At 69.0% G+C, this 41,624-nt stretch carries 35 protein-coding genes; 21 read left to right on the forward strand and 14 right to left on the reverse strand.

All coding sequences use genetic code 11. The features are described 5' to 3' along the window. The 11 genes from E8A12_RS14700 to E8A12_RS14750 all read left to right on the forward strand — a co-directional run. Positions 1–391, forward strand: a 391-nt coding sequence (locus E8A12_RS14700; RefSeq protein ID WP_293370076.1) for a C13 family peptidase, incomplete at its 5' end; no start/stop codon positions are given. Between the two features lie 100 nt (positions 392–491). Then, positions 492–2,774 carry a serine hydrolase domain-containing protein gene (locus tag E8A12_RS14705; RefSeq protein WP_293370078.1) on the forward strand — a complete coding sequence of 761 codons (2,283 nt, stop codon included), beginning with the start codon at positions 492–494 and terminating at the stop codon, positions 2,772–2,774. A 133-nt stretch (positions 2,775–2,907) separates the two neighbouring features. Further along, positions 2,908–4,557, forward strand: coding sequence for a flagellar basal-body MS-ring/collar protein FliF (fliF, locus tag E8A12_RS14710; RefSeq protein WP_293370080.1), 1,650 nt, complete (start codon positions 2,908–2,910; stop codon positions 4,555–4,557). A 2-nt stretch (positions 4,558–4,559) separates the two neighbouring features. After that, positions 4,560–5,585 (forward strand): flagellar motor switch protein FliG, encoded by a 1,026-nt coding sequence (gene fliG, locus E8A12_RS14715; protein ID WP_293370082.1) that lies wholly within the window; start codon positions 4,560–4,562, stop codon positions 5,583–5,585. Further along, positions 5,585–6,259 (forward strand): flagellar assembly protein FliH, encoded by a 675-nt coding sequence (locus E8A12_RS14720; protein ID WP_293370084.1) that lies wholly within the window; start codon positions 5,585–5,587, stop codon positions 6,257–6,259. Before fliG ends, E8A12_RS14720 begins: the two co-directional genes overlap by 1 nt. A 10-nt stretch (positions 6,260–6,269) precedes the next feature. After that, positions 6,270–6,626 carry a flagellar motor switch protein FliN gene (fliN, locus tag E8A12_RS14725; protein WP_293370086.1) on the forward strand — a complete coding sequence of 119 codons (357 nt, stop codon included), beginning with the start codon at positions 6,270–6,272 and terminating at the stop codon, positions 6,624–6,626. Positions 6,627–6,654: 28 nt separating this feature from the next. After that, positions 6,655–8,025 (forward strand): sigma-54 dependent transcriptional regulator, encoded by a 1,371-nt coding sequence (locus E8A12_RS14730; RefSeq protein ID WP_293370089.1) that lies wholly within the window; start codon positions 6,655–6,657, stop codon positions 8,023–8,025. Between the two features lie 11 nt (positions 8,026–8,036). Next, positions 8,037–10,127: a flagellar biosynthesis protein FlhA gene (gene flhA, locus E8A12_RS14735; protein ID WP_293370091.1), complete on the forward strand. Its 2,091-nt coding sequence runs from the start codon at positions 8,037–8,039 to the stop codon at positions 10,125–10,127. Positions 10,128–10,304: 177 nt separating this feature from the next. Then, positions 10,305–11,192: a sulfite exporter TauE/SafE family protein gene (locus tag E8A12_RS14740; protein ID WP_293370094.1), complete on the forward strand. Its 888-nt coding sequence runs from the start codon at positions 10,305–10,307 to the stop codon at positions 11,190–11,192. Between the two features lie 99 nt (positions 11,193–11,291). Then, positions 11,292–11,651: a DUF4282 domain-containing protein gene (locus E8A12_RS14745; protein WP_293370097.1), complete on the forward strand. Its 360-nt coding sequence runs from the start codon at positions 11,292–11,294 to the stop codon at positions 11,649–11,651. A 74-nt stretch (positions 11,652–11,725) separates the two neighbouring features. After that, on the forward strand, positions 11,726–12,265 hold the full coding sequence (locus tag E8A12_RS14750) for a MarR family transcriptional regulator (RefSeq protein WP_293370100.1): 540 nt from the start codon (positions 11,726–11,728) through the stop codon (positions 12,263–12,265). 11 nt (positions 12,266–12,276) lie between these two features. On the opposite strand, the gene E8A12_RS14755 is transcribed toward E8A12_RS14750, so the two are convergent. From E8A12_RS14755 to E8A12_RS14765, 3 genes are read right to left on the reverse strand one after another with little or no spacing between them, the layout of a single operon-like run. Beyond that, on the reverse strand, positions 12,277–12,702 hold the full coding sequence (locus tag E8A12_RS14755) for a flagellar export protein FliJ (RefSeq protein ID WP_293370103.1): 426 nt from the start codon (positions 12,700–12,702) through the stop codon (positions 12,277–12,279). 10 nt (positions 12,703–12,712) lie between these two features. Beyond that, the gene (gene fliI / locus E8A12_RS14760; protein ID WP_293370105.1) at positions 12,713–14,050 is read right to left on the reverse strand and encodes a flagellar protein export ATPase FliI; all 1,338 of its coding nucleotides are present in this window, start codon (positions 14,048–14,050) and stop codon (positions 12,713–12,715) included. Between the two features lie 60 nt (positions 14,051–14,110). Continuing rightward, positions 14,111–14,920, reverse strand: coding sequence for an SDR family NAD(P)-dependent oxidoreductase (locus E8A12_RS14765; protein ID WP_293370107.1), 810 nt, complete (start codon positions 14,918–14,920; stop codon positions 14,111–14,113). Between the two features lie 309 nt (positions 14,921–15,229). Between E8A12_RS14765 and ctrA the strand changes: the two genes are divergently transcribed. After that, positions 15,230–15,931 carry a response regulator transcription factor CtrA gene (gene ctrA, locus E8A12_RS14770; RefSeq protein WP_293370110.1) on the forward strand — a complete coding sequence of 234 codons (702 nt, stop codon included), beginning with the start codon at positions 15,230–15,232 and terminating at the stop codon, positions 15,929–15,931. Positions 15,932–16,004: 73 nt separating this feature from the next. On the opposite strand, the gene fixJ is transcribed toward ctrA, so the two are convergent. Both fixJ and E8A12_RS22805 read right to left on the reverse strand, forming a co-directional pair. Continuing rightward, positions 16,005–16,613: a response regulator FixJ gene (fixJ, locus tag E8A12_RS14775; protein ID WP_293370113.1), complete on the reverse strand. Its 609-nt coding sequence runs from the start codon at positions 16,611–16,613 to the stop codon at positions 16,005–16,007. After that, positions 16,597–19,113 carry a PAS domain S-box protein gene (locus tag E8A12_RS22805; protein WP_363212216.1) on the reverse strand — a complete coding sequence of 839 codons (2,517 nt, stop codon included), beginning with the start codon at positions 19,111–19,113 and terminating at the stop codon, positions 16,597–16,599. The genes fixJ and E8A12_RS22805 overlap by 17 nt, the downstream gene beginning before the upstream one ends. A gap of 422 nt (positions 19,114–19,535) precedes the next feature. Between E8A12_RS22805 and E8A12_RS14790 the strand changes: the two genes are divergently transcribed. The 6 genes from E8A12_RS14790 to E8A12_RS14815 all read left to right on the forward strand — a co-directional run bounded on the left by E8A12_RS14790 (position 19,536) and on the right by E8A12_RS14815 (position 27,039). Next, positions 19,536–19,922, forward strand: coding sequence for a response regulator (locus E8A12_RS14790; RefSeq protein ID WP_293370116.1), 387 nt, complete (start codon positions 19,536–19,538; stop codon positions 19,920–19,922). A 64-nt stretch (positions 19,923–19,986) separates the two neighbouring features. After that, positions 19,987–22,371 carry a M20/M25/M40 family metallo-hydrolase gene (locus E8A12_RS14795; RefSeq protein WP_293370118.1) on the forward strand — a complete coding sequence of 795 codons (2,385 nt, stop codon included), beginning with the start codon at positions 19,987–19,989 and terminating at the stop codon, positions 22,369–22,371. A 39-nt stretch (positions 22,372–22,410) separates the two neighbouring features. Then, positions 22,411–22,761, forward strand: coding sequence for an arsenate reductase (glutaredoxin) (gene arsC / locus E8A12_RS14800; protein ID WP_293370119.1), 351 nt, complete (start codon positions 22,411–22,413; stop codon positions 22,759–22,761). A 134-nt stretch (positions 22,762–22,895) separates the two neighbouring features. Continuing rightward, positions 22,896–24,251: a M23 family metallopeptidase gene (locus tag E8A12_RS14805; protein ID WP_293370122.1), complete on the forward strand. Its 1,356-nt coding sequence runs from the start codon at positions 22,896–22,898 to the stop codon at positions 24,249–24,251. Between the two features lie 27 nt (positions 24,252–24,278). Next, positions 24,279–25,091 carry a hypothetical protein gene (locus E8A12_RS14810; RefSeq protein ID WP_293370124.1) on the forward strand — a complete coding sequence of 271 codons (813 nt, stop codon included), beginning with the start codon at positions 24,279–24,281 and terminating at the stop codon, positions 25,089–25,091. A gap of 436 nt (positions 25,092–25,527) precedes the next feature. Beyond that, positions 25,528–27,039, forward strand: a complete 1,512-nt coding sequence (locus E8A12_RS14815) for a carboxylesterase family protein (protein ID WP_293370127.1) — start codon at positions 25,528–25,530, stop codon at positions 27,037–27,039. Here E8A12_RS14815 and E8A12_RS14820 read toward each other — a convergent pair. Then, the gene (locus tag E8A12_RS14820; RefSeq protein WP_293370129.1) at positions 27,036–28,121 is read right to left on the reverse strand and encodes a Zn-dependent alcohol dehydrogenase; all 1,086 of its coding nucleotides are present in this window, start codon (positions 28,119–28,121) and stop codon (positions 27,036–27,038) included. The two genes, E8A12_RS14815 and E8A12_RS14820, sit on opposite strands and share 4 nt — an antisense overlap. 168 nt (positions 28,122–28,289) lie before the next feature. Here E8A12_RS14820 and chrA point away from each other — a divergent pair, with 168 nt between their 5' ends. Next, entirely contained in the window at positions 28,290–29,504 is a 1,215-nt protein-coding gene (chrA, locus tag E8A12_RS14825; RefSeq protein ID WP_293370132.1) for a chromate efflux transporter, read from the forward strand. On the opposite strand, the gene E8A12_RS14830 is transcribed toward chrA, so the two are convergent. From E8A12_RS14830 to E8A12_RS14840, 3 genes are all read right to left on the reverse strand, one after another. After that, complete coding sequence (locus E8A12_RS14830) at positions 29,501–30,439, reverse strand: alpha/beta hydrolase (protein ID WP_293370135.1); 939 nt, start codon at positions 30,437–30,439, stop codon at positions 29,501–29,503. The genes chrA and E8A12_RS14830 overlap by 4 nt on opposite strands. A gap of 78 nt (positions 30,440–30,517) precedes the next feature. Next, positions 30,518–32,149, reverse strand: a complete 1,632-nt coding sequence (locus E8A12_RS14835) for a long-chain fatty acid--CoA ligase (RefSeq protein ID WP_293370137.1) — start codon at positions 32,147–32,149, stop codon at positions 30,518–30,520. Positions 32,150–32,223: 74 nt separating this feature from the next. Then, positions 32,224–32,958, reverse strand: coding sequence for a hypothetical protein (locus E8A12_RS14840; RefSeq protein ID WP_293370140.1), 735 nt, complete (start codon positions 32,956–32,958; stop codon positions 32,224–32,226). 221 nt (positions 32,959–33,179) lie between these two features. Between E8A12_RS14840 and E8A12_RS14845 the strand changes: the two genes are divergently transcribed. Then, positions 33,180–33,380 (forward strand): hypothetical protein, encoded by a 201-nt coding sequence (locus tag E8A12_RS14845; protein WP_293370142.1) that lies wholly within the window; start codon positions 33,180–33,182, stop codon positions 33,378–33,380. Between the two features lie 173 nt (positions 33,381–33,553). Here the strand turns inward: E8A12_RS14845 and E8A12_RS14850 are convergent, their stop codons facing one another. The 3 genes from E8A12_RS14850 to ubiG form a co-directional block, all read right to left on the reverse strand. Next, on the reverse strand, positions 33,554–35,572 hold the full coding sequence (locus E8A12_RS14850; RefSeq protein WP_293370145.1) for an alpha/beta hydrolase domain-containing protein: 2,019 nt from the start codon (positions 35,570–35,572) through the stop codon (positions 33,554–33,556). A gap of 291 nt (positions 35,573–35,863) precedes the next feature. Then, positions 35,864–36,667, reverse strand: coding sequence for an FkbM family methyltransferase (locus tag E8A12_RS14855; protein ID WP_293370147.1), 804 nt, complete (start codon positions 36,665–36,667; stop codon positions 35,864–35,866). A 3-nt stretch (positions 36,668–36,670) separates the two neighbouring features. Continuing rightward, the gene (ubiG, locus tag E8A12_RS14860; RefSeq protein ID WP_293370150.1) at positions 36,671–37,459 is read right to left on the reverse strand and encodes a bifunctional 2-polyprenyl-6-hydroxyphenol methylase/3-demethylubiquinol 3-O-methyltransferase UbiG; all 789 of its coding nucleotides are present in this window, start codon (positions 37,457–37,459) and stop codon (positions 36,671–36,673) included. A gap of 132 nt (positions 37,460–37,591) precedes the next feature. Here ubiG and E8A12_RS14865 point away from each other — a divergent pair, with 132 nt between their 5' ends. After that, complete coding sequence (locus tag E8A12_RS14865; protein WP_293370153.1) at positions 37,592–38,842, forward strand: aspartate kinase; 1,251 nt, start codon at positions 37,592–37,594, stop codon at positions 38,840–38,842. Here E8A12_RS14865 and E8A12_RS14870 read toward each other — a convergent pair. Together E8A12_RS14870 and E8A12_RS14875 are read right to left on the reverse strand one after the other, a co-directional pair. After that, on the reverse strand, positions 38,839–40,239 hold the full coding sequence (locus tag E8A12_RS14870; protein WP_293370155.1) for an MFS transporter: 1,401 nt from the start codon (positions 40,237–40,239) through the stop codon (positions 38,839–38,841). The genes E8A12_RS14865 and E8A12_RS14870 overlap by 4 nt on opposite strands. A gap of 26 nt (positions 40,240–40,265) precedes the next feature. Then, positions 40,266–41,624 (reverse strand): hypothetical protein (locus E8A12_RS14875; RefSeq protein ID WP_293370158.1); only part of this gene is annotated, 1,359 nt, incomplete at its 5' end.

Here is a 41,624-nt window from a genome sequence, read left to right on the forward strand (position 1 = left end):
CCTGCCGCCCGGTGTGCTGGCCAACATGGTCGACAACACCTGCGGCAAGCGGCCGACCGTGGTGATCATCTCGGCCTGCTTCTCCGGCGTCTTCGTTCCCGCCCTGGCGAGCCCCAATCGCATGGTGCTCACCGCCGCTCGGCCCGACCGCTCGTCCTTCGGCTGCGGCGAGGCCGACAAATATCCCTACTTCGACCAGTGCGTGCTGGAGACCCTGCCCAACGTATCCAACTTCGCCATCCTGGGGACCGGCGTGCAGGCCTGCGTCGCCGCGCGCGAGACCAAGGAGGGCATGAAGCCGCCGTCTGAGCCGCAACTGTTCATCGGCCCGGCTCTGCGGCCCATGCTGCCGCTGTATTCCCTGGCCTCGGGCGGACCCAAACGAAACTGAGGCGTCCCGGCTGGCCCGCGCTCCGCGCTGCAAGCTTGGAATGACTCGCTGCGGCGCCTACAACCGGTTGAGCGTTCCGCTCCAGTCTCCAGGGTTCTCGATGCGGTCAATCGTCTTCGCCGTCGCCGCAGCCGTGCTGTTGCTCGCCCCACAGGCCGGCGCGTTCGCACAGGACGACACCGCCCCGCCCGAGAAACACGCCGCGCCGGCGCCCAGCCTGCCCAAGGCGCCGATCCCCTATATCAAGCTGCATCCGAAGCCAGCCAAGCCCAAGCCGAAGGTCGCGACGCCTGCGGCGACGGCGACGGCGCCGGCCACGGCGGCAGCTCCGCCGAAGCCCGCGACGGTCCCCGCCGCCCAGGGGCCCATCGTCCACGCCGAGTCTGCGCCGCCGGCGCTGCCCGCCGATGAAGGCGTCGCCGCGGCGCCCGCGCCGGCTCCAGCGCCTCCGCCTCCGCCGCAGCCAGCCGGCCCGCCCGCGCCGACCGCCCGGCTATCAGCCGGGCAGGCGATACCGGCGGCCGAGCTGGAAGCTTTCGCCGACGGCCTCTTGAAGGACGCCATGGCCCGCGAACACATCGCCGGCGTCACGGTCTCGGTGGTCCAGAATGGCCAGGTTGTCCTGAAGAAGGGCTACGGCTTCGCCAGCCTGAACCCGCAACGCGCCGTCGATCCGGACAAGACCCTGTTCCGCGTGGGCTCGATCTCCAAGACCTTCACCTGGATCGCCCTGATGAAGGAGGTCGAGGCCGGCCGCATCCGCCTGAACCAACCGGTGAACCTCTACCTGCCCGAAAAGGTCCAGGTGAAGGACCAGGGCTACGACCAGCCGGTCCGCGTCGCCAACCTGATGGACCATTCGGCGGGTTTCGAAGACCGCGCGCTCGGCCAGCTGTTCGAGCGGAACTACGGCCGCGTGCGTCCGCTCGACCTCTACCTGCGCCAGGAGCGGCCCAAGCGGGTGCATGCGCCGGGCGCGGTCTCCAGCTATTCGAACTATGGCGCCGCGCTGGCTGGCGAGGCGGTCACCTACACCTCGGGCAAGCCCTACGAGCGGCTGATCGAGGACGAGATCCTCAACCCGCTCGGCATGGCCCACACCACTTTCCGCGAGCCGCATGACGCCAAGGCGGGGCTGCCCGCGCCCATGTCCGCGTCCCTGGCCGGCGACGTCTCCGACGGCTACCGCTGGACGCCGCTGGGCTTCGCGCGCCGCGACTACGAGTTCATCGGCCAGATCGCGCCGGCCGGGGCGGGCTCGTCCACCGCCGGCGACATGGCGCGCTACATGCTGATGCAACTCTCCGGCGGCCAGATCGACGGGACGACCATCTACAACCCCACGACGGCCCAGGCTTTCCGCACCCCGCTGCGCAAGACGCCGGAGGGGATCAACGGCTGGGCGCACGGCTTCATGGTGTTCGACCTGCCCGGCGGCCATCGCGGGTACGGCCATGGCGGAGCGACGCTGTCGTTCTTCTCCAACATGGTGGTGATTCCGGATTTGAACCTCGGCGTCTTCATCTCCACGAACACCGCCACCGGCCGACCGTTGGCGACCCGTTTCCCGGAGCTGATCGTGCAGCATTTCTACGCCGCGCCCGAACCGTTCCCGCGCGCGGGTTCTCCGGAGCTGGCCCAGCGCAGCGGCGACTTCGCCGGCTACTACCAGACCACCCGGCGCGCCTATTCGGGCCTGGAGGGCTTCGTCGACCAGTTGAAAAGCGGCGCGGCGGTCGACGTGAGCCATGGCGGCCAGCTGACGGTCAGCGACGCCGGTGGGGTGCGCACCTTCGTGCCCGAGGGTCCGCCGGACGACGGCCGCTTCATTGCCTCGCAGGGGTCCGAGCGGATCGCGTTCGACCTTGCCCAAGGCGGGGCGCGCGCCTTTCACGTGGCCAACGGGACTCAGGTCTTCGAGCGCGCGCCGTTCTGGCGCGAGCCCACGATCCTGGAGCTCCTGACCGCGCTCGCGGGCTTCACCGCCTTGATCACCCTGATCGGGGTCGGCGTGCGCAACCGCCGCGAGTTCCGCGAGAACCAGATCCAAACCCGCGCCAGCCTGGTGCAGAACATCCAGGCGGTGCTTTGGCTGGTCGCGTTCGGACTGTTCGGACTGTGGCTGTCGAGAAGCGGCGACCAGGCCGAGGTCATGTACCGCTGGCCCGGCGTGCTGATGATCACCGCCTCGGCCTGCGCCCTGGTGGCGGCGGGCCTCACCGCCACCACGGTCCTGGTGCTCCCGGCCATCTGGCGCGGCGGGCGGCGCGTCGATAGCTGGAGCCCCCTGCGCAAGGCCTTCTTCACCCTCACCGTGCTCGTCTACGCCGCCTTCTCGGTCGACCTGGCGCTCTGGGGCGCGCTCAGCCCCTGGAGCGGCTGAGCCGCGCGGCCAAGGCCAAGCATTCGCCGAGCGTCTAAACCCCGCGTTTACCAAGCACTGGGTAAATCCTGCCTAGCGGTAGGCAAGAACGACACGCCCGTCCGCCAATTGGGTTTTTCGGAAGGGCTCGGCGTTGAACCAGATCCTGGCTGCGCTTCAGAGGTTCGGGATCGGACGGCTCGCCGCCATCCTTGGCATCGGCGCCGGCGTGGCCGCCGCTCTGTTCGCCATCACCACAGGCCTGGGCCAGCCTAAAGCCCTGCTCTATTCCAACCTCGACCTCAAGGAAGCCGGAACGATCACCCAGGCGCTGGACCAGGGGAACATCAAGTATGAGGTCAAGGGCGACGGCTCGACCATCATGGTGAACCGCGACCAGGTCGCCTCGACGCGGCTGATGCTGTCGTCCAAGGGCCTGCCGACCGCGGCCAGCGTCGGCTACGAGATCTTCGACAACACCAACGCCATGGGCCAGACGGACTTCGTCCAGCAGCTCAACCGCCAGCGCGCCCTGGAGGGCGAGCTCGGCCGCACCATCATGGGCCTGGACGGCATCACCGCCGCGCGGGTCCACCTTGTCCTGCCCAAGCACCAGCTGTTCGAGGAGGAGGCCGACCAGCCTTCAGCCTCGGTGAGCCTGGGCGTCGGCGGCCGCGAGCCCGGACCCGACCAGGTCCGCGCCGTGCAGAACCTGGTGGCCGGCGCCGTGCCCAATCTGAAGCCCGACCGCGTCACGGTCATCGACCAGCACGCCAAGACGCTGTCCGGCGGCGACACCGGCATGGCCGCCGAGGCCGACGGCCGCAAGAGCGAAGTCGAGCAACGCATCGCCAAGCAGGTGAAGACCCTGGTCGAGGGCATCGTCGGCGCCGGCAAGGCCCGCGTGAACGTCAGCGCCGACGTCGACATGGCCCACATCACCACCCAGAAGGAAGCCTTCGACCCGGACGGCCAGGTCGTTCGCTCGGAAAGCACCACCGACGAGAACTCCAAGGAAGCCACGCCCGGCCAGGGGACCCAGGCCTCGTCCGCGGCCAAGGTCCCGGGCGGCGCCTCCATCGACCAGGGCGGCGACAGCAGCAACGCCAGCGGCAAGCAGGAATCGACCACCAACTACGAGATCACCAAGACCACCACGACCCAGGTCTCCGAGCCGGGCGCAGTGAAGAAGATTTCCGTCGCCGTCGCCGTCGACGGCGCCTATGGCGCGCCCGACAAGAAGGGCAAGCCTGGTCCCTACGCGCCGCGTTCGGCCGCCGAGATGGCGCAGATCGAACAGCTGGTGCAGGCCGCCGTCGGCTACGACCAGAGCCGCGGGGACGTCGTCAAGGTGGTCAACGTCAAGTTCCCCACCGCCGAGGATCCCGACGGCGTCACCGCCGCCAACCCGCTGATGGGCTTCGACAAGAACGACATCATGCGCGCCGCCGAACTGGGCGTGATGGGCATCGTGGCGATCCTGATGATGCTGTTCATCGTCCGCCCGCTGCTCAAGGGCGCGATGGGCGGCGGCGGCGGTCCGATGGCCATGGTCGGCGGCCAGGGCGTCACCCGCATGGTCACCAGCCCCGACGGCCAGCCGATGCAGATCACCGTCGACCCGGCCACCGGCCAGCAGATGCTGTCTGGCCCGGTCAACGAGGGCCTCGAGCAGAAGATCGATATCGCGCGCATCGAGGGCCAGGTGAAGGCCAGCTCCGTCAAGCGCGTCGCCGAGTTCGTCGACAAGCACCCTGATGAGTCCGTCGCGATCATCCGCGGCTGGCTCCATGAGTCCGCCTGACCATGGCGCTGAAACCCAAGGGCGTCGCCGAACTCTCCAGACTCACTGGGCCTGAAAAGGCCGCGGTGGTGCTGCTGGCGCTGGGCGAAGACCACGCCAGCGTCTGGCGCGGCCTCGACGAGGAGGAGATCAAGGTGATCTCGCAGGCCATGGCCGGTCTGGGCCAGGTCACCTCGTCCGTTGTCGAGGACCTCCTGGTGGAGTTCGTCTCCGGCATGGGCTCGGGCGCCATCACCGGCTCCGTCGAGATGACCCAGAAGCTGCTGGCGTCGATCATGCCGGAGGACAAGGTCGACACCCTCATGGAGGAGATCCGCGGTCCGGCGGGCCGCACCATGTGGGACAAGCTCGGCAATGTGAACGAGGCCGTGCTCGCCAACTACCTGAAGAACGAATACCCGCAGACGGTCGCGGTCGTGCTGTCAAAGATCAAGTCGGAGCACGCCGCGCGCGTGCTGACCTGCCTGCCCGAGGACTTCGCGCTGGAGTGCGTGACCCGCATGCTGCGCATGGAGCCGGTGCAGCGCGAGATCCTCGACAAGATCGAGCAGACCCTGCGCACCGAATTCATGTCGAACCTGGCCCGCACGTCCAAGCGCGACAGCCACGAGATGATGGCCGACATCTTCAACGCCTTCGACCGCCAAACCGAGACCCGCTTCATCACGGCCCTTGAGGAACGTAACCGCGAGGCGGCCGAACGTATCCGGGCCCTGATGTTCGTCTTCGAGGACCTCTCCAAGCTCGATCCGGGCGGCGTGCAGACCCTGCTGCGCACCGTGGAGAAGGACCAGCTGGCGCTGGCGCTGAAGGGCGCCTCGGACTCCCTGCGCGACATGTTCTTCTCCAACATGAGCGAACGCGCCGCCAAGATCATGCGCGAGGACATGGAGACCATGGGCCCGGTCCGCCTGCGCGAGGTCGAGCAGGCGCAGATGGCCATGGTGCAGGTCGCCAAGGACCTGGCCAACAAGGGCGAGATCGTCCTGGTCGGCGCCGGCGGCGACGACGACGAGCTGGTGTACTGATGACCGGTCCCGCTCACGAGAAATTCCTGTTCGGCACGGTCTTCGACCCGACGGGCGCGGTGCTGTCCGCGGCACCGCGGCCCAAGCGTTCCTTCAGCGCCGACGAGGTCGAGCAGATCAAGGGCGCCGCCGAGGCAGCCGGGGAAGCCCGCGCCATGGCCAGCATCGCCAATCGCCAGGCCGAGGCGCTGGCCGACATCGGGCGCGCCGCCCAGCAGGCCCTGCCCGGCCTCGCCGCTGTCGCTCACGAGCACCGGGTCGGCTCGGCCGATCTGGCGCTGGCCTGCGGCCGCGCCATCGCCGCGGCGGCTCTCGACAAGTTCCCGCAGGCCCCCGTCCGCGCCGCCCTGGAGTCCCTCGCCCGCGAGGTCGAGGCGGCTCCGCGACTGATCGTGACCGCCGAGCCGGAGCTGCTGGAAGGTCTGCAGGCCGTTCTGGAGGAGACCGCCCAGGCCGTGGGCTATCCCGGCGCGATCCAGGTGCGCGCCACCCCCGGCGTCGGCGCCCACGCCTTCACCCTCGATTTCGGCGACGGCTCGGCCAGCTTCGACCCCGCCGCCGCCGCCGAGCGCGTCGCCCAGGCCCTGCGCGCGGCGCTCGCCGCCGAGGGCCTGCATGCCGAACCCCTGATCCCTGGCGGCGGAGCCTCCGCCCCAGACACCCAAGAGCCCTGAAAGCCAGGCCATGTCCGAAACGCCAGATCCCAACACCGCCGAAGAGCTGAAACTGGACGAGTTCGCGCCCGGCGAAGGCATGCTCGCCGAGACCATGAGCGACGAGGATAAGATCGCCACGGACCTGGCGCCGGTCTTCGACGTGCCGGTGAACATCTCCGCGGTGCTCGGCCGCGCCAGCCTGTCGGTCGCCCAGCTCCTGCAACTCGGCCAAGGCAGCGTCCTGGAGCTCGACCGCAAGGTCGGCGAGGCCATCGACATCTACGTGAACAACCGTCTGGTCGCCCGCGGCGAGGTCGTCATCGTCGACGAGCGCCTGGGCGTGACCATGACGGAAATCATCAAGGACGGCGACAACGCGGCCTGAGGCCACGGTTGTCTGAGGGAGAATATCCATGCGGCTTCTAGTCGTCGGAAAATTGAACGGACAGCTTTCCACCGCCGTGAAAATGGCGATGAGCGCTGGCGCGAAGGTCAGTCACGTCGAGACCATCGAGGCTGCCACCCATGCGCTGCGCGCAGGGCAAGGGGCCGACCTGATGATGGTCGACTACGAGCTCGACATCGCCGGCCTGATCGCCGCCAACGAGGCGGAGCGGATCCGGGTGCCGGTGGTGGCCTGCGGGGTCGGAGCCGGCGCGGACGGCGCGGCCGGCGCCATCCGGGCCGGGGCCAAGGAGTTCATCCCGCTGCCGCCGGACGCCGAGCTTATCGCCGCTGTGCTGGCCGCCGTCGCCGACGACAACCGCCCGATGGTCGTCCGCGACCCGTCGATGCAGGCGGTGATCACCATGGCCGACCAGATCGCGCCCTCCGACGCCTCGATCCTGATCACCGGCGAAAGCGGCGTGGGTAAGGAAGTCATCGCCCGCTACGTCCACCAGAAGTCGCGCCGCGCCAGCCGCCCGTTCATCAGCGTCAACTGCGCCGCGATCCCGGAGAACCTGCTGGAGAGCGAACTGTTCGGCCACGAGAAGGGCGCCTTCACCGGCGCCGTGGCCCGCCGCATCGGCAAGTTCGAGGAAGCCAACGGGGGCACCTTGCTGCTCGACGAAATCAGCGAGATGGACGCGCGCCTGCAGGCCAAGCTGCTGCGCGCCATCCAGGAACGCGAGATCGACCGGGTCGGCGGCGCGAAGCCGGTGAAGGTCGACATCCGTATCCTCGCCACCTCCAACCGCGACCTGGCCCAGGGCGTGCGCGACGGGACCTTCCGCGAGGATCTGCTCTACCGCCTGAACGTCGTGAACCTGCGCATCCCGTCGCTGCGCGACCGGCCCGGCGACGTGCTGGCGCTCTGCGAGTTCTTCATCAAGAAGTACGCGGCCGCCAACGGCATGCCGGAGCGACCGCTCTCGGCCGAGGCCAAGCGGCGTCTGGCGACCCACCGCTGGCCCGGCAACGTGCGCGAGCTGGAAAACGCCATGCACCGCGCAGTGCTGATGGCGAGCGGCCCGGAGATCGAAGAGGACGCCATCCGCCTGCCGGACGGTCAGCCCCTGGCCTCCGCCGACCCCGGCGCGCGCGCCGCCCAGGCCGCGTCCCTCGCCGCCGAGACCGCCAACCGCTCCTACGTCGGCCAGACGGTCGCCGCCATGGAGCAGCAACTGATCATCGACACCCTGGAGCACTGCCTGGGCAACCGCACCCATGCGGCCAACATCCTTGGCATCTCCATCCGCACCCTGCGCAACAAGCTCAAGGAATACACCGAGGCCGGTGTCTCGGTGCCCGCGCCTCAGATGGGGGCGGCGTCCGCCGCCTGATGAGCTGACCCGTGGCTGACGCGTCCCTTCCCTCCCGGCACGGCCAGACTCCCACCCCGCGAGAGATGCTGGGCTGGGTGGCGCGTGGCGAGGTTGGGCTCGCCATCGGCGTCGTCGGCATCGTCGTCCTGCTGATCCTGCCGATCCCGGCGTTCCTGCTGGACATGCTGCTGTCGATCTCGATCACCAGCGCCGTCCTGATCCTGATGACCTCGCTGCTGATCAAGAAGCCGCTGGAATTCACCGGCTTCCCCATGGTGTTGCTGGTCACCACCCTCTTCCGCCTGTCGCTGAACATCGCCTCCACGCGGCTGATCCTCGGCCACGGCCACGAGGGCGTCCACGGCGCCGGGCATATCATCGAAGCCTTCGGCAAGCTGATGACCGGCGGCAGCTTCGTCATCGGCATCATCGTCTTCGCGATCCTGGTGATCGTGAACTTCGTCGTCATCACCAAGGGCTCGGGCCGGATCGCCGAAGTGGCCGCCAGGTTCACCCTGGACTCGATGCCCGGCAAGCAGATGGCCATCGACGCGGACCTGTCGGCGGGTCTGATCGACGAGACCGAGGCCAAGAAGCGCCGCAAGGAGCTGGAGCAGGAATCGACCTTCTTCGGGGCCATGGACGGCGCGTCGAAGTTCGTGCGCGGCGACGCCGTCGCCGGCCTGATCATCGTCGCCATCAATATCATCGGCGGCATCCTGATCGGGGTGCTGCAGCATCACATCCCGATCGGCGTGGCCGCATCGACCTATACGCTGATGACCGTCGGCGACGGCCTGGTCAGCCAGATCCCGGCGCTGATCATCTCCATCGCCGCCGGCTTCCTGGTCTCCAAGTCTGGCGTCGAAGGCTCGGCGGACAAGGCCCTGGTCACGCAGCTGGCCATGAACCCGGTCAGCCTGGGCATGGTCTCGGCCGCCGCCGGCATCATCGCCATCGTGCCGGGAATGCCGATCCTGCCCTTCGCGGCGATCTCCATTGGGGCTGGGACCCTGGCCTGGCGCCGTTCGCAGAAGGCCATGGAGCCGCCGCCGGTCGAGATCAAGCCGATGGCCGAAGCTCAGGAAGAGCCCATCGCCCAGACGCTGGCCATCGACGAGATCAAGATCGAGCTGGGCTATGGCCTGCTGGGCCTGATCAATGACCTGGAGGGCCGCCGGCTCACCGACCAGATCAAGGCGCTGAGGAAGACCCTGGCCTCCGAATACGGCTTCGTCATGCCGAGCGTCCGCATCCTCGACAACATGCGCCTGCCGTCGCAGGGCTACTGCATCCGCATCAAGGAGATGGAGGCCGGCGCCGGCGAAGTGCGGCTTGGCCACATGATGGCCATGGACCCGCGCGGCGGTCAGGTCGAGCTGCCCGGCGAGCACGTCAAGGAGCCCGCCTTCGGCCTGCCCGCCACATGGGTGGACGAGAACCTGCGTGAGGAAGCCACCTTCCGCGGCTACACCATCGTCGACCCGGCCACGGTGCTCACCACGCACCTGACCGAGATCCTCAAGGAGAACATGCCCGACCTGCTCTCCTATTCCGAGGTCCAGAAGCTCTTGAAGGACCTGCCGGGCGAGCAGAAGAAGCTGGTCGAGGATCTGGTGCCCTCCATCGTCACCGCCACGACGGTCCAGCGCGTGCTGCAGGCCCTGCTGCGCGAGCGGGTCTCGATCCGCGACCTGCCTGCGATCCTGGAAGGCATCGGCGAGGCCGCGCCGCACACCTCCTCGGTCACCATGCTTGTCGAGCAGGTCCGCGCGCGGCTGGCCCGCCAGCTCTCCTTCGCCTACCGCGGCGACGACGGAGCCCTGCCCATCGTCACCCTGACATCGGAGTGGGAGAACACCTTCGCCGACAGCCTGGTCGGCCAGGGCGAGGACCGCCAGCTGGCGCTCGCGCCGTCGCGGTTGCAGGACTTCGTGCGCGGGGTGCGCGAGGTGTTCGAACGCGCCGCCCTCGCCGGCGACAGTCCGGTGCTGCTGACCAGCCCCACCATCCGCCCCTACGTCCGTTCGATCATTGAGCGCTTCCGCGGCCAGACCCCGGTGATGAGCCAGAACGAGGTCCATCCCCGCGCCAAGCTGAAGACCGTCGGGACCATCTGAGCCTCTTTCCGGGCGGGCCCGGATCGGCGAGGGCTGGTTGAGCCGTCAATTGAGAACCTCTCAAGGCCCAGCCCGCCGGCGCCCAGCCTCAAGAAGGCGCCCTGAGGCCGTTCCGTGCGCCGCCGCGGCGTGCGACGCTGCCGTGAAATCCGCGGCGCGCAAGGGGCTCCGGCCGTCATGATCCTGATCTTGCTGTTGTCCGCCCTGGCCCTGGCGAGCGCGGTCTTCCTGCTGGCGTTGGCGGCGGCGCTCCGCCGACGGCCGACCGCCCCATCGTTCGAGGGCCTCGCGATGAGCGCCGTGACCAGCTTCTTCGATGCGCTCGGCATCGGCTGTTTTGCGCCGACCACCGCCTACATGAAGGTCCGCCGCCTCGTGCCGGACGAGCTGATCCCGGCGACCATGATCTCGGGCTACGCCCTGGCGGCGGCCACCGAGGGCTTCGTCTTCATCACCGCCGTTCAGGTGGACCCGCTGCTGCTCGGGCTGTCGATCGCCGCTTCGGTTCTGGGCGCGGTCCTTGGCGTCTCGATCGCCGCGCGCCTGCCGATCACCCCGATCCGGCTGGCCATGGGCCTGGGCCTGCTGATCGCAGCGACCACCCTGGCGCTTTCGAACCTCGGACTGATGCCGCACGGCGGAGTGGCGACCAGCCTGCCGCCCGTCGCCTTCGCCCTGGTGGTCGGCGTCAGTTTCCTCTTGGGAATCCTGATGAACCTCGGGGTGGGCAACTTCGCCCCGACGCTGATCCTGATCAGCCTCCTGGGCATGGACCCGCGGGCGGCCTTCCCGATCATGATGGGTTCGGCGGCGCTGCTGATGGTGACCAGCGGGGCCAGGATCGTCGCCTCCCGGCCGCTGAACCTTTCGCTGGTGCTTGGCATGGCCCTGGGCGGCGTCCCCGCGGTGCTGATCGCCGCCTTCATCGTCCGCTCGCTGCCGCTGGAGCTGCTCCGCTGGGGCGTCGTCGCCGTCGTGACCTATGCCGGGGCCGCCATGCTGCACGCGGCCGCGACCGGCCGATCCGCCCCGACCGTCGCCGTCACCGAGGAGCCCGCGGCCTGACCGCCCAGCCGGGCCGCCCGCCATTGCCGCCGCCCGCCCGGGCTGGTAGCGGTGCGGGCCGGGGCCGGATCGATGCTCCGAAAGAGTCTTGGGAAACGGATGCGGCGACCTCTCAATCGGCCCAAGAGTGCGGGCTCCGCGGTCCTCTGGGACCTGCTCACCTTCGAGCACCTGATGACCAATCAGGTGATCCACGTCATCTATTGGGCGGGCCTGGCGCTGATTTCGCTCGGCGCCTTCGGGACCATTGGCGCAGCGGTCGGCGTGGCGATCCGCGACCCCTTCCCGTTCGGTCTGCTGCTGGCGATCCCGGTGGTGGTCGGCGGCCTGCTGGTGATGGGCGCCCTGGTGCTGCTGTGGCGTTCGTTCTGCGAGTTCTATGTTGCGATCTTCAAGATCAGCGAGGATCTGGCCGTGCTGCGCGCCGACGTCGAGGCCGAACGCAAGCGCACGCCGTAGTCGCAACGCGGCGGAACACAATCGACGGAACATTGTTCTTGGCAGTCGCCAGGAAATCACCGGATATAGGCTTCATGCCGAAGACCACACTCGCCTCCATTGATCCTACGGAGGAATTCCCCTTCGCCGTCGACGACTATCTCCTGCACCTGGTCGTCGCCATCTACCAGTTCCGGGACTCCCGGATCGACGGAGCTCTGCGCGCCCTCGGCCTCAACGTCAGCCGCTATCGGGTGCTGGGCGTCCTCGAGCGGTTCGGCGCCAGCACGATGACCGAACTATCGAATTTCACCGCCATGCAGCGCACGACGCTGACGCGGATCGCCGACCAGCTGGTGGCGGCCGGCTGGGTCGAGCGCCACGCCGAGGCCCGTGACCGGCGCCATGTGGTGCTGGACCTGACGGACAAGGGTCGCGAGACGCACGCCAAGGCGCTGGGCCTGGTGCTGAACCTCAATCATCGGCTGATGGACAGCGTGCCCGAGCACGAGCGCCGCTCGGCCGCGCGAGTGCTGATGCAGGTGGTCGACAACCTGGCCCCCAACCGGCTCGCCCGCGACGGCATCATCCACTTCAGCCGCGAAGGACTCGGCCGAGACAGCGCGCCGACCTAGGCCCTGCCGCCCTAGGCCGCGTTTCCGGCCGCGCGGCGCACGGCGCGCATGCCCACTTCATCGAGTTCGGCGTTCTCGCGGCGGCTGGCTTCCTTGACCTCGGCGCGCCGGGCGCTCTCGGCGACCTGCTCGTACTTCTTCTGCTCTTCGAAAGCCTGGGCCAGCGCGTCGCGCGCGCCGCGCTCCTCGGTCTCGATGGCGTCGATATCGGCCTGCAGGGCCGCCTTGCGGATCTTCAGGCCTTCGGCGTAGCCCGCCAGATACCAGCCGGCTTCGGCGTTCTGGGCGGCGTGCTTGGCCTCGGCTTCGCCCTCGGCGGTGAGCACCGCCAGGCGCGTGTTCGCGTCCGCCAATCGCTTGGCGATCTCAGCCAGCCGGAGCTGGCGGTTCTCGACTTCGTAGGTGGCGAGCTTGATGAGGGACTCCGACCAGCTCATTTGCAAATACTCATCCAGGGACACTGTTCAGGATCGCGCCGAGGCGCTCGAAGCCGGCGTCGAGGCTGGTGACCTCGTCCTTGTCCTGCGCCAGGAAGCCTTCCAGGGCGGGATTCAGCGCGATGGCGCGGTCGACCTGCGGGTCGGCGCCGGTACGGTAGGCGCCGATGCGGATCAACTCTTCCATGTTGGCGTAGGCAGCCAGCGTCTGGCGCGCCGATTTGACGATCTCGCGCTCGTGCGGGCCGTGGCAGCCAGGCATGGTCCGGCTGATGGACTTGAGGACGTTGATGGCCGGAAATCTGCCACGCTCGGCGATGGCGCGTTCCATGACGATGTGGCCGTCCAGGATGCCGCGCACGGCGTCGGCGATCGGCTCGTTGTGGTCGTCGCCGTCGACCAGCACCGTGAAGATGCCGGTGATCGGCCCGGCCTTGGTCCCGTCGGGGCGGATCGGACCGGGACCCGCGCGCTCCAGCAGTTTCGGCAATTCGGTGAAAACAGTCGGCGTATAGCCCTTGGTGGTCGGCGGTTCGCCGGCGGCCAGGCCGATTTCGCGCTGGGCCATGGCGAAACGGGTCACCGAGTCCATCAGGCAGAGGACTTCCATGTCCTGGTCGCGCAGATATTCGGCGATCGCCATGGTCATGTAGGCAGCCTGGCGGCGCTTCAGGGCCGGCTCGTCGGAGGTGGCTACCACCACGATGGCGCGCTTCAGGCCCTCTTCGCCCAGGGTCTCCTCGATGAACTCACGGACCTCGCGGCCCCGTTCGCCGATCAGGCCGACCACGACCGCATCGCAGTCGGCGTTCTTGGCCAGCATGGAGAGCAGAACCGACTTGCCGACTCCGGAGCCGGCGAACACGCCCAGGCGCTGGCCGCGACAGCAGGTGGTGAAGACGTTCATGGCGCGTACGCCCATGTCCAGCCGCCCGCCGACGCGGGCGCGGGCGTGGGCCGATGGGGGCGCGGCGCGCAGGGGATAGGCGGCCAGGCCCTGAGGCAGCGGGCCCTTGCCGTCGATCGGCTGGCCGAAGGCGTCGACGATGCGGCCGAGCCAGGCCTTGGTGGGCCGCACGGCCGAGCCCAGGGGTTCGATACGGATTTCGGCGCCCGGAGCCACGCCCTCGACCGGGCCGAACGGCATCAGGAGCGCGCGGGTGTCGCGGAATCCCACCACCTCGGCCGACAGCGGCTTTTCACCGAAGCGGACGATCTCGGCGCGGGCGCCGACCGCCAGACGAGTCAGCCCGCCGCGCGCCTCGATCAGAAGGCCGTTCACCGCGGCCACGCGGCCGGACACGGTCAGGGGATCGAGCCGCTCGACCGCGGCCACAAGACTCTTCAAGAACAGCCCTCGAATTCAGGGCCACAGAGTCATGCGATCGCGATTAAAGGGTGATGAAGATCAGCGCAGAGCCTTTGCCAATTTCAGGGCCTGTTTGGGATGTTTGGCGACCATCTTGGCGGCCAGCAGCGGGCGGCGCTTAACCACCCCTGTCAACACTGGCCGCACGGCGCGGGCCATGCGCGGTCGCGCCGCGGTCGCCACCTGGGCGATCCGGCCGCGGCCGAACCACAGGGCCGCGCCGGCCACGGCCAACAGGCCCACGCTGACCAGGAGGCCGGGATGCTTGCGTGCGGTCGTCGCCGCCGTCAGGCGCGCGCCCTTGGCCGCCACCGCCATCTGGCCCATCGGCCGGATGACGGCGTGCAGCGCCGCCTGGGCGGCGACCACCGGTGGACTGTCATGACGCCAGTCCCGGGGCAGCTTGATCAGGGTGGCGGCCACCTTGCCCTTGGCGGCCTTCAACTGCGCCCGCGCCGCCGCGTCGAGGCGTCGGCCAAAGCCCACCAGTGCGCCCGGCTCGTCGCGATCGCCGATGTGCAGGGCCAACGCCTTTGCCGCATGCGCCAAGGCCGCCGCCTCGCCCACAGCCTCGATCCAGCTGTCGATGCGACCGAACCGCGCCGCAGCCGCCCGCGCCACACGGTCGCAGCCCTCGGCGGTCGCGGTGTCGCCGGCCACGGGATGGCATCGCCCGCCCGCCTTGCCGATCTCTTCGCACACGGCGCGCAGGCTCTGCTCGTCGCGGCCGGCCAGCACGACCGCCGCTCCGGCCTTGGCCGCCAGCCGGGCCGCCTCGAGTCCGACGCCCGACGCCGCCCCGGTCACGACAATCACCTGACCCGCCAAGGGTTTGAACTTCGAAGCCATGGTTCCTCCCGACGTGGCGCACAGCGGCCAATCTGGGGATCAAACGACTGGGCTCCAAGGCCCGTTCCCGCGCGGCGAGCGACCCCCGCGCTTCGGCAGTCCTGTCCAATCACAAAAGATTCAACAGCCCTGCGACTCCGCGGCCGCCCTGCGACTCTTGTAGCGGATTCCGCATCGGATTAACGATTCGGTGGCGACGGACACTCCCGATTAACCAGTCTTAAATTAACTCGCAGGCAGGTTAACGGCGAGGTCCAGGGCGGATTCACTGAATTCGCGGGGCACGCGGGAACGCACTGGAGAGCGATAATGCGGGTACTGTTGATAGAAGACGACAGCGCCACCGCGCAGAGCATCGAGCTGATGCTCAAGTCGGAGGGCTTCAACGTCTATACGACCGATCTGGGCGAGGAAGGCGTCGATCTGGGCAAGATCTACGACTACGACCTCATCCTGCTCGATCTGAATCTGCCGGACATGAGCGGCATGGACGTGCTGCGCACTCTGCGCGTCGGCAAGATCAACACCCCGATCATGATCCTGTCGGGCTCCGCCGAGATCGACACCAAGGTGAAGACCTTCTCCGGCGGCGCTGACGACTACATGACCAAGCCCTTCCACAAGGACGAGCTGGTGGCGCGTATCCACGCCGTGGTCCGCCGCTCCAAGGGCCACGCCCAATCGGTCATCAAGACCGGCGACATCCTCGTGAACCTCGACGCCAAGACCGTCGAGGTGAACGGCCTGCGGGTCCACCTGACCGGCAAGGAATACCAGATGCTGGAACTCCTCTCCCTGCGGAAGGGCACGACCCTCACCAAGGAGATGTTCCTCAACCACCTCTACGGCGGCATGGACGAGCCGGAGCTGAAGATCATCGACGTCTTCATCTGCAAGCTGCGCAAGAAGCTGGCCGCCGCCGCCGAGGGCAAGCACCACATCGAAACCGTCTGGGGCCGCGGCTATGTGCTGCGCGACCCGCAGGAGATCGGCGCCGTCGTCGCGGCCTAAGCGCCAAGCCGACCTGTCGCTGAACAGAGAAGGGCGTCCCGCAAGGGGCGCCCTTCTTCTTTGCGCGCAGCCCTTAAAGTCCCGCCAGCAGCGCCATGCGCACCAGTTCCGACAGGCTCTTGGCGCCGGTCTTCATCATCATGCCGGCGCGGTAGACCTCCACCGTGCGCGGGCTGATCCCCAGGTCGTAGGCGATGATCTTGCTGGTCTTGCCCACCACCACCTGCTCCAGCACCTCGCGCTCACGCTTCGACAGTCCCGCGAAGGCGGACTGGTAGGTGAGACGCGACTGCTCGTCCTGTCGGACGCGGTCGTCGCTGTTCAGCGCCTTGTTCACCGCCGCGAGCAGCACCTCGTCTTTGAATGGCTTTTCGATGAAGTCGACGGCGCCGGCCTTCATCGCCTCCACCGCCAGCGAAATATCGCCATGACCGGTGATCACGACGCAAGTCAGCGGCAGGCGCTCCTGTGAGAGGCGGCGGACCAGCTCGACCCCGTCAAGTCCCGGCATCCTCACGTCGGTGATCACGCAGCCTCCCGCCAGGTCTCGCGCCTCCTCCAGGAACGCCACGGCGCTCTCGAATGTACGCGATCGTAGGCCGCCGGCGCGCAGCAGGAACGCCAGCGACCTTCGGATCGCCTCGTCATCATCGACGATGTAGACCTCAGACGAGTTCGCCATGGGCCATTTCCTCCTCTCGTACAGCACGCAAACTGAAGTGGAAGGTCGTCCCCTGGCCGGGCTCGCTATCGGCCCAGATCCGGCCGCCATGGGCCTCGACGATCGTGCGCGAGATCGACAGACCCACGCCCATTCCGTGTTTCTTGGTGGTGACAAAGGGCTGGAAGAGCTGGCTGGCGACTTCCGGGCTCAGCCCGGTCCCGCTGTCGCTGACCGACACCACCACCATGTCGTCAGGAGCCGGTCGGACGGAGACCACCAGGTCGCGCCGGTCCGACTCCGCCATGGCCTCTAGGCCGTTGCGCATCAGGTTCAGAACGACCTGCTGAATCTGCACCTTGTCGACCATCACCGCGCCGATTTCTGGGGCGATGTCGTAGCGCAGCGCCACCCCGCGGTCCTTGGCGCCAACCATGGCCAACGCGCCGGCTTCCTCCAGCAGCTTCGGCAGATCCTCGATCTGCCGCTCCGTCTCGCCCTTGGAGACAAAGTCCCGCAGGCGCCGGATGATGTCGCCGGCGCGGAACATCTGCTCCCCGGCCATGGTCAGGGCGTCGCCGATGACCTCCTTGTCGAGCGGTTCCTCGTCGAGCAGCCGCCGCGACCCCTGGATGTAGTTGGCGGTGGCCGACAGCGGCTGATTCAGCTCGTGGGCCAGGGCCGAGGCCATCTCGCCCATGGCGCTCAGGCGCGAGACATGGGCCAGTTCCGACTGCACGTTCTGGAACCGGCGTTCGGCCTCCTGGCGTTCGGTCAGATCACGGACGAAACCGGTGAAGAACCGCCGCTCGCCCGAGCGCATCTCCCCCACCGACAGCTCCATGGGGAAGGTCGAGCCATCGCGGCGCGCGCCGACCACCACCCGGCCCAGGCCGATCACCCGGCGCTCGCCCGTGGTCAGGTAGCGCGACAGGATGCCGTCGTGCGCCTCGCGGTAAGGCTCCGGCATCAGGAAGCTGACGTTGCGCCCGATCGCCTCGTCCGGGGTCCAGCCGAATTGGCGCTCCGCGGCGGAGGAGAACGACTGGATGGTCCCCCGCTCGTCGATGACGATCATGGCGTCGGGCACGGAATCGAGGATCGAGCGCAGGTGCGCCTCGCGCGCCTCCAGCTCGGCGAAGGCCTGCTCCTTGGCCCGGCGGCTCTCGATCAGTTCCTGGATGTCGGTGTAGGCGCCGTCCCAGCGGTGGATGCGGCCGTCCTCGTTGCGCACGGGCACGCCACGCTCCAGGAACCAGCGCGGCCCGCGCGCCCCCACCAAGCGGTATTCGATCTCATAAGGCTCGCCGCGCCCGATGCAGCGGCGGATGTAGGTCTCCACCTGTTCGCGGTCGTCGGGGTGCACCTTCTCCAGCCACGACCAGCCGGCGGTCTCGCCATTGAAGGCGCCGATGAACTGGCTCCAGCGGTCGTTGTAGAAGTCCCGCGCGCCCCCGGCGTCAGACGACCAGACCAGGGCGGGCATCGCGTTGGCGATGGAACGGTGCTTGGCTTCCGATTCCGCCAGCGCCTCGCGCGCGGCGTAGGCGGAGGTCATGTCGATGGTCAGGCCCGCCACCCCGATGATCGCTCCGTCGCGGTCGCGCAGGGCGAACTTGGTCGAGCGCAGGTAGCGCGCCTCCCCGTCGGGCGAGGTGAAGCGGCCTTCCACCATCATGGTCTTGCCGGTTGAGATCACCTCGCGGTCGGCCGCGTCGTGATCCCCGAGCTCGGTGATGTCGATCGCCAGCTCGTGGTTGCGCCGTCCGATGATCTCCTCGACCGGCCGGCCGATCGCCGCGGCGCCAGCCGGGTTGAGGTAGACCATGCGGAACTCGGCGTCCTTGGCGTAGATGATGTCCGGCGTGGCCGCGCCCACCCCTTCCATGAAGGCGGCGTTGCGACGCGCGTCGATCTCGGCGGCGGAAAGCTCCGCGGTGGCCTGGGCGAGCGCCCGGTCGGAGCGGCGGAGGCGGCGGACGAACAGCACGACCGCCCAGATCGCGGCCGCCATACCCAGCAGCATGACCGCCAGGCTGGCCATGGTGCGCTTCCATTGTTCACGGAACTGAGGGGTGTAGGCGACGGCCTTGACCCGCTCGGCGTCGACCAGCTGGCCGATCGCGCGGCTGGCCGCCGAGGCCTGGGCGTCGCCGCCGGCTCGGCCGCCGGAGAGATCGGCCACAGCGGCTTCGGACAGGGCGAGCGCCCGGGCCGCCCGCGCCGCCTGTGCGGCGTCGCTCTGGGCCAGTCGCGAGACCGCCTGCGCCTGGACCCGCATCCTCGCGACATCGATGTTGAAGGCCGTAAGGTCGCCCCGGTCGACCTCGGCGCTGGCCAGGGCGAGCGCCATCTGGTCGGCGCCATCGATCAGCCTGAGGGTAGTCACCGCCGACTTGAGCGCCCGATCGCTGTCGCTCCAGATCCGCGCGCGCTCCACGCCGCCAGCCGCCAGCAGACCGGCGGCCAGGATCAGCAACATCCGAGTGCCAAGCTGGCTCCTGCGGTGAGCTTCACTCATGCCGAACCTCTGAAGGCCGACATGCGGCAACGTATGTCCGGAATCCCGTCAAACCCGCGACCGCAGCCGCGGATTCGATGGCCAGTACGCGCCACAGCCGACCCGTCGCCGCAGTTTGAACACAGGACACGCTGAACAGTTGCCTTATTCCCCCGTGGGTTGAAATAGCCCAATTGGCAGACTTAGGGCGATGCGACCTTTTGTCGAGTGAAAAACATAGCCATGGCCGGATGTGAAAATCCACAAGCCATTGTCTTATAAGGTAATATATGAAATCGTCGGCGAACTTTAAGTGAATCTACTTAGGTAGCGCTACCCAATTTGGCTGGGAGTCGGCGGGTGCTACCGAAGTGGATCGGCGCAGCAGGCGCCTATGGGAGCCGACGGTCCGCCCGAGGCTCGCCGGCCCAACGGCGAAGACGATGCACCCCGAAAGCGAAGCCGCCCCGTCCGCGCCTCTGATCCTTCTCATTGAAGACGATGGCTCGGTTCGCAAGGCGCTCGCCTTCGCCCTGCGCATCGAAGGCTTTCGCCTTGAGGTGCACGCAAGCGCCGAATCCCTGTTGCGGCAGGAGCCTCCGCCGGCGGCGGCCTGCGTGGTGTTTGACCTGAACCTGCCCGGCGCATCGGGCCTGGAGGCCCTTCAGATCCTGCGCGCGCGGGGTCTGGACTGCCCGGCGCTGCTGATCACCACCCAGCCCAAGCCCGCGATCCGGGCCGAGGCCGAGGCGCTCGGCGTCACAATCCTGGAGAAGCCGCTGCTCGGCGGCGCGCTGCCGAGCGCCATCCGCGAGCTGCTTTCCCGCTGAGCGGGCGTGCTTTGCCGCAGGCTTCCCGCTAGGCTCCGCGCAAAATCGCGTCGGAGGGACGCCCTTGGGACGACTTCTAGCGCTGGCCGCCGCCTTGATCGCGGCGGCGGTCATCGCCTGGGCCGATGCGCGGCCGCCGGCGCCCGCGCCGCTTGCGGCGCCGGTCACGGCGTTCTCCGCCGAACGGGCCATGGCCGACGTGACCGCCATCGCCTCGGTCCCGCACCCTGTCGGTTCGCCCGCCGACCGCGCGGCGCGCGACACCCTGGTGCGTCGTATGGCGGCGATGGGCCTCGATCCGCAGGTCCGCAGGGGCGTTGGCGTCGAGCGGCCGAAGTTCGCCCCGAACGTGGTGCTGGGCGGCTACGTGGAGAACATCATAGGCGTCCTGCCCGGCCGCGATCACAGCCTGCCGGCCCTCGCGCTGATGGCCCATTATGACAGCGTTCCGGCCTCCACCGGCGCCTCGGATGACGCCGCGGGCGTCTCAAGCGCCTTGGAGATTGTGCGGGCGATCAAGGCCCGCGGCGCGCCGGCCCGCGACGTGATCGTGCTGATCACCGACGGCGAAGAGGCCGGCCTGCTGGGCGCCGACGCCTTCTTCCGCACCGATCCCATGGCCGCGCGTGTGGGCTTCGTGATCAATATGGAGGCCCGCGGTTCGGCCGGCCGGGCGCAGATGTTCCAGACGGGCACGGACAACGGCGGCGCTGTGCGGTTGATGGCGGCGAGCGCAAAGCGACCGCTGGCCTCGTCGCTCACCGGCTTCATCTACCAGCACATGCCCAACGACACCGACTTCACCGTCTCGCGCCAGGCCGGCGCGCCGGGTCTGAACTACGCCTTTGTCGGCCGCCAGTTCGACTATCACTCGCCGTCGTCAACGCCCGCCACCCAAGACCGCGCCACCTTGCAGGACATGGGCGACCAGGTGCTGGGGCCGGCCATGGCCATAGCCTTCGCCCCGACCCTGCCGGCGCGGTCCGGCGACCTCGTCTACGGCCAGACGCCCGGCGGCGTCACCCTGGCCTACCCGCCGCTCGTCGGTTGGGCGATCCTGGCCGGAGCCGCGGCGCTATTGGCCTGGGGCGTCGTGCGGGCGCGGAAGATCCAGGCGTTCCCCTGGCTGGACCTAGCGCGCGGCGCCGGGGCGGCGCTGTTCATGCTGACCACCGGCGCGGCGGTGCTGCATTTCGCGCGCAAGGCCACCGGCGCCGCCATGGGCTTCATGGAACAGAGGTTCCTGCTGGCCCAGGCGCCGCGCTGGGAGATCGCGCTGTTCCTGCTGGGCGTCGGCGTCCTGCTGGTGGCCGCGACCGAGCTCGCGCGGGGCCGCCGTCTGGTGGCCCTGCTGCCCCTGGCCGCGGGGCTGGCCAGTTGCCTGTTCGGCGGGCTCGACAAGACGGCCCTCATAGAGGGCGCACTCGGCGTGCTGCTAGCGCTGGCCGCCTATGGACGCCCCGTCAGCCGTCCCGGCGCCTGGGCCGGCGTCCTGCTGATCAGCCTGGTGCTCGCCGCCGTCGCCCAGGCCGCAGCCCCGACAGCCGCCTTCGTGATCGCCTGGCCCGTGGCCTTGGCGGCCCTGGCCGCGGCGGTGACGGCCGCCGGCGCCCACCGTGGAAGCGGCGCGCTGCTCATCCTGGCGCTGTCGGGGACCGTGGGCCTGGCCTTCGCCGCGGACTTCGCCCACCCGGCCTACCTCAGCCTGGATCTGCCGGAGCTGCTGGTGCTGCCTCTGTTGATGGCCGCGCTCGCCGCCTGGCCCCTGGCCCAGACTGATGAGGGCGCCCCGCCCGCGCGCCTCTTCGGCGTGGTGCTGATCTTGGCGGGCCTCGCGGTCACCCTCTCCGTGCGTCTCAATCATCCCTATGACGCGCGCCATCCCCAGGCGACCGAGATCGCCTACGAGGTCGATCAGGACGCCCGCAAGGCCTGGCGGGTCAGCTCCACGCCCGACCTGCCAGCCTGGTCGGCGGCGGCGCTGAAGGGCGGCGGCGGCGCGATCGGCAAACGTCCGAGCGGACGGCGCGAGGTCCTGAGGGACGCCGCGCCCGCGGCCTATGTCGAGGCGCCGGCGCCAAAGATCACGCTCGCCAGGCAGCCCGACGGCCAGCTTCGGCTGCACATCGAACCGCCAGCGGGGGTCCGGGTCCTGGACCTGAGGCTCACCGCCGACACGGCCGCCACCATCACCGCCATCGGCGGCGCGGCCCTGCAGATGCCGATGAAGCCTGGCGGCGACACCCTTCTACGATGGAGCTCGGTCCAGCCCGGCTTCGACCTGGTGATCCGGCCGGGCGGCCCGGGCAAACTGAAGGCGGAATACGCCGCGACCCTGGAGCAGTGGCCCTCTGGCGTCGCCCCGCTGCCGCCGCGCCCCGCCCACGTGATGCCTTTCGACCTTTCGGACTCCACCGTGTTCGAAGGCGTGCGCCACTTTACCTGGTGAAGCTTTTCCTCTTCGGCCGGCCGGGCTAAGCCGCCGCCCATGAGCGACGTCATCATCTATCACAACCCCAACTGCGGGACGTCCCGCAACACCCTGACCCTCCTGCGCGAGAACGGTGTCGAGCCCACGGTCGTCGAATACCTCAAGGCCGGCTGGACCCGCCCGCAGCTGGAGGGCCTGCTGCAGCAGATCGGAAAGTCGGCGCATGACGTACTGCGGGTGCGCGGCACCCAGGCGCACGAACTGGGTCTGACCGACCCCAACGCCTCCGACGCCGCCCTGATCGCTGCGATGATCCTCGATCCCGTCCTGGTGGAACGGCCGATCGTCGTCACACCCAAGGGCGCGGCCCTGTGCCGCCCGGCGGACCTGGTCCTGACCCTGCTTTAGGCCCGCGCGGCAAATCGCCCAAGCGCGCCCGGCGCCATCTTTCCGCCGCCGAAACTACGGCCTCCTGAGGCTCGTCGGGAACTTGGCTTTGTCAGCCGCAGGCCTTACCAGACCTGCTGCAGCCTGGGGGCAAGATGCGACCTATCGATCTGTGGCGGGCCGGCCCTGCGCGCGCCCCTTACGTCTGGGCCGGCGCGGCTGCGGCTGTCGGCCTGGCGATCGGGGGCGGCGTGGCGGTCACCCAGCGCGCACCGAACCTGCCTGCGCCGCTCGACACCACCGCCGTCGCGGCCCTGCAGAACAATGCCTTCACCCACGCCGCGATCCAACCGGGCCTGGCCGCCCCGCAGAGCGTGCCGGTCAAGCTGCAGCGCGGCGAGACCCTGGAGGCCGCCGTGCGCCGCGCCGGCGTCGGTCCCGCCGAAGCGCAGCTCGTCGTGGCCATGCTGTCCAAGGCCATGGACACCGTCCACCTGAAGGCCGGCCTGGCGATCGATGCAGCCATCGCCCAGCCCCGCGCCGCCGGCGCCGGACGCGGCGAGGCCCGGCTGATCGGGCTTTCCCTGCGCACCGGCCCGGCCAGCGCCATCACCATATCGCGCAGTTTCGACGGCGCGCTGCGTCTGCGTGAGCTGGACGAGAAGCTGCGCGACGAGACCACGGTGGCCGACGGCGCCATCGAAGGTTCGCTCTACGAAAGCGCCGAGCGCATCGGGGCCACGCCGCAGATCACCACCGAGGTGGCCAAGCTCTTCTCCCACCGCCTGGACTTCCAGCGCGATATCCAGCCGGGCGACGCCTTCCGGCTGATCTTCGACCGCAAAGTCACCGAGGCGGGCCGCACGGTGGAGGCCGGCGACCTGCAGTACGCCGAGCTGCACGGCGTGAAGTTCTACCGGTTCGCGCGCGGGAACGACGTGGAGTATTTTGACGAGTTCGGTAAGAACATCAAAGGCTTCCTGCTACACACACCGATCGACGGGGCGCACATCACCTCGCTGTTCGGAATGCGCAAGCACCCGATCCTCGGTTACACTCGCGCCCACCAGGGTATCGACTTCGGCGCCGGCTGGGGTACGCCGATCCTGGCCGCCGGCGATGGTGTCGTGGCCCAGGCCGGCCCGTGGGGAGGCTATGGCAACTGGCTGCGCATCCGCCATTCCGAAGGCTGGGACACCGGCTATGGCCACATCTCCCGGTACGCCACGGGCATCCACCCGGGCGTTCACGTCCACCAAGGCCAGGTGGTGGCCTATGTGGGCGCCACGGGCCTCGCGACCGGCCCACACCTCCACTACGAAATCTGGAAGGACGGCCAGCGGGTGAACCCGATCGGCGCCAAGGTGCCGCAGGGCACCGTGCTGGCCGGCGCGGAACTGGCGAGCTTCAGGACCCAGAAAGCGCAGATCGACGCCCTGCTCGCCACCGGTGCGCCGCGCGCCCTGGCGGTCGCCGACAGCGGGCGCGGATCGGCTAGCCTGCAACGCTAGGCCCAGCTTGGCCGTTGGGAGGAGACGATGGCCTCGAAGCTGACGATCCACTACGCGACCCTGGCGCGCCAGGCGTCCCAGGCCTGGCCCGAGGGCGCCGACGTCGACAATCTCAACGACCTCTTGCGGATGCTCGGCCGCTGGCGCACCCGGATGCTGGCCAACACCCATATCCACCACCACGGTCCGGTGATCACCGGTGGGCCTTTCGCCGGCATGAAGTACCTCGACACCACCACCGAAGGCGCGCTGATCCCACGCCTGCTGGGGACCTACGAGAGCGAGCTGCACCCTTATCTTGCGAAGTTGGAGGCGGGCGGCCTGGACTGCGTGATCGATGTGGGCTGCGCCGAGGGCTACTACGCCGTGGGCCTGGCGCGCGCCATGCCGGGGGTCACCGTCTACGCCTACGACACCGAAGAGGCGGCGCGGATGAAGTGTGCAGAGCTGGCGTCGATCAACGGGGTCGCCGATCGGGTGATCATCGGCGGGGAGTTCCCCCCGGACGGCTTCGAGGCCTTCGCCGGGCGCCGCGCCCTGGTGATCGTGGACACCGAGGGCGCCGAGGTCGACATCCTGCAGCCCGCGCTGAGCCCCGCGCTGGCCCGCATGAACGTCATCGTCGAGACCCACGACCTCTATCGCCAAGGCGCCCTGGCCACGATGCTCGAGCGCTTTGGCCCGACCCACGACATCGTCCGCGTCGACCAGGCGGTGAAGGTGTTCGACATGCCGCCTTGGCTGGCCGAGTTGCCGCACCTGGACCAGTTGCTTGCGGTCTGGGAGTGGCGCGCGAGGCCGACACCCTGGCTGGTGATGACGCCCCGCGCGTCGGTTTGATCCAACTCAAGGCGGGCCCCGGCGGAAGGGGCTTTCCTAGCGCAATGCACAAGTTGCGCTCCATCATCGCCCTCAGCTTGCTTCTCGCCGCCACGGCGGTCCAGGCTCAGTCCGACCCCGTCCCACGCGGGCGTCTGCTGACACAACGCCATTGCGCGGGATGCCATGCCATTGGTCGCGACGGCAAAAGCCCCAACGCGGGCGCGCCCCGTTCCGCGACCTGAACGCCCGCTATCCCATCGACAGCCTCGGCGAGGCGCTGGCGGAGGGCATCCTGACCGGCCAGGCCGCCGAGGCGGTCGCCGCGCCGCCCGCCAGCGACCAGACGGTCGGGATCCGGCCTGTCTCTTCAACTCTAGACAGCGCTGCTTGCGCTTCGGCGCGCCCGGTCGTTTGATGTCGCCACGGCCCGCGAAGAGGCCGTGGAGGAAGCAAGATGGCGGACGACCTGACCCATGCGCCCCTGACCCGGACGGACGTCGTCACCACGTCCAACGGGCCCGTCCGAGGCTACGTCGAGGACGGCCTGGATGTGTTCAAGGGTCTCCGTTACGGCGCGCCACCCATGGGCCTCGCCCGCTTCAAGCCGCCCGCCCGTCCGGCCGCCTGGAGGGAGCCGGCCGACGCCGTGGCCTATGGCGCGCCGGCCATCCAGTCGGGCCTCGCGCCCGGCGAGCGGCGCACCTCGCCCGGCGATCCGCCCGCCCCCGACGAGCCCGCTTCCAGCGAGGATTGCCTGTTCCTCAACGTCTGGACGCCAGGCCTCGACGATCACGCGCGGCCGGTGATGGTCTGGCTGCATGGCGGCGGCTTCGCCAACGGCTCCGGCGGCGCGGCCATGTACGACGGCGGCGCGCTGGCCCGGAAGGGCGACGTGGTCACCGTGACAGTGAACCATCGGCTGAACGTCTTCGGCTACCTGCACCTGGGCGAGGTGTTCGGCCCGGCCTATGCCCAATCCGGGATCGCCGGCATGCTGGACATCGTGCAGGCGCTGGAATGGGTTCGCGACAATATCGCGGTCCTCGGCGGCGACCCGGCCAACGTCACCATCTTCGGGGAAAGCGGCGGCGGCTGGAAGGTGAGCCTCCTGATGGCCATGCCGCCGGCCCGCGGCCTCTTCGCCAAGGCCGTGATCCAGTCCGGTCCCGGCCTCACCGGCAAGCGCGTCGCCGACGCCGACAAGGTCACCCGGCAACTGCTGGCCGACCTCGGCGCCGACACCCCGGAGAAACTCGCAGCGCTCTCCACGGAGACCATCAGCCAGGCCAGCGTGAAGGTCCCGGGTGAGCTCATGCGGCTCTACACCCCGGTGGTCGACGGGACGGTCCTGCCGCGCGACCCGTTCGAGCCGGACGCCTCGCCGCTCAACGCCGACGTGCCGGTGCTGATCGGCACCAACAAGGACGAGTCGACCCTCTTCATGCTGGGCCACCCGAAGTTCGGCGCCTTCGACGAGGATGACCTGGCCAAGCACGCCAAGGCCCAGGCCGGCGCCAAGGCCGGGCCGCTGGTGGCCGCGCTGCGCGCCGCCTACCCCGACTACAATCCGACCCACCTGGCGTCCGGTGTCGGCACGGCCGTCGGCATGTGGGCCGGCTCGATCAAGCTCGCCGAGCGCAAAGCCGCGCAGAAGGCCGCGCCGGTCTGGATGTACATGCTGACCTGGGAGACCCCGGTCGCGAAGGGCCGCCTGCGCACGCCCCATGCGCTTGAGATCCCGCTGGTCTTCGACAACGTCGAGAAGGCCCGCAATTTCGTCGGCCGCGGCGACGAACCCCAGGTGGTCGCCGACCAGATGTCCGACGCCTGGCTGGCCTTCGCCAGGACCGGCGATCCGGGTTGGCCGGCCTACGACGCCAGGACGCGCGCGACCAAGCTCTTCGACCTCGAGAGCCGGGTCGTCAGCGACCCGCTCCCCGAGGTGCGCAAGGCGCTGTTCGCCTAGGCGTCGAAGACGATCACGGACCGGGCCAATTCGCCCTTTTTCATATCCTCGAAGCCCTCGTTGACCTGCTCCAGCTTGATGCGCTGGGAGATCATCTGGTCGAGCTTCAGCTTGCCGCTCATGTAGAAATCCACGAACCGCGGCATGTCGACGGGGAAGCGGTTGGAGCCCATCAGCGAGCCCTGCAGCTTCTTCTCGCCGAGGAAGGCCGCGCCCATGATCGAGACCATCTGGCCGACCGGGATCATGCCGATGATGTTCGCCGTGCCGCCGCGGCGCAGCATGTTGAAGGCCTGCTCGGCGGTCTTGGCCAGGCCGATGGCCTCGAACGCGTGGTGCACGCCGCCCTTGGTCATCTCGATCACTTCCTTGACCGCGTCGGTCTGGGAGGCGTCGACGAAGTCGGTGGCGCCGAACTCCATGGCGAGGTTGCCCTTGGAGGCCGTGGTGTCGATGGCGATGATCCGGGCGGCGCCGGCGATCGCTGCGCCGTTGATCGCCGAGAGACCCACGCCGCCGCAGCCGATCACCGCCACCGTCTCGCCGGGCCGCACGTTTGAGGTGTGGATCGCCGCGCCAACGCCGGTGGTCACCGAGCAGCCGATCAGGGCGGCGCGGTCGAGCGGCATGTCCGGACGGATCGCCACGCAGGCGTGCTCGTGGATCAACATCTGCTCGGCGAAGGACGACAGGTTCAGGAACTGCATCATCGGGCCGTTGGGGGCCGACAGGCGCGGTTCATCCTCCTTGCCACGCTTGGTCTCGGGCGAGACGCACAGGCTCATGTGGCCGGTCAGGCAGAACTCGCAGTGGCCGCAGAAGGCCGACAGGCAGGTGATCACGTGATCGCCCGGCTTCACGGTGCGGACTTCGGATCCGACCTGTTCCACGACACCGGCGCTCTCGTGGCCCAGAACGGCGGGCAGCGGATGCGGATAGGAGCCTTGCATGAAGTGCAGGTCGGAGTGGCAGAGGCCGGCGGCGGCGGTGCGGATCAGCACCTCGTGCGGGCCGGGCTTGTTGATCTGGACTTGCTCGATCTGAAGCGGTTGGCCCACTTCGCGCAGCACGGCGGCCTTCATGGCGGGTTCCCTAGGTTTGGAGCCCGTGGACCGGGCCTTCGCGGGAAAGCCTTATCGCCGATCAGATGGGGCGGCCAAGGGCTTTCGCCGCAACCCCGCCCAAAAGCCCGCCTCACCTGACGTATAAGGAATCGACAGCCTGACCCGGGAGCCGCAAGACAGGTGTTGATGGACGAAACGTCGCCGCCAAGCCGCGCCTGGGCCGCCCCGGCGAGGGAAGTCTTCCAGGCCTTCCTGGTCCAAGGCTTCACCGCGTTTGGCGGGCCGGTGGCGCACATCGGCTATTTCCGGCGCGAGTTCGTGGAGCGCCGCGCATGGCTCTCCGATGCCGCCTTCGCCGACCTCCTGGCGCTCGCCCAGTTCCTGCCGGGTCCCGCGTCCAGCCAGCTCGGCATGGCCATCGGCCTGCGCCGCGCCGGCTACCTGGGCCTCATCGCCGCCTGGGTCGGCTTCACGCTTCCGGCAGGCGCGGCGATGATCGCGCTCGCCTACCTGGCCCCGGACCTGACCGGCGGCTGGGGCGACGGGGTGCTGCACGGCCTGCAGCTGGCCGCCGCGGCGGTTGTCTTGAATGCGCTGGTGGCCATGGCGCGCACGCTGGCCGTCGGGCCGATCCGCGGCGGCATCGCCATCGGCGCGGCGGCGGGACTTTTGCTCTCCCACGGACCGGTCCCGCAGATCCTGGCGCTGATCGCCGGCGGCCTCTTCGGCTTCGCCCTGCTGCGCGAGCCTGCCGCGAGCGAACCTGACGATCCCGCGACGCAAGCGGTTCCGCCCGCGGTCTCCGTCGGCGCGCTGATGATCTTTATTCTTTTGCTCGGCATGCTGCCCTTCCTGGCCGCGCTGCTGGACAGTCCGAGCTTGGGCCTGGCCAGCGTTTTCTACCGTGCCGGCGCGCTGGTGTTCGGCGGCGGCCATGTGGTGCTGCCCCTGCTGCAAGGCGAGATCGTCGGCCGCGGCTGGCTGGACCAGTCGACCTTCCTCGGCGGCTATGGCGCAGTGCAGGCCCTACCCGGCCCGCTGTTCAGCTTCGCGGGCTTCGTCGGCGCGGCCCAGCAGGTCGCGCCCGGCGGCTGGCGCGGCGGTCTGGTGGCGCTGGGCGCCATCTTCCTGCCGAGCCTGTTGCTCGTCGTCGGCGTGCTGCCCTTCTGGGATCGCCTCAAGACGCAGCCCGCCGCCCGCGGCGCTCTGGCCGGGGTCAATGCGGTGGTGGTCGGCGTCCTGGCCGCGGCGCTGTGGAACCCGGTGCTGACGACTGCGGTGCGCCGCCCCAGCGACTGGGCGCTGGCGGCAGGGGCCTACGTCTTCCTGGCGGTCGCCAAGCTTCCGCCGTGGCTGGTGGTGGTCGGCTTCGCCGGCGTGATCGGGTTGTTTTCCCGCTAGACGCCGGCGGTCTGGCTCGGCGCTCCAACGCCCAGGAGGCGCGGCACGCCGAAATCGGCCAGCGTCGGCCAGCGGAAGGTCCAGCGCTTGCGGGCCGGGATGCAGGCCTCCAGCGCCGCGATCAGCTGCTCGGCGGGACCGTCGTTCAGGAAGTGGTTGGCGCCCGGCGTGCGAACGAAGTCGATCGGCCGGCGGGTCACCGTCTCCGCCGCCAGCCGCTCGGCCGCCTCGATGGGCGCGAAATCGTCGCGGTCGCCGTGGATCATGTGGATCGGGATATTGAGCCGGCTCAGCGCGCGCTTGGCATAGGTGAGCTGCGGCCGCTGGCCGGAGGCCTCGATCACCGCATGACGCAGGTCGCGCGGGATCAGGTTCAGCGCCCTCGAGCCCACGTCGATCAGCCAGCGCGAGGTCGGTCCGGTCTCGCCGAAGAAGCCGGAGAGCAGCACCAGGCTCTCCACCTTGCCCGGATTGGCCTCCGCCATCAGCGAAGCGATGGCCGCGCCGTAGCTCTGGCCGACCAAGATCACCTTCTGCCCGCGCGCCGTGGTCAGAAGGGGCGCCAGCGCCAGGGCCTGCGTCCGGATGTCGGCGACCGGCTCAGCCGGTTCCGACGCGCCATAGCCGGGACGGTCGACGACGATCATCTCGCGGTCGGCCGGCAGCTCGGCCAGGGTCTCGGCCCAGTATTCGGCCCAGGACGGCGCGCCGGTGATCACCACGATCTTCCAGGGCGCCGGGGCGGCGCGCGGCGTCTCCAGCGCGGAGATCCGCCAGCCGAGGCCCCCGCCGGCCATGAAGCTCGTGCGGCGCACCACCGTGTCGGGATAGTCGGCCGAGGTGGGGGCGTGTTCGGTGCGGCCGCGCACGGCGCTCTCGAACGATGCCCAGCCCATGGCCAAAACACCCTTTGGTCTCTTACGCGCCACGATCATGGGTGCCTCCTGAGGTGACGCACTCTCACCTAGGAATCCGGAACGCCCGCTTAAAGGGTTGGTTCTGCGCCGTTCATCTCAACTCGCTGTAAGGTGAGGCTCTGTGGCGAGACGGTCACGCAATTCGCGCTTCAGCACCTTGCCGGTCGGTCCGATCGGCAAGGCGTCGACGATCCGCACCTCGTCCGGCGTCCACCACTTGGCCACGCGGGCGGCCACGTGGGCTTTCAACTCCTGCGGGTCCGCCGTCTGGCCGGGCCGCAAGGTCACCAGCAGTAGCGGGCGTTCGTCCCACTTGGGATGCGGCACGCCCACGGCCGCGGCCATGGCCACCGCCGGGTGCGAGCAGACCGCGTCCTCGAGATCCAGCGTCGAGATCCACTCCCCGCCCGACTTGATCACGTCCTTGGCCCGGTCGGTGAGACGCAGGTAGCCCTCCTCGTCCAGGGTCGCGATGTCGCCGGTGTCGAACCAGCCGTCGTCGGTGAAGACCTCGACGCCGTCATGCTTGAAATAGGCCTTCGCGACCCACGGGCCCCGGACCTGGAGCTGGCCGACGCTCTTGCCGTCGCGCGGCTGCTCGGCGCCGTCTTCGCTTACGATGCGCAGGTCCACCCCCCAGAGGCCGCGGCCCTGCTTGAGCTTGCGTTGCTGGCTGACCTCTGTGTCCTCCCCGGCATGCTCCGGCAGAGGCGTGTTGATGACGCCCAGGGGAGACGTCTCGGTCATCCCCCAGATCTGGCGCACCTGGCCGCCCAGCCGGTCCTCGATGCGGCTGACCAGCGCCGCCGTGGGCGCCGAGCCGCCGATGGCGATGGTCTTAACCGAGGTCAGCCGTCCGCCGGTCTGGTCCAGGTGATCGGCCACGCCCACCCAGATGGTCGGCACGCCCAGCAGGAAGGTCACGCCCTCGGATGCGATCAGCTCAGCGATGCTGGCGCCATCGAGCGCCCTGCCCGGCAGCACCAGGGTCGCGCCCACCAGCGGGGCCGCATAGGGCGTGCACCAGGCGTTGGCGTGGTACATCTGCGCGCACGGCATCACCACGTCGCGCGCCGAGAAGTTGAAGGCGTCCGGCAGGCCCAGCGCCATGGCGTGCAGCACCGTCGAGCGGTGCGAATAGAGCACTCCCTTGGGATTGCCCGTGGTGCCGGAGGTGTAGCAGAGGCCCGAGGCCTGCCGCTCGTCGATCTCCGGCCAGTCGAACGCCGGCGAATTCGCCGCGATCAGATCCTCGTAGACCAGGGCGTCGCAGGGCGCGTCGCCCGGCAAATGCGCGACGTCGGTCATCGCCACGAACCGCTTCACCAGCGGCATGCGGTCCTTCAGCTCGGCCACCTGGCCGGCGAAGCTCAAGTCGAAGAACAGGAAGGCGTCCTCGGCGTGGTTCGCCACCCAGACGATCTGGTCGGAGTGCAGCCGCGGATTGACAGTGTGCAGCACTGCGCCGATCCCGGTCACCGCGAAATAGAGCTCGAAGTGCCGGTGCGTCGACCAGGCCAGGGTCGCCACCCGGTCGCCCGGCTTCACGCCCATGGCGATCAGGGCGTTGGCCATCCGCTTCGTACGCTTCAACGCCTCGGCATAGCCGTAGCGGTGGATTGGCCCCTCGACCGTGCGGTCCACCACCTGGCGGTCCGGATGATACTGGGCCGCATATTCCAGGATCGAGGGCAACGTCAGCGCCCGGTCCATCATCAACGCCTGCATGGAGCGTCTCTTCCCAAGGTCTTTCGATCACCCTAGGTCGCCATGATCCGCGCTGCCAGACGTCCCGGCCGGCGTCAGGCGGAGCCGGACCGGGGCGCCGGGGGGATCTTGGGCGTCACGCGTCGGCCATCGGGCAGGTAGCCGGCCATCTGGCGGTGTTCGATCGACCAGAGGCGGCGCCTGAGCAGCTCCTGGCGCTGAGGGTCGGTGCGCCAGAGCGCGGCGTAGCGCGGGTCAGCGCGCATGGCCGCAGGGAAATGCGCGACGCCGAAGGGCAGGCAGGACGGCCAGTAGACGGAGCGGCCGGCCAGCGCGCGGTCCAGCATCTGGATAGCCGGGCCCTCGGCGCCGGCCCAGGCGTACTCCATGGCGTAGATGAACACGAGGTCGACGCTGGCGCGGCCCTGGGTGGTGCCCAACAGGCCCGCGCCCAGGTCGTAGGCCGCGACGTCCTTGTCGACCAGGGCGATCAGCGCCGCCGGCCGCCCCTGCAACGCCTCGAGCCCGGCGCCCGCGCGGGTGAGCAGGGCTGCGACCGCCTTGGGCGGCGCGCCCTTCCAGATGTCGTCGCGCACCTGGCGGATGCGCGCGGCCAACGCCGGCGCGTCGGATTCGATCAGGCGGGTGAAATGGAGTTCGCGCAGCAGGAACAGGTTGTCGGGATTGGCCGCCAGCAGGCTCCCGTAGAGCGCCATGGTCCCGGCATGGTCGCCTAGCTGGTAGAGGGCGCGCGGCATGTCGAGCAGGCGCCACACCGTCTCCGGATCGAGCCGCACGATGGCGCGGGCGTGCTGCAGGTGCTCGAGCACCCGGCCGAGCGTGCCGAGCTGGTGGCCGTAGGCCCAGTGCGCCTCCAGGTGGTTCGGGGTCCAACTGCTGGGGTTCCCTGACCGGGGCGCTGGAGGGCGGGCACAACGGCCTCACCGGACTGATCACCTATCGCAGCGGGCCCGAAGGCGTCGTCGGCGTCGGGCGCTGGGACGACTGAGGCATTGGAGGTGCGCACGCGCGATGGCTCCAGGGACGGCGGATGAACCGGTTCGGCATCGGACTTGCCCTCGGGCTGGCGCTGGGCGGCGTCGGCGCGGCCCTGGCCTATCCGCTCGCCAGGGAAGGAGATCACTACGAGACCGGGTGGACTGTGCTGTTGCGGGGCGAGGCCCTCTGCCTGGACCCCTACGTCCGCCCCTCAGAGCGGGAAATCGAATGCCGGTCGCGGCCGCGGCCGTAAGGCTGCGCCGACGACAACATCTCCCCGCTGCCGATCGGCCCACGCCGATCGACACGGACACCTGAAGGGCGCGTCCCCACGCGTCCTTCTTTTTTGGCGGCGGCGACCCAAGCCCGGCCGATCAGCCAAGTGACCGCGGCGCCGATGGCGCGGACGTCGGCGACAGCCGACCGCTATCTCCCGTTCTCGACACCCTTGTGTTGAGGGGCGGGGTTGACCGCCCAGTCATAGATCGCCACCGCCTGGTCGATCGGCTCATTCAGGTCCTCGGGAAGCAGAAAGCGGTCCTTGACCAACTGCTTCGCCGCCGCCGTCACCTTGGCGACGTACTCGTCGCGGCTCTTGTAGCGCTCGGCGATGGAGAGCCTTGAATCGCCGCTCTTCAGCCGCTCTTCCTTGGTGCGCGGCATGGGATGGAATGAGCCCATCTCGCCGAACAGCTGGTCGGGCCGTCCGATCGCGGGCGAGCGGAAATTCCACCCCCCATAGGTGCCCACCGGCGCCGCGATCGCGGGCAGGCGGATGCCGGCGCGGCTGTTGCCGGCTTCATCCACCGCCGGCACCAGTCCGACATAGATCTGGCCCACCTTGGGCGGCTCGTTCAGCACGATGCCCTTGCTCCATTCCGGTCCGAAATCCAGCCGGTAGGTCTTGATGTTCGGCGTCGGGAACGGCACCCCCGGAATCTTGGGCCAGCCCGCCTTTGATGTCGGGACCAAAGTGCCGTCGGCGATATGCGGGATGCGGCTGTCTGGCGGCGCGACGCCCTTGGTCACCCAATCGTCCATGTCCTTCAACAGCGCGCGCACGATGGGATTGCGGCTCACCGGATTGTTGAAGGCCGCCGCACCTTGCGCCTTCACCGGCGGGAAGGGCCCAAAGGCATGCGGCCCCGACGAGACGAAATAGATCCGCGTATCGGGCGGGGGCGCGATGTCATGCCTGCCGGTGACGTCGGTATGGATCAGCGAGCCGGCGCGGTTGAAATATTCCGAGTTGGAGAAGATGTGGAACAGCTTGGGCCGCACATGGTGCGCCTCGGCATTGCCCAGAAGCGAGCCCACCTCGCCCGTGACGGGGTCGGTCTCGACGCTATCGGTGAAGGGGAACATGTCCACCGGATAGAAGAAGTCGAAGAACTCCTCGGCGTCGCGCGAAGCCTGGCCGAAACGGTAATTGAACGAGCCTCTCCCCGCGCCGCCCACTTCGTCGATCACGCCGTCAAAGACGATGCGGTGTTCTTCGTCCTCGTTGAAGCCTTCGTAGAGGAACTGGCGCAGCACACGGCCCGACTGCGACACGCCCCAGCCAAGGGCATAGGTGATGCCTGGCATGGGATTGGCCGTGCTCTGGTCATGCTTGAGGAAGCTGATCACGTCGCGCGTGCCCGACAGCCCCGTCCCCGTCACGCGGGGATCCTTGGCGCGATAGACCACGTCATAGATGCGGCCCAGCTGGAAGCCGCCATCCAGCGAAACCGCGTCGCCGTTCACGAAATGCCATTTGGCGCGCGGGATCACCTGCGGCACGTCGGTGGGATTGTCCCTCACCGTCATCACATTGTCGGCGCTGTTCTCGTCGTCGATGGGATAGGTGAGATGATTTCGGTCGGCCAGCGACTGGGTGGGCGAATGATCGTCGGGGACGAAATCGGCCCTGACCAGCCCGGTGATCTTCTTCCCGTGATCGGCGGCGATGGGCATGTCCATGCGCATCTGCCCCGGAGGCACGTCCCATTGCCAGCCCATCCAGAGCAGGGTCCAGCCCTGGTTCATCAAGGCGCCGTCGCCGATTTGCTGGGCGTTCGTCGGGTCCGCGCTGCTCGTGGCTTTCTGGAAATAGCGCAGCATGGATTTGTTGCCGCGATTGCCCACTTCATAGAAGAGGCGGTGATTGCCCTTTTTGGGGTCCGCCGGCTTCAGCATGAAGAAGTCCGCGGTGAATTCCACTTCGCCTTGCGCATTCTTGGGCGCCAGGTCCAGGTCTACGATGGACTTGTTGATGGCAAGCTTGGGGTCGAGCGCGAAATGCACCTTGCCCACTAGCTTCTCGTAGGAACCCGCGGCGCCGAACGTCTTGCCGCTGAGGATCGGTTCGCGCCGCAGGATCTCCAGACGCACCACGCGGGCATCCGCGGCTGTCGCGATGAGCGAGGCGCACAGCGCCCCCATGGCAAGCCATTTCTTGATCATGCATATTTCCCGAGTTCGGTATCCGGCCAACGGCGGCCGCTCGCGCGCGGCCGCCGGCGCGCCGCTCACTGGGTCGGATTGCTACGAGTTCTGCACCGGCCGGCGCAATGGACGCGGGCCTTGGCGGCCATGAATAGCGGTCACTTGCCTGGTGATGGGGCAATCCGGCTGGAAACTGCCGACACGCCCGATCTGACGGCGCCGTAAATCCGGCCGGCGCGCGGACCCCTGGGAATGTCTGCTCCTGGCTCGGGGGCCAATTCCGCGCCTGCCGCCAAGGCGAACCGCCGCCTAAGCCGCCATCCGCGCCTTGAAAACCCCGTCCGGCAACCGCGCCGCCCGCGCCGGGTGGATGAAGAAGTAGTCCTTCCAGGGCTGGTTGCTGGCGGCGTCGAAGCGCTCCTCCAGGCGGTCGCCGTTGAGGGCGAACATGCGGTAGCCGCGGCCCCGGAAGAAGGCCACCACCTGCTCGGCCGTGCCACCGAAGCGGGCGGCCAGCATCAGGGGGTGGATCTCCAGCATCACGTGGGGTCGGTCACGGTCGATGACGCCGCGTGCGCCAGACAGCGCGATCAGCTCGGCGCCCTCTATGTCCATGCGGATGAAGTCGACCTCGCCGATCCCGCGTTCCTCGCAGAAGCCGTCGATGGTGACCACCTGCGCCGGCTCGGTCTCCAGACCGGTGTCCTGCAGGTCGGGCCGGACCTTGCCGTCGGGGGCCGCCTCGGCGACGAAGGCGTAGGCGCGGCCCATCCGCCCGGTGATCTTGCGCGGCGTCACCAGCACCATCTCGCCTGGCTTGTCGCCCACCGCGGCGTTGACCGGCGTCACCTGCCTGCCGATGCCGTGCCAGGCGACGGTCAGCTTCAGCACCGCGAAGGAGAAGGCCGCGGGCTCGAAGGCGTAGATGGTCGCCTTGGGCGCCACCTGGGTCATCACATAGGAATGCCTGCCGTCGCTGGCGCCCACGTGCAGGCACACCGGCGCGCCGGACAGCAGATCGGCGATGTAAGGGGTCTCTGGCTCGTGCTTGCGCCACGTGAGATTGCGCCGCCAGGCTCGGAAAGCGTGCCCCAACACGCGGAACGAAGGCATCGGCTAACCCTGGGCCGCCACTGTGACGGGACTTGGGCCCCCGTCGCCTCGGGCAAACGCGCGGACGACGGTCATCATGTAGTTCACCTCGGCGTCGTGGCTCTGGCTCCAGCGGCCGGTGAGCGGGTCGAAGACCACGCCATAGGGACCGTCCACCGCCAGCGATTCGCCGTCCAGGAATCCGCGCAGCTCCTCGGGCTTCAGGAACTTCGACCAGTCGTGGGTGCCGGCCGGCAGCCAGCGCAGCACATATTCCGCGCCCACCTTGGCGAGTGCGAAGGCTTTCAAGGTGCGGTTGAGGGTCGCGACGATCATCAGCCCGCCGGGCGCCAGCATGGCTCCGCAGTCGCGCAGGAACTGGGCCGGGTCGGCCACGTGCTCGATCACCTCCATGTTGAGGATCACGTCGAAGGTCTCCCCGGCCGCCAGCAAGGCCTCGGCGGTCGAACAGCGGTAGTCGATGGAAAGCCCCTGCTCGGCGGCATGGGCGCTCGCCGTGCCGATGTTGCGCTCCGAGGCGTCGACGCCGGTGACCGCAAAGCCCAGGCGGGTCATGGGCTCGGAGAGCAGGCCGCCGCCGCAGCCGATGTCCAGCAGCCGCAGCCCCTCGAACGGCCGGCGCGCGCGTTCGTCACGGCTGAACCGGTGGAGCGCCTGGTCGCGGATGAATGCCAGACGCGTGGGGTTGAACTTGTGAAGGGGCGCGAACTTGCCCTTCGGGTCCCACCACTCGGCGGCGATCCGAGAGAACCGCTCGACCTCGGCGGGATCGATAGAGGTGTGGATGGTCATCACTGACTATCTAGCCGTCATCGGAGGTGAAGCGAAGAGCGCCCTGCGCCCTTGTGGGAGGATCACTGCATTGCGGCATCGGATCGTCGTCGCTAGAACGGCGCCCTCTTGTTGACGGGGGTCCGGCGCGAAGTGTCCCGGCTGGTGATGAAATTCGGCGGCACCTCGGTGGCCGACCTCGAGCGCATCCGCCGGGTCGCGCGGCTGGTCAACGCCGAGCGCGCGGCGGGCCATCGTGTGGCGGTCGTGGTCTCGGCCATGGCCGGCAAGACCAACGAGCTGGTCGCGTGGACCGACGGCTCAGGCGCCGCCGCCCAGGGCCTGACGCCATCCGACGACGAATATGACGTGGTGGTGGCCTCCGGCGAGCAGGTGACCGCGGGGCTCTTGGCCATGACGCTGCGCAACATGGGCGTGCCGGCGCGCTCCTGGATGGGCTGGCAAATCCCGATCATCGCCGACGAGGCCCATGGGCGCGCGCGGATCGACGACGTCGAGCCCGACAAGCTCATCGCGGCCATGGACTCAGGCGAAGTGGCCGTCATCGCGGGCTTCCAGGGCGTCACCCGCGACGGGCGCATCGCCACGCTCGGCCGCGGCGGCTCGGACACCAGCGCGGTCGCCATCGCCGCCGCCGTGAAGGCGATCCGCTGCGACATCTACACCGACGTGGACGGGGTCTACACCACCGACCCGCGCATCGAATCCAAGGCCCGGCGCCTGGCCAAGATCTCCTATGAGGAGATGCTGGAGATGGCCTCACTCGGCGCCAAGGTGCTGCAGACCCGCTCGGTCGAGCTGGCCATGGCCCAGAACGTGCCGGTGCGGGTGCTGTCGAGTTTCGTGGAGCCGGGCGAAGCCCCCGGCCAGGGCACCATCGTGTGCGACGAGGAAGAGATCATGGAAAAGCGGATCGTGAGCGGCGTGGCCTACAGCCGCGATGAGGCGAAGATCAGCCTCTTCGGCCTGCCCGACCACCCGGGGGTGTCCTCGACCATCTTCGGCGCGCTGGCCGACGCCAACGTCAACGTCGACATGATCGTCCAGAGCCACGCGCGCACCGCCGACACCGCCAACATGGAGTTCACGGTCGGCAAGCGCGACGCGGGCCGCGCCGTGGAGATCGTCCGCGCCGCCCAACCGCAGATCGGCTTCGACGACGTGGCGGTGAACGACGAGGTCGCCAAGGTCTCGGTGATCGGGGTCGGCATGAGGAGCCACACCGGCGTCGCCAAGACCATGTTCGCCGCCCTGGCCGAGAAGGGCGTCAACATCCAGGTGATCTCCACCTCCGAGATCAAGATCAGCGTGCTGATCGACGCGGCCTACACCGAGCTCGCTGTGCGCGCCCTGCACGCGGCCTATGGGCTGGATCAGCTCTAGGCGGTTTCCGCAGTACCGGTCAGTCGGAACGCCGCCCAGGTCCCGGCCGCCGCCAGCGGGATCACCGAAGCGAACACCCAGAACGAGATCGACCCGCCGTTGTGCGCTGTGATCCCGCCGGTGAAGCCGGCCAGGTTCGCCGCCACCCCGCTGATCGCCGCGCCGGCCGCGGCTCCGGTCTGCCGCACAGCGGTGATCGCCGAGGAGCCGATGGCGCGGTCGTCGTCGGAGAGCGCGGCCAGCAGGCGGCGGCTCATGAATGACCAGGAGAAGCCGAAGGCCGCACCCATCAGCGCGCCCCCGACCAGCACCCAGGCGAAGGCCCCGTCGGCGAGGGTCCAGGCCAGCACCGCCAGGCTGGCGATCAGCAGCAGGGTCCCGATTCGGATCCAGCGCCCGTCCCAGAGCCCCGTCGCGCCGGCCACCAGCATGGCGGCCAGGGTCCAGGCCGCCGACTCCGAGCCGATGGCGTAGCCGGCCCAGAGCGGCGAGAAGCCGCGCAGGGCCTGCAGCAGCGGCGGGGCGTAGATGGCGAAGCCCATGGTGGCCGCTGTCAGGGCGAACATGGCGAAGTAGCCGGAGCCGCAGACGGTGCGCAGGTCTCCGGCGCGATGCGGCAAGAGCCGCACCTTCGCCCGATGGTCGATCCAGATCACCAGGGTCAGCACCGCCAGGCCCGCCAGGACCAGCCCGACCGCCAGCGCCGGCGCCTTCACCACGTCGGCGACGGCGATGGCCGCGACGCCGACGCCCAGGACAGCCAGCTGCAGCCACGGGACGCCCGGCCCGCCGCCGGCCTTGGCCGCGCCGCGCAGCAGCAAGGGCGCCGCGGCGCTGAACACCGCCGCCTGCAGGGCGAACAGCCAGAAGACGTCGCGCCAGGTCCCGGCCTCCAGCACCGCCCCGCCGAACAGCGGCCCCAGCACCGTGGCGATCCCCCAGATGAAGGTGACGCTGGCGAACACACGCGCCAGATGCCGCTCGGGGAACATCAGCGCGATGGCCACCATGGCGAAGCCAGAGATCCAGCCCGAACCGAGGCCCTGGATCAGCCGGCCGATCAGGAACGTCGCCACGTCGGGCGCCAGCGCGCTGACCACGCAGCCCGCGGTCATGATCACGCCGGCGACGGCGGTGGCCCGGCGCAGGCCGAAGATCTCTGAGACGCGTCCGGCGCTGGCGCCGGCCAGGATCGCGCCGACCAGGAACCCGGCCGTGGCCCAGCTGAAATAGGCGTAGCCGCCCAATTGGGCGCCGACGCTGGGCATGATGGTCGCGGTGACCAGGCCGTCGGCGGCGTTCAGCCACACGCCAAGGCAGATCAGCGCGAACCGTGGCAGCCGCCCGTCGGCCAGCAGGTCCGCCCAGGTGTTGCGGGCGGGTCCGGTCTCGTCCATCCGAGCGCTCTAGCCGATGGCGGTTCTCAGCGCGCCCCCTTGGCGGAAGATTGGGCGGCCCCCGGCGTCGGCGGCTTGAAGCCCGGATACCAGTGGGTCGCGGTGCCGGCGGTCACGTACCAGCTCAAGAGCAGGGCGCAGATCAGAGCGCCGGGCACATAGGAGTTGGTCCGCCGGTAGGTGATCGCCGCGATGGCGCCCACCACCGCCAGCAGCGGCACGAACTGGATCGCCACGATAGTGTTCAGGGGCTCGGTCCGCGTGAACAGGAAGCCGGTCTGGAAGAGCGTCGCATATTCCACCGCCAGCAGGACCACGAAGCCCAGGGCCATGGCGATCTTCCAGCCGCCCACCTGGACGTAGAAGCCCTCGCCCTTCACCGCCAGGTTCGCCGCCAGCGCCCGGAGCGCCACCAGAAAGAACACCGCCCACAGGATGAAGTACGGGATCGCGATGAGGGCGTGGCGGGCGTCCAGCGGATGCAGGCCCAGGACCCAGAAGCGGTAGTCGACCTTGAACACCGCATTGACCGCGACCAGCGACAGGTAGCCCACTGCGATGGTGGCTGCTGCGATCGCCGCCGACTTCAGCCAGTCGTTGCTGAAGCTGGGCTTGCCGCCGCGCAGCACGAAGCTGAGCGCCAGCGTGATCAGCGCATTGGCCAGCGCCCAGACAATGAGCTGGTTCTGGATCGACTGCGGGAAGAGCTGCATCGGGAAGAACAGGTTCCCGAACTTCATGAACGGATAGAAGGTCAGCGCCGGGACCGCGGCGGTCAGCACGAAGGCCAGCCACCACTTGCCGCCCCTGCGCTCGGCCGCCGGGGTCGGCGCCTGGTTCAGGCTGGCGAACAGCGGGACCATCAGCAGCACCTCGAAGGTCCCGATCAGCAGCAGGACGAAGCCGACGAAGCCGACGCCGGTGCCCACGTCCTTCCACAGCCAGATCTGGTCTCCTGGCGGCAGGGGATTGGCTTCCCCCTGCAGGGTCTGCTGGAACCAGTTGACGGCGTCGCCGACGCCGGCGCGGCTGAAGTGCTCCCACGGGTGGGTGACCGGCGGGTTTTCCAGCAGGCGGGCGCTGCCGTCGCCGATCGCGCCATAGATCTTGCCCGCCAGGATGGGTGAGGGCTGGCCGAACACCTTGGCGAGCTTCTTCGAGGTCGGGACCAACGAGCCCTTTGGCACGCCCCACATCAGCGGCGCGAACTCGTCGAACTGGCCATAGACCACCGCCAGGTCGTTGAGCTTGGCCGGCCCTTTCGTCCCCAGGAAACCGGGCGTCGAGCCCTCGAAGACGATGGCCTTGTAGCCGTCCGGCTGGGCGGCGGCGGCGGCGGTGATCGGCACTCCGCCCATGGAGTGGCCTTCCAGCCCGATGTTGGT

It is taken from the genome of Phenylobacterium sp. (assembly GCF_004799395.1).
Classification (GTDB): Bacteria; Pseudomonadota; Alphaproteobacteria; order Caulobacterales; family Caulobacteraceae; genus Phenylobacterium.

Excerpts from the sequence above, each read along its gene's own strand:
- fliG (WP_293370082.1), top strand. The coding sequence starts at position 4,560 with ATGGCGCTGAAACCCAAGGGCGTCGCCGAACTCTCCAGACTCACTGGG.
- E8A12_RS14740 (WP_293370094.1), top strand. The coding sequence starts at position 10,305 with ATGATCCTGATCTTGCTGTTGTCCGCCCTGGCCCTGGCGAGCGCGGTC.
- fliN (WP_293370086.1), top strand. The coding sequence starts at position 6,270 with ATGTCCGAAACGCCAGATCCCAACACCGCCGAAGAGCTGAAACTGGAC.
- E8A12_RS14705 (WP_293370078.1), top strand. The coding sequence starts at position 492 with ATGCGGTCAATCGTCTTCGCCGTCGCCGCAGCCGTGCTGTTGCTCGCC.
- E8A12_RS14810 (WP_293370124.1), top strand. The coding sequence starts at position 24,279 with ATGGCCTCGAAGCTGACGATCCACTACGCGACCCTGGCGCGCCAGGCG.
- E8A12_RS14870 (WP_293370155.1), bottom strand. The coding sequence starts at position 40,239 with ATGGACGAGACCGGACCCGCCCGCAACACCTGGGCGGACCTGCTGGCC.
- E8A12_RS14855 (WP_293370147.1), bottom strand. The coding sequence starts at position 36,667 with ATGCCTTCGTTCCGCGTGTTGGGGCACGCTTTCCGAGCCTGGCGGCGC.
- E8A12_RS14755 (WP_293370103.1), bottom strand. The coding sequence starts at position 12,702 with ATGAGCTGGTCGGAGTCCCTCATCAAGCTCGCCACCTACGAAGTCGAG.
- E8A12_RS14790 (WP_293370116.1), top strand. The coding sequence starts at position 19,536 with ATGCACCCCGAAAGCGAAGCCGCCCCGTCCGCGCCTCTGATCCTTCTC.
- arsC (WP_293370119.1), top strand. The coding sequence starts at position 22,411 with ATGAGCGACGTCATCATCTATCACAACCCCAACTGCGGGACGTCCCGC.
- E8A12_RS14730 (WP_293370089.1), top strand. The coding sequence starts at position 6,655 with ATGCGGCTTCTAGTCGTCGGAAAATTGAACGGACAGCTTTCCACCGCC.
- E8A12_RS14835 (WP_293370137.1), bottom strand. The coding sequence starts at position 32,149 with ATGCAGGCGTTGATGATGGACCGGGCGCTGACGTTGCCCTCGATCCTG.
- E8A12_RS14765 (WP_293370107.1), bottom strand. The coding sequence starts at position 14,920 with ATGGCTTCGAAGTTCAAACCCTTGGCGGGTCAGGTGATTGTCGTGACC.
- E8A12_RS14820 (WP_293370129.1), bottom strand. The coding sequence starts at position 28,121 with ATGAAGGCCGCCGTGCTGCGCGAAGTGGGCCAACCGCTTCAGATCGAG.
- fixJ (WP_293370113.1), bottom strand. The coding sequence starts at position 16,613 with ATGGCGAACTCGTCTGAGGTCTACATCGTCGATGATGACGAGGCGATC.
- E8A12_RS14720 (WP_293370084.1), top strand. The coding sequence starts at position 5,585 with ATGACCGGTCCCGCTCACGAGAAATTCCTGTTCGGCACGGTCTTCGAC.
- E8A12_RS14745 (WP_293370097.1), top strand. The coding sequence starts at position 11,292 with ATGCGGCGACCTCTCAATCGGCCCAAGAGTGCGGGCTCCGCGGTCCTC.
- E8A12_RS22805 (WP_363212216.1), bottom strand. The coding sequence starts at position 19,113 with ATGAGTGAAGCTCACCGCAGGAGCCAGCTTGGCACTCGGATGTTGCTG.
- E8A12_RS14750 (WP_293370100.1), top strand. The coding sequence starts at position 11,726 with ATGCCGAAGACCACACTCGCCTCCATTGATCCTACGGAGGAATTCCCC.
- E8A12_RS14815 (WP_293370127.1), top strand. The coding sequence starts at position 25,528 with ATGGCGGACGACCTGACCCATGCGCCCCTGACCCGGACGGACGTCGTC.
- E8A12_RS14830 (WP_293370135.1), bottom strand. The coding sequence starts at position 30,439 with ATGATCGTGGCGCGTAAGAGACCAAAGGGTGTTTTGGCCATGGGCTGG.
- ubiG (WP_293370150.1), bottom strand. The coding sequence starts at position 37,459 with ATGACCATCCACACCTCTATCGATCCCGCCGAGGTCGAGCGGTTCTCT.
- ctrA (WP_293370110.1), top strand. The coding sequence starts at position 15,230 with ATGCGGGTACTGTTGATAGAAGACGACAGCGCCACCGCGCAGAGCATC.
- E8A12_RS14805 (WP_293370122.1), top strand. The coding sequence starts at position 22,896 with ATGCGACCTATCGATCTGTGGCGGGCCGGCCCTGCGCGCGCCCCTTAC.
- E8A12_RS14850 (WP_293370145.1), bottom strand. The coding sequence starts at position 35,572 with ATGATCAAGAAATGGCTTGCCATGGGGGCGCTGTGCGCCTCGCTCATC.
- E8A12_RS14845 (WP_293370142.1), top strand. The coding sequence starts at position 33,180 with ATGAACCGGTTCGGCATCGGACTTGCCCTCGGGCTGGCGCTGGGCGGC.
- chrA (WP_293370132.1), top strand. The coding sequence starts at position 28,290 with ATGGACGAAACGTCGCCGCCAAGCCGCGCCTGGGCCGCCCCGGCGAGG.